The sequence below is a fragment of the Flavonifractor sp. DFI.6.63 genome (assembly GCF_024462255.1).
GTDB lineage: Bacteria > Bacillota > Clostridia > Oscillospirales > Oscillospiraceae > Lawsonibacter_A > Lawsonibacter_A hominis.
On record NZ_JANGBE010000002.1, the window covers coordinates 112,466 to 170,136 of the forward strand.

53 protein-coding genes (1 of these 53 cut by a window edge) are annotated in these 57,671 nt (G+C 59.8%); 38 read left to right on the forward strand and 15 right to left on the reverse strand.

Annotated features, from left to right (window positions below):
- Nucleotides 1–108: 108 nt before the first annotated feature.
- The 7 genes from NE547_RS01505 to NE547_RS01535 form a co-directional block, all read right to left on the reverse strand.
- On the reverse strand, nt 109–3,174 hold the full coding sequence (locus NE547_RS01505) for a PrgI family protein (RefSeq protein ID WP_208074664.1): 3,066 nt from the start codon (nt 3,172–3,174) through the stop codon (nt 109–111).
- Between the two features lie 36 nt (nt 3,175–3,210).
- The gene (locus NE547_RS01510; RefSeq protein ID WP_208074665.1) at nt 3,211–4,587 is read right to left on the reverse strand and encodes a C39 family peptidase; all 1,377 of its coding nucleotides are present in this window, start codon (nt 4,585–4,587) and stop codon (nt 3,211–3,213) included.
- A complete protein-coding gene (locus NE547_RS01515) occupies nt 4,587–5,579 on the reverse strand; it encodes a hypothetical protein (protein WP_208074666.1) in 993 nt (330 codons plus the stop codon). Before NE547_RS01515 ends, NE547_RS01510 begins: the two co-directional genes overlap by 1 nt.
- Nucleotides 5,580–5,590: 11 nt before the next feature.
- Complete coding sequence (locus tag NE547_RS01520; RefSeq protein ID WP_009258066.1) at nt 5,591–6,301, reverse strand: hypothetical protein; 711 nt, start codon at nt 6,299–6,301, stop codon at nt 5,591–5,593.
- 40 nt (nt 6,302–6,341) lie between these two features.
- On the reverse strand, nt 6,342–6,737 hold the full coding sequence (locus NE547_RS01525) for a fimbrial protein (protein WP_243764152.1): 396 nt from the start codon (nt 6,735–6,737) through the stop codon (nt 6,342–6,344).
- 249 nt (nt 6,738–6,986) lie between these two features.
- A complete protein-coding gene (locus NE547_RS01530) occupies nt 6,987–7,538 on the reverse strand; it encodes a hypothetical protein (RefSeq protein WP_208074667.1) in 552 nt (183 codons plus the stop codon).
- A gap of 16 nt (nt 7,539–7,554) precedes the next feature.
- Nucleotides 7,555–8,691: a helix-turn-helix domain-containing protein gene (locus NE547_RS01535; RefSeq protein WP_208074668.1), complete on the reverse strand. Its 1,137-nt coding sequence runs from the start codon at nt 8,689–8,691 to the stop codon at nt 7,555–7,557.
- A 533-nt stretch (nt 8,692–9,224) separates the two neighbouring features.
- Here NE547_RS01535 and NE547_RS01540 point away from each other — a divergent pair.
- The 6 genes from NE547_RS01540 (at nt 9,225) to trmFO (ending at nt 17,146) form a co-directional block, all read left to right on the forward strand.
- Nucleotides 9,225–10,607: a TrkH family potassium uptake protein gene (locus tag NE547_RS01540; RefSeq protein WP_186906118.1), complete on the forward strand. Its 1,383-nt coding sequence runs from the start codon at nt 9,225–9,227 to the stop codon at nt 10,605–10,607.
- Nucleotides 10,608–10,783: 176 nt separating this feature from the next.
- On the forward strand, nt 10,784–11,437 hold the full coding sequence (locus tag NE547_RS01545) for a TrkA family potassium uptake protein (RefSeq protein WP_186906117.1): 654 nt from the start codon (nt 10,784–10,786) through the stop codon (nt 11,435–11,437).
- Nucleotides 11,438–11,446: 9 nt separating this feature from the next.
- Nucleotides 11,447–12,205, forward strand: a complete 759-nt coding sequence (locus NE547_RS01550) for an RNA methyltransferase (RefSeq protein ID WP_186906116.1) — start codon at nt 11,447–11,449, stop codon at nt 12,203–12,205.
- 31 nt (nt 12,206–12,236) lie between these two features.
- Entirely contained in the window at nt 12,237–13,457 is a 1,221-nt protein-coding gene (dprA, locus tag NE547_RS01555; RefSeq protein WP_256174562.1) for a DNA-processing protein DprA, read from the forward strand.
- Between the two features lie 68 nt (nt 13,458–13,525).
- On the forward strand, nt 13,526–15,799 hold the full coding sequence (topA, locus tag NE547_RS01560; RefSeq protein WP_256174563.1) for a type I DNA topoisomerase: 2,274 nt from the start codon (nt 13,526–13,528) through the stop codon (nt 15,797–15,799).
- Nucleotides 15,800–15,841: 42 nt separating this feature from the next.
- A complete protein-coding gene (gene trmFO, locus NE547_RS01565; RefSeq protein ID WP_186906113.1) occupies nt 15,842–17,146 on the forward strand; it encodes a methylenetetrahydrofolate--tRNA-(uracil(54)-C(5))-methyltransferase (FADH(2)-oxidizing) TrmFO in 1,305 nt (434 codons plus the stop codon).
- 87 nt (nt 17,147–17,233) lie between these two features.
- Here the strand turns inward: trmFO and NE547_RS01570 are convergent, their stop codons facing one another.
- The gene (locus NE547_RS01570; RefSeq protein WP_256174564.1) at nt 17,234–17,434 is read right to left on the reverse strand and encodes a hypothetical protein; all 201 of its coding nucleotides are present in this window, start codon (nt 17,432–17,434) and stop codon (nt 17,234–17,236) included.
- 145 nt (nt 17,435–17,579) lie between these two features.
- Between NE547_RS01570 and NE547_RS01575 the strand changes: the two genes are divergently transcribed.
- From NE547_RS01575 to NE547_RS01595, 5 genes are all read left to right on the forward strand, one after another.
- The gene (locus NE547_RS01575; RefSeq protein ID WP_243204623.1) at nt 17,580–17,723 is read left to right on the forward strand and encodes a helix-turn-helix transcriptional regulator; all 144 of its coding nucleotides are present in this window, start codon (nt 17,580–17,582) and stop codon (nt 17,721–17,723) included.
- 165 nt (nt 17,724–17,888) lie between these two features.
- A complete protein-coding gene (gene plsX / locus NE547_RS01580) occupies nt 17,889–18,926 on the forward strand; it encodes a phosphate acyltransferase PlsX (protein ID WP_186906111.1) in 1,038 nt (345 codons plus the stop codon).
- A gap of 93 nt (nt 18,927–19,019) precedes the next feature.
- On the forward strand, nt 19,020–19,253 hold the full coding sequence (gene acpP / locus NE547_RS01585; protein WP_186906110.1) for an acyl carrier protein: 234 nt from the start codon (nt 19,020–19,022) through the stop codon (nt 19,251–19,253).
- Between the two features lie 65 nt (nt 19,254–19,318).
- On the forward strand, nt 19,319–19,990 hold the full coding sequence (gene rnc / locus NE547_RS01590; RefSeq protein ID WP_186906109.1) for a ribonuclease III: 672 nt from the start codon (nt 19,319–19,321) through the stop codon (nt 19,988–19,990).
- 287 nt (nt 19,991–20,277) lie between these two features.
- Nucleotides 20,278–20,631, forward strand: coding sequence for a Spx/MgsR family RNA polymerase-binding regulatory protein (locus tag NE547_RS01595; RefSeq protein WP_256174565.1), 354 nt, complete (start codon nt 20,278–20,280; stop codon nt 20,629–20,631).
- Nucleotides 20,632–20,684: 53 nt separating this feature from the next.
- Here NE547_RS01595 and NE547_RS01600 read toward each other — a convergent pair whose 3' ends face one another.
- Nucleotides 20,685–21,620: an alpha/beta hydrolase gene (locus tag NE547_RS01600; protein ID WP_186906107.1), complete on the reverse strand. Its 936-nt coding sequence runs from the start codon at nt 21,618–21,620 to the stop codon at nt 20,685–20,687.
- A gap of 105 nt (nt 21,621–21,725) precedes the next feature.
- On the opposite strand from NE547_RS01600, the gene pepT reads away from it, so the two are divergent.
- A complete protein-coding gene (gene pepT, locus NE547_RS01605) occupies nt 21,726–22,943 on the forward strand; it encodes a peptidase T (protein ID WP_369807581.1) in 1,218 nt (405 codons plus the stop codon).
- 63 nt (nt 22,944–23,006) lie between these two features.
- Here pepT and NE547_RS01610 read toward each other — a convergent pair whose 3' ends face one another.
- Both NE547_RS01610 and NE547_RS01615 read right to left on the reverse strand, forming a co-directional pair.
- A complete protein-coding gene (locus NE547_RS01610) occupies nt 23,007–23,669 on the reverse strand; it encodes a GDSL-type esterase/lipase family protein (protein WP_256174566.1) in 663 nt (220 codons plus the stop codon).
- Between the two features lie 10 nt (nt 23,670–23,679).
- Nucleotides 23,680–25,062, reverse strand: coding sequence for an ROK family protein (locus NE547_RS01615; RefSeq protein ID WP_186906104.1), 1,383 nt, complete (start codon nt 25,060–25,062; stop codon nt 23,680–23,682).
- 185 nt (nt 25,063–25,247) lie between these two features.
- On the opposite strand from NE547_RS01615, the gene NE547_RS01620 reads away from it, so the two are divergent.
- The 11 genes from NE547_RS01620 to NE547_RS01670 all read left to right on the forward strand — a co-directional run bounded on the left by NE547_RS01620 (nt 25,248) and on the right by NE547_RS01670 (nt 37,532).
- Nucleotides 25,248–26,453 carry an AGE family epimerase/isomerase gene (locus tag NE547_RS01620; RefSeq protein ID WP_256174567.1) on the forward strand — a complete coding sequence of 402 codons (1,206 nt, stop codon included), beginning with the start codon at nt 25,248–25,250 and terminating at the stop codon, nt 26,451–26,453.
- 11 nt (nt 26,454–26,464) lie between these two features.
- Nucleotides 26,465–27,319: a MurR/RpiR family transcriptional regulator gene (locus NE547_RS01625; RefSeq protein ID WP_186906102.1), complete on the forward strand. Its 855-nt coding sequence runs from the start codon at nt 26,465–26,467 to the stop codon at nt 27,317–27,319.
- 159 nt (nt 27,320–27,478) lie between these two features.
- On the forward strand, nt 27,479–28,849 hold the full coding sequence (locus NE547_RS01630) for an ABC transporter substrate-binding protein (RefSeq protein WP_186906101.1): 1,371 nt from the start codon (nt 27,479–27,481) through the stop codon (nt 28,847–28,849).
- 209 nt (nt 28,850–29,058) lie between these two features.
- A complete protein-coding gene (locus NE547_RS01635; RefSeq protein WP_186906354.1) occupies nt 29,059–29,940 on the forward strand; it encodes a carbohydrate ABC transporter permease in 882 nt (293 codons plus the stop codon).
- A 15-nt stretch (nt 29,941–29,955) separates the two neighbouring features.
- Nucleotides 29,956–30,879, forward strand: coding sequence for a carbohydrate ABC transporter permease (locus NE547_RS01640; protein ID WP_186906100.1), 924 nt, complete (start codon nt 29,956–29,958; stop codon nt 30,877–30,879).
- Between the two features lie 79 nt (nt 30,880–30,958).
- Nucleotides 30,959–31,864, forward strand: coding sequence for a dihydrodipicolinate synthase family protein (locus tag NE547_RS01645; RefSeq protein ID WP_186906099.1), 906 nt, complete (start codon nt 30,959–30,961; stop codon nt 31,862–31,864).
- 104 nt (nt 31,865–31,968) lie between these two features.
- Entirely contained in the window at nt 31,969–32,721 is a 753-nt protein-coding gene (gene nagB / locus NE547_RS01650; RefSeq protein ID WP_256174568.1) for a glucosamine-6-phosphate deaminase, read from the forward strand.
- Nucleotides 32,712–33,839, forward strand: a complete 1,128-nt coding sequence (nagA, locus tag NE547_RS01655; RefSeq protein ID WP_256174569.1) for an N-acetylglucosamine-6-phosphate deacetylase — start codon at nt 32,712–32,714, stop codon at nt 33,837–33,839. The genes nagB and nagA overlap by 10 nt, the downstream gene beginning before the upstream one ends.
- Before the next feature lie 186 nt (nt 33,840–34,025).
- Nucleotides 34,026–35,150, forward strand: a complete 1,125-nt coding sequence (locus NE547_RS01660) for an ABC transporter ATP-binding protein (RefSeq protein ID WP_186906352.1) — start codon at nt 34,026–34,028, stop codon at nt 35,148–35,150.
- Nucleotides 35,151–35,944: 794 nt separating this feature from the next.
- Nucleotides 35,945–36,586: an HDIG domain-containing metalloprotein gene (locus NE547_RS01665; protein WP_256174570.1), complete on the forward strand. Its 642-nt coding sequence runs from the start codon at nt 35,945–35,947 to the stop codon at nt 36,584–36,586.
- Nucleotides 36,587–36,602: 16 nt separating this feature from the next.
- The gene (locus NE547_RS01670) at nt 36,603–37,532 is read left to right on the forward strand and encodes a tocopherol cyclase family protein (protein ID WP_186906097.1); all 930 of its coding nucleotides are present in this window, start codon (nt 36,603–36,605) and stop codon (nt 37,530–37,532) included.
- A gap of 383 nt (nt 37,533–37,915) precedes the next feature.
- Here the strand turns inward: NE547_RS01670 and NE547_RS01675 are convergent, their stop codons facing one another.
- Together NE547_RS01675 and NE547_RS01680 are read right to left on the reverse strand one after the other, a co-directional pair.
- A complete protein-coding gene (locus NE547_RS01675) occupies nt 37,916–38,578 on the reverse strand; it encodes a GntR family transcriptional regulator (protein WP_186906096.1) in 663 nt (220 codons plus the stop codon).
- Nucleotides 38,579–38,582: 4 nt separating this feature from the next.
- Nucleotides 38,583–39,176, reverse strand: a complete 594-nt coding sequence (locus NE547_RS01680; protein ID WP_186906095.1) for a UbiX family flavin prenyltransferase — start codon at nt 39,174–39,176, stop codon at nt 38,583–38,585.
- Between the two features lie 476 nt (nt 39,177–39,652).
- On the opposite strand from NE547_RS01680, the gene NE547_RS01685 reads away from it, so the two are divergent.
- The 11 genes from NE547_RS01685 to NE547_RS01735 all read left to right on the forward strand — a co-directional run bounded on the left by NE547_RS01685 (nt 39,653) and on the right by NE547_RS01735 (nt 51,681).
- The gene (locus NE547_RS01685; RefSeq protein ID WP_186906094.1) at nt 39,653–40,858 is read left to right on the forward strand and encodes a 4Fe-4S binding protein; all 1,206 of its coding nucleotides are present in this window, start codon (nt 39,653–39,655) and stop codon (nt 40,856–40,858) included.
- Between the two features lie 27 nt (nt 40,859–40,885).
- Complete coding sequence (locus tag NE547_RS01690) at nt 40,886–42,526, forward strand: FAD-binding protein (protein WP_256174571.1); 1,641 nt, start codon at nt 40,886–40,888, stop codon at nt 42,524–42,526.
- 1 nt (nt 42,527) lies between these two features.
- A complete protein-coding gene (locus NE547_RS01695; protein ID WP_186906092.1) occupies nt 42,528–43,193 on the forward strand; it encodes an RraA family protein in 666 nt (221 codons plus the stop codon).
- Nucleotides 43,194–43,338: 145 nt separating this feature from the next.
- A complete protein-coding gene (locus NE547_RS01700) occupies nt 43,339–44,508 on the forward strand; it encodes an iron-containing alcohol dehydrogenase (RefSeq protein ID WP_186906091.1) in 1,170 nt (389 codons plus the stop codon).
- Between the two features lie 101 nt (nt 44,509–44,609).
- Entirely contained in the window at nt 44,610–45,887 is a 1,278-nt protein-coding gene (locus NE547_RS01705) for an NRAMP family divalent metal transporter (RefSeq protein WP_256174572.1), read from the forward strand.
- A gap of 269 nt (nt 45,888–46,156) precedes the next feature.
- Entirely contained in the window at nt 46,157–47,611 is a 1,455-nt protein-coding gene (locus NE547_RS01710) for an aldehyde dehydrogenase family protein (protein WP_186906089.1), read from the forward strand.
- Nucleotides 47,612–47,712: 101 nt separating this feature from the next.
- Nucleotides 47,713–48,327, forward strand: a complete 615-nt coding sequence (locus tag NE547_RS01715) for an RraA family protein (protein ID WP_186906088.1) — start codon at nt 47,713–47,715, stop codon at nt 48,325–48,327.
- Between the two features lie 99 nt (nt 48,328–48,426).
- Nucleotides 48,427–49,095, forward strand: coding sequence for an RraA family protein (locus NE547_RS01720; RefSeq protein WP_243204621.1), 669 nt, complete (start codon nt 48,427–48,429; stop codon nt 49,093–49,095).
- A 36-nt stretch (nt 49,096–49,131) separates the two neighbouring features.
- Nucleotides 49,132–50,346, forward strand: coding sequence for an aconitase X catalytic domain-containing protein (locus tag NE547_RS01725; protein ID WP_186906087.1), 1,215 nt, complete (start codon nt 49,132–49,134; stop codon nt 50,344–50,346).
- Nucleotides 50,347–50,348: 2 nt separating this feature from the next.
- Nucleotides 50,349–50,768, forward strand: a complete 420-nt coding sequence (locus NE547_RS01730; RefSeq protein ID WP_186906086.1) for an aconitase X swivel domain-containing protein — start codon at nt 50,349–50,351, stop codon at nt 50,766–50,768.
- Nucleotides 50,769–50,787: 19 nt separating this feature from the next.
- A complete protein-coding gene (locus NE547_RS01735) occupies nt 50,788–51,681 on the forward strand; it encodes a DMT family transporter (protein ID WP_186906085.1) in 894 nt (297 codons plus the stop codon).
- A 130-nt stretch (nt 51,682–51,811) separates the two neighbouring features.
- On the opposite strand, the gene NE547_RS01740 is transcribed toward NE547_RS01735, so the two are convergent.
- Nucleotides 51,812–53,188, reverse strand: a complete 1,377-nt coding sequence (locus tag NE547_RS01740; RefSeq protein ID WP_256174573.1) for a PepSY1/2 domain-containing protein — start codon at nt 53,186–53,188, stop codon at nt 51,812–51,814.
- A gap of 71 nt (nt 53,189–53,259) precedes the next feature.
- Entirely contained in the window at nt 53,260–53,880 is a 621-nt protein-coding gene (locus tag NE547_RS01745) for a superoxide dismutase (RefSeq protein ID WP_256174574.1), read from the reverse strand.
- Nucleotides 53,881–53,966: 86 nt separating this feature from the next.
- Between NE547_RS01745 and NE547_RS01750 the strand changes: the two genes are divergently transcribed.
- From NE547_RS01750 to NE547_RS01765, 4 genes are all read left to right on the forward strand, one after another.
- Nucleotides 53,967–54,380: a Mini-ribonuclease 3 gene (locus NE547_RS01750; protein WP_256174575.1), complete on the forward strand. Its 414-nt coding sequence runs from the start codon at nt 53,967–53,969 to the stop codon at nt 54,378–54,380.
- Nucleotides 54,371–56,095 (forward strand): NFACT family protein, encoded by a 1,725-nt coding sequence (locus tag NE547_RS01755; protein WP_186906081.1) that lies wholly within the window; start codon nt 54,371–54,373, stop codon nt 56,093–56,095. Before NE547_RS01750 ends, NE547_RS01755 begins: the two co-directional genes overlap by 10 nt.
- A gap of 1 nt (nt 56,096) precedes the next feature.
- A complete protein-coding gene (locus NE547_RS01760) occupies nt 56,097–56,804 on the forward strand; it encodes a response regulator transcription factor (RefSeq protein WP_186906080.1) in 708 nt (235 codons plus the stop codon).
- 82 nt (nt 56,805–56,886) lie between these two features.
- A protein-coding gene (locus NE547_RS01765) for an ABC transporter ATP-binding protein (protein WP_256174576.1) crosses the window boundary here: on the forward strand, nt 56,887–57,671 show its 5' portion. Its footprint extends 139 nt past the window's final position; the window shows 785 of its 924 coding nt (coding positions 1–785); it begins with the start codon at nt 56,887–56,889; its stop codon lies off the right edge, out of view.

Genomic DNA, 57,671 nt, shown 5'->3' on the forward strand with positions numbered 1-57,671 from the left:
TGTTGCAAAATGAATTTTTGATACATGATATTGAGTATTGCTATGTAAGGATAAACAACATCATGTAGAAATTTTACATTTTGCAACAGCCCCTAGAGAAAATGCCTTTTAAGCGGAATCAGCTTGTTCTTGGCGCTTGCGCTCCAAAAGCTCCCGCAGCTCCCTGCGGTCTGTGGTTATAAGGTCTTTTTCCAATGGGCTGGCCTTGAACTCCACCATGATATTGTTATTATTGGTAGAGATCAGGCCGCTGCCGCGCTCAAAGTGTGTGACCTCCATCGTTTCTGCGTCAGAGAGATGGAGGGTGTCCTGGACACGCTCCGCTTCGTCATCCTCCAGATTGAGAATGATTTTAGTCTTGCTGTTGTTGATGATGCCTTTTCCGAAACGCCCTTCGTCCAGATTGAAAAAGTCGTTAAGGTCCTGGCTGGCACAGATCGCTGACCCACCGAAGCCGCGGACGGTTTTGAAAATTTCCAAAACGAAATCGCCGGCCAGCCGGGTACCCGTGGCGCCTGCGCCGGAAAGAAGCTGCCAGCACTCGTCAATAAAAATGGCTTTTTCCTCGGTGCGGTCAGCTTTGGCGCGGTCCCAAACGAAATCAAGGGCCACGAACATCCCCACAGTCAGCAAATCACCAGTAAGCGAGGAAATATCCAGTACGGTGTACTTATTATCCAGCCGCACATTGGTCTGCTTGTTAAAGGTACTGGCGGAGCCATTCACCAGACGGTTGAGGATATGGGCCATGCGAGTGGTTTCCGGGGCGGCCTTCAAAATCTCATACAAGTCGCCCAGCACCGGCATCTCCCGGTAGCAGCCCGGATTGGCCGGGTCTTCCAATGAGGCGTTGTCATGGGTGATACCTTTGGAATTGTAGGTGCGGATCAGAGCCTCATCCAACAGCTGCCGTTCCTCGTGAGACATATCGGGTATCAACAGACTGAAGAATATGTGGAGTTGCTGGATTTTGGCGGCCAGTTCGGAGAGCTGGATTCCCGGCCCGTCCAGAAGCTCACTGACCGACCGATCCACCTTGCGGATCTCCATCACATTGATGCAGTGCGGGCTGGCCGGGGAAATCTGGATAAACTCCCCGCCTACATTGGCACAGGCACGGTGGAATTCGTGCCCTTTCAGAGGCGCAATGATGAAAACGGGAATGTTTTTCCGCCTCATTCTTAACGCCATGAGCTGCATCGTAAAGGTCTTGCCTGCGCCGCTGGTACCCAGGATCGCCATATTGGCGTTCTTGTAAATCGCAGAGTTGAAAATATCCACGATGATGAGGGAACTGTTATATTTGTTGACCCCCAGAAGGATTCCGTTGTCGTCGCACATCTCAAATGAAGTGAACGGATAGCAGCTGGCCGCGCCTCCAGTCAACAGGTTGCGCTTACCACGCTCGAACAGTCCCTTTTCCATGGAAACCAGCGGGAGGGCAGAACAAAATGCCTGCTCCTCCCGAAAATGGCAGTTGCAGACATCCATATCCTGCGAAAGCAGGAGCTTTTTTATTTCGCTGGCCTTCCACTCCAGGTCCTCCACAGAAGGGGCAGTCACAGTAATCAACAAGTTGAGATAATAGAAATCTTCGTTGTTCGCAAGGCCCTCCTTCAGAAAATAACCGCTCCGAATAGCGCCGTCTATATCATCGAAGTCCGTGTTCGTGTCGCTGGCATCCTTGATTTTTGACCGGTTGATGCGGAGCTGCTGGCCGACCCGCTGAATAATGCGCTCTTTGGGTTGACGCGAAAGAAACATATCGAGGTCAATACCATCACCGGCATTGACGATCAAACTCAACCAGCCTGCGGGCACCTGGGTTTTGTAACCATCTGATGGGACGAGCAGATAAGTATAGTACAGCCCGTCTATGCAGAGATACCGTCCATGGGTGAAGTCGATGCTTTTGGGCGCGGCAAATTCAACTGCCGGGATGCGGTCAATCTCACCCTCCCGTCCCTTTTGGAGATACTGTGCCACAATTTCCTGTGCCCGTACCGACAGGGGCTTGACTGCACTTTCATTTCGGCACAACAAATTATAGAAAACATCTACGGTAAATTCGTCCTCATTTTCGTGGACAACGACCTCGTTGCCGCATTGACGCAGGTAATTGGATGCCGTGTGGACAGCACTTTGGAGAGATTGGATTGCCTCATCTTCCTGTTCGGAGCGCCGTGTGTTGTTCCAAGGCTCATACTCAAAAATCAAAAAGAAGCGTCGTGTAACCGCCTCATGGGAGCCGACCTGTTGAACAAAGTCCAAGTAGTCCTCTTGCATCAAGCGGCACTGCTCATTGTCCTCCTGCGCCATTTCACGGCGTACTGTGTCCAGGTGGCGGTTGATGTCGGCACGCCGGGTAAGCACTTTGATCTGCAATTTAACAGGACTGATTTTTAGGTATGAGACGAAAGAGTAGATAATATTTCTCTGTTCCCGTGCGCTCCGCAGCATGAAGTTGATGGGGACCACCTCAACCACCTTGACAAATTGGTGGTCTTTCGTGTAGATAATGCCGTTGACGATCTTCTCAATGGGCAGATAGTCTGCCACCGGATTGACGCAGGGAGGCTTTTCCTCCTTGATATGGGCTGGGCGTTTAGGCATCCGCTCTTTTTCAGGTCGCTTCTTTGCTTTCTTTTTCGCCTTATTGGCCTTGACAGGCCGTTCCTTCCTGGTGTTTTTCTTGGGCCGGAGTTTTTCGCGGATCTCATATCCACGGACTTCATCAAACTCAGCTGGGAAATCTGCTTCACCAGACCGCCGGCGCTTCGACGCCTTGGGCTTTCTCTCCTTTGGAGGCTTCTGTTTGAAATGCTTGCCGGCTGATTTGGAGGTCCCCGTTTTTTCGCCGGGCTGTTCACCGTCACCGCCGACAATGCGGCGATTCCGCAGGTATTTCAGAAAAGTGACCAGAAACTGCGAGAGGCTTTCTCCTGAAATGCCAATGAGGGCAACCAATGCCACCGGGAGCGCAGTCAGGCATAAAGCAATAATGCGGGCAGTCAATCCAAATGGAAGGAACAAAAAAACCGGCGTCCCGATGGCAAATGCCAGGATGCCGGCTTCAATCACATTCCGCGCACGGAACATACCGCCAAAAAAAGTGCCTGTTTCTATGAAGTTCGGCGGTATGATATAAATATCATGGTCATTCTTGTTGCTCATGTATTACCTCTTTTCTGATGCCGGGGTGCGATACAGTCAGCCAATAATCCAGAAAGGACCGCCTGCTGCCGCACGGCGGCTTGCTTCGTTTAAGATGATGGATAAATCCCAGAGTTGTTCACTGCGCTTATAACTGGCCGGGTCTGCCACCATGATCTGACCATCCTTCACGCCGCGAAGAACGATGAAATGGCCGGATGAAGTGAAATGCCCCTCGGACATAATTGCCACAACCAGCTTGCCGTCAGCAAGAGCGTCCAGAATCCGCTGGGGCTCGGAAGTCGTGCAGCCGGATACCGGAAGCCCCCATTCCTCTGCAGCAGCGGGAATCAATGCGTGATAAGAGCCGCTGCTTTTGCACCAATAGCCATTGTCATATGACCACTTTGCCATTTCCACCGGGTCCACCATATCGTCCGTGAGGGAGGAAACCACGATTGCCATGGCGGTGGGCCCGCACCCATAGCCGCCGATGTTATCGGTGCCATAGGGTTGACTGGCATAGCGTTCATCCAACTGATTGTAATAAACAACCGGGGTCCCGCCGTCGGTAAAAGTTACATCTCCAAGGGAGGGGATGCTGTTCCCCGTCCACTCGTCCACATTTTGCAGCAGGCCGTCGCCTAAAAAGAGACTTAGGTTAGAGGCATAATCGGACGCCAGTTCTTTCTGCTCATCCGTAAGCGCGAAAACATGGTCGGCAAGATAAGACTCACCGTTGTAGCGAATGGTATAGACCATCCAGATCTCGGTGGAGGTGGTTTTCTCCCCGGCCTCCGGATCTTCGGATGTGACCTCACGGCTCTCCCGCACACTGGTATAAGAGTATAGATGCTCTTTGTTCTCCCGCAGGACAGTGGACAGGTCATCCAGCGAAATGCTCTCAAAGTCTTCATCCCGGGCAGCGCAATACTGTGAAACGATGAGGTTGGCGTTGTAGACCAGGCCGGAAGAATAGGGGTTTTTGACCTCCATTTTGTCGGCGCCAGAAGAGGCAAAGTCCACTTCGATACGGGCCATCACATCATCCAGCGCCTCACCCAGAATGGCGTTGATGGCAAAGGTAATGTCGTTGGCGTTTTCTACGATGGCGGTTTCGCTGTTGAGGATAGGCGTGTCAGGATCAGCTGGTGAAAAGGCATTGACCAGCCCTCCAAAAATCAGGCCGGGCAGCATCAGGAGGAAAAGGACAGGCAGCAAAAGCAGAATGGCAATGATGGCAATGATTTTGCCGATGTGCTTTCGGCCGGCCCAGACGGCTCCAGCCACAGCCCCATAGGGGCCGCCGGCGGCAGCGCCTTTCGCTGCTCCAGAGATGGCCTTGCCAGCTTTGATAGCGCCTTTGACCGTATGTGCGGCAGAGGCCGCAGCATCTACTGTTTCGGCGGAGCTGTTTTTTTGTTCTTCAGCCATTAGAGTTTGTCCTTTCTTTTGGGAGTAGGCGGCAGTTTCTTCACGATGGATTCGTGATAGGCAATCGAGCCGTCCGGTGCCATATAGGGAGATTTTTCAACCGCATCCGCAGCATACTGCTTATACCAGGCGGTACCATCTACGGAGTGAACGGTTGTGTACTGGCCTTCCGGCGCCACATACTGGTCTGCATGATACATACCAAAAGCGATGCCTTCTGGATGTTCCGGAGTGACTTCAGTGCCGGTAATGCGGCCACCGCCAATCTCCACATTCTGATAAGTGGGAATATTCTCGGCCCCGGGCTCCAATGCCGCATGACCCATGTAGGAATGCAGAGCTTCTACAGCTTTATCCCCGGTCATAGTCCCCATTTGGGTAATGCTCCCAGTAGCGACCGAGCCTATGACATTGTTGGCAAAATTGCCTCCCTTGCTCACGGATGAAGCGTAGATATGTCCGCCGATGCCGCCTGCAGCGCCGCCGACCAGCCCACTCAATCCGGAGGGCTTGGCATCCGGGGGCGTTGTGGCCGTTTTGACCGCATTATTGGTAACATTCCTTTTAATCACGCCGGCCAAGCCACCGCTGGCAAAACCAGCGCCGAATCCAGCACCGCCTTTTCCGCCACCGTTTGCACGGACATGGGAGGAATGACTGCTGCGGCCTCCCGCAAAGTGATTGCTGGCAAAGCTCTTAAATCCGCTGAATCCCCTGGCCGCAATCATAGCCTCCGCCAGCATACTGCCGCCGGTATGGCCGACATTGACGCCCAGACTCGCCATAAAAGAATCAACCTTCTGTGATACTTTAAGAAATCCGATTGCGCACATAAACCAGATCAGCACATTCCCCGAAACGGCTTCTTTGCCTACGGCGTCCACTTGTGCCTGGACTTCTTCCTCCGAAATAGCGAAAGCAGGCTGGCAGAACAGACAGGAGAGAGCTGCGACCATCAGCGCAAGGAACAAGATTTTCTTGAGTCTTTTCAAAATGGCCCTCCTTACAAAGAGAGCGGGTTGGAGATAAACGAACCAACCATGCTCGTGAACAGGCGCAGGCACCAGGCGTTCATCAGCAGAAGAAAAATCTGACCGCCCAGCATCCGGCACCAGGATTTCCAGATGTTTGATGTTGTCTGGCTTGCCCCCATGGAAAAGGCTACTGGAGCCGTATAGACCAGCACGCCGAGCAATACATATCGCTCTGCCGCTTCCAGCAGCAACTTCAGGTAGTTCCACGCCAGAATGATGACTAAAATCAGAGTGATAAGGGCCACAGCCCCATTGGCGCACACCCCGATGATGACCAGCATGACAGAATTGAAATCTGCAAAACTGAGTGCCGGCAGCTCCGAATCCATAATCCAGTTATACGGTGTGCCGCCGATGGTCAGGATCATGCTGACAATCTCATTGGAGAAGAACGCTAAAAGAATAAAAATGACGGACCGGATGCTCAATTTGAGCGGGTCTTCCGCTTCAATACCGGCTCCCAGGCCAAAGTTCTTGAACAGCTGCCACACCCAGTTGAGGAGAATGATACCGATGCCCAGTGCCACAAAAACGCTGTACATCGTTTCGGCTGCGGGAAAGTAGCGCAGAAATACCGCCATATCGCAGCCCAGTGCCCCCAAAACCGAGGTGGTTATCAAGTCAAGGCCCGCCATGACCTGCTCTGCAATCCATTCAACAATGCCGTCCAGAATACCCATAGGTCATGCCTCCTTTCGTCGGGTATCAATGTGATGCCGATCAACCTGCCCACTGACCACCCTCAAAGAAGGGGACGATATAGGACATGATAAAGCCCAGACTGTTTAAGATGGCCCAGGTGATAACAATTCGTTTGAGCCAAGCTCTGCTTTCATCCACCGTTTTACCAGAACGGGAGAAATTCATGAGCAGCAATGCTACCGAAGCGGTCACAATGGCCGCAATCGTGGAGATAGCGAGGAGCTGCGTGTAGACATCCTGCATGATTTCTGTGGCTTTTGTCCAAACATCGGTTGCGGCAAAGGCCGGCTGGCTGAACATCAATGAGACGGTGGGACACAGAAACGCCATATAAGCGATTCTGCCAATGGAAAAACGGCACGGAGGGCTGGTATCGCCGTTTCGCTTTTGGTGAGGAATCTTGCGTTTTTTCAATTTTCGGACCTCCAATCCAAATGTAATATGCGGGACTCAAACAAAAGAGGAGCCCGCAGCTCTTGTAATAGATGCGGGCTCCCTCCCCAATCAGTCGGTCATTAGGGCAGCAAAAAAGCACCTTGAAAAAGGTGCCGTTCACTGCCTGCATTCAGTTTTGGGTGCAAGTTTGAGCATATTCAGTTTAGCACACCAGGATTTACGGCTCAAGGGCAGGAATGCGCCAATTTCATTCCCGTATTCTGCCAATTATTTGCCCTTGGCCTTTTCATCTGGTTTTGGCGCTGGAAAGAACTGTTCCAGCATATCCAAACTGTCTTTGGAGGTGTACCCCCATAGTACGGAACTGAGTGCGTCAATGGCTTCCCTGCGCCTGCGGTAGTAAGTACGGAATGAGATGTCCCGGATATGCGGGCGCAGGTTCTCGATGATCTCCTCCACATTTTTGAGTTGCTGCGGGGAGATGAAGGAGTAGTAAAGCAGCCAATAATAGGCCTCGCCGTTCTTATGGCGGGTACGAAGCAATTCGACTGCCGAATCCAAAAGTTTCAGCATCTTGTGGCTGCGCTCAATGCACTTGGCATGGTGTTCAATATCGCTCCCATTCAGATCGGCGCCGGCCAGATAGATGGAATCCAGAAATTCCTCGATGGATGTGCCGTATTCGATCTCAAACTTGGAGCGCACATGCTGGACAGAAATTTCCAGGCTCCACACCACATCGCGGTATTTTTTCAACAGTTTCCAGGTATCATGGTACAGCGGGTTTTCTGCGACATCTTTTTCAACAAATTTCTTCATGGTAAGACCTCCTTATTCAATTCTCCGCGATGGGAGAGAGTGTAAGTTCAAAAGCGGTGACCTGCCTGTTCCCGCACAGAATAGACAGGCCAAAACAGAGCGTTGACAGGTCCCGTGCGCGGGGTAGTAAATCTTCCCGGCAGTCGCCCGATAAGGGATATAACTTATAGCGGGAGAGGGGACAACCAAAGCACGAAATACCTTGTGCCATCAGGATTTGAGCCATCTTTTGGATGATAATTTCAATGTGCGATTTTGAAACGCTATTGAGTTCGTTTGAAACGATAACCTCATGCTCTATACTTGGTGTGTTTTGGCTGGAGCCTGATTCATCGGGGAGTTCCAAACGGATGTTGAGCGTCATAGCGACCTCCTCTTTGTCCACCATGACATCTGATACTTCAAACATGGTGGATAGGTAATTTTTCAAATAGACCACGCTGCCGTGTCGGCCCGGGAAGGACATAAGGGAGATATAGTCCAGCGCGGCCAGCTTTTTGAGGACGCGGCCGACTGTCGCCCGGGACAACCCCCAGCGGACAGCCAGTTCAGTGTAGGCAACAAGAGGATTGCCGGTGCCGTTGCGGAAATAGACTACTGGCCCCAGGTCTGACCCCTGTACCTGATTATCGTTGTAGACGGCTGAAACCCAGAGGTCCAGAATAATATCCATTTCGGAGCATCGGCTTGTGCTGATGAGATCTGTGACAACGGAAACGGGCAGAAAGAAAAAGCCGGTATCCTTTTGGCAGGGAGCATTATATTCAAGCACCGTGTTATGCCGCGCCCAGTCGCAAATTTTATAGCGGATCACATTGCCGCGATCCAGTGTTTGAAAAGTGATAAAGTGTTGCTTCTGCAGTTGTTCCAGCACTGTCAACGCCTGGCATTGAAACCGGGTGCGAAACCATTGGGACACTTCCTTGAGTGTGCAGACCCATTCGCCCGGATAGATGGTATAGCTAATACCATCAATGCGGCGGTATGAAGTGCGGAAGTTTGCGTAGCTGCAAAGCACGGTAAAATAAAAAAGACCAGAGCCTCCGCTTGTGCGAATGCTCCGGTCTGCCATCAGCCGATGGACGAATTGCCGATAAATCCGGCATCGTGGGTAATCCACGACCTGTTTGATCTGTAATTGATATTCTGGCATGGTGTACTCCTTTTTATATATAAGGCATGAAATTCCGTATCAGGGTTAAAAAATCGTTGACTTGAACATCTACAAAGCTTATGCTATACTTGTTTCTGTATGGATCTGCTTGAAATAATATGTAGAGCTTATACAGACCTTATTACAGCCGAGCAATTTTATATTGTGGTCGCTTGTAGGCCGATGAAGCCTATTGCTGTGCCAATTTCAAGCCGATTTTGTGCCAATACAACTTTCTACAACTTTTCTACAACTTTTGCCTCAAACCAGACGGCACAGGAGGACATCCTATGGAATCCAAAAAGTTAGAAAAACCATGTGAGAATGCCACTTTTCAAGCTCTGCAAGGCGTGATGAAACCGGATGAAGAGACCGGAGGGGTGTTCCCGACCATGAAGCCGCTGGACTAAAGAGAGAATGGCATACCGAGGGCGCCAGCCTCGGTATGCCTTTCTGCGCTTCACGCGCGCCGTGGGGACCGCACCGGCGCGGGTCCGTCCGGCCGTTGATTCTTTTGCTCTGGAGGTACCTCTTTGATCAAAAAGATCGCCCTCTGGCTGCGGGACCGCCTGATCCGCAGCCGGAGCCTCAACGCCACCCGCCTGGTGGCCGGCTCCTTCGCCCTGATCATCCTGGCCGGCACGCTGCTGCTCACGCTGCCCGCGGCCTCCCGGGACGGGCAGAGCGCCGGAGTGTTTACGGCGCTGTTTACCGCCACGTCGTCCTCCTGCGTCACGGGCCTGATCCTGGTGGATACCTGGACGCAGTGGTCCCTGTTCGGACAAGCGGTCATTCTCTGCATGATCCAGCTGGGCGGCCTGGGGTTTATGACGGTCATCACCCTGTTTTCCTTTGCGCTGCACCGGCGCATCGGCCTGTCCGAGCGGCTCATCATGGTCTCCACCCTGAACCTGAACGACCTGGACGGGGTCGTGCGGATGGTGCGCCACGCCCTGATGGGGACCTTCCTGCTGGAGGGGGCGGGCGCGGCGCTGCTGTCCATCCGGATGGTGCCGGACTTTGGCCTGCTGCGGGGCGTCTGGCATGCGGTGTTTCACGCGGTCTCCGCGTTCTGCAACGCGGGGTTTGACCTGCTGGGGGGAAAGTTCGGCGCCTTCTCCAGCTTGGCCGGCTATCACGGCGATCCGCTGGTCCTGGGCACCACCGCCGCGCTGATCGTGGTGGGGGGCGTCGGTTTTTTCGTCTGGGAGGATGTCTTGGCCAAGCGCAGCTGGCGGCGTCTGAGCGTATACAGCAAGATGGTACTGCTCATCACGGCGGCGCTGATCCTGGGCGGCGCGGCCTTCTTTTTTGTGGAAGAGTTCGAAAACCCCGCCACGCTGGGCGGGATGCCGCTGTGGGAAAAGGGGCTCAACGCCCTGTTCCAGTCGGTCACCTTGCGTACCGCCGGATTTGACGCCCTGGGCCAGGGCGCTTTGACCGACAGCAGCAAGGCCATGTCGGTCATCCTGATGCTCATCGGCGGCTCCTCCGGCTCCACCGCGGGCGGCCTTAAGACCGTTACCATCGGCGTGCTGCTGCTGGCCCTGCGCGCGGGGCTGACCGGGCGGGAGCAGGTCACCTTCCGGGGGAGGGCCATTCCCTACCGCCGGGTGCTGGGCGCCATGACCCTGGTCCTGGTGGTGCTCTTTTTGTTCCTGACGGCCTCCATGTTCCTCTCCACCGTGGAGAATCTGCCTTATCTGGATGCCGCCTTCGAGGTGGCCTCGGCCATGGCCACGGTGGGGCTGACCTGCGGCATTACCCCGGACCTGACGCCCGCTTCGCAAAGCCTGATCATTTTGCTGATGTATCTGGGCCGGGTGGGGATCTTGTCCTTCTCCATCGCCTTTATGACCCGAACCAAATACCATGCCAAGGTCAAATATCCGGAAATGAACGTCATGATCGGATAAACGTCCGGAGGCGTTCCCTCCGGATCTGTGGCCGGCGCGCCGGCCCGGAAAGCGCTGAGCGTGACCTCCCGCCTGCAGGGCGGGCGGCGGCGTCCTGCGCAGGCGCATGTCCCGCTTCGGACGCGGATTGAATGTTGGCTTCGCGCTGCGGAGCAGATTGCATCGAGGTTGCAGGTATGAAAACATTTGTCGTAATCGGTCTGGGCCGCTTCGGCACCGCGGTGGCGGAGGAGCTCTCCGCCCTGGGACATGAGGTGCTGGCCCTGGACGGAGCGGAGGAAAACGTACAGAAGGTGGCCGATCAGGTCACCCACGCCGTCACCGGCGACGCCCGGGACCCCGCCGTGCTGCGGGCGCTGGGCGTGCGGAATTATGACTGCGCGATCGTGGCGGTGGGAGATGACGTGGGCAACTCCGCGCTCATTACCCTGAACCTGAAGGAACTGGGGGTCAAAAAGGTCATCTGCAAGGCACAGAGCCACGTGCACCGCAAGGTGCTGGAAAAGATCGGGGCCGACCGGGTGGTCTTCCCGGAGCACGAGATGGGCGTCAAGCTGGCGCAGGGGCTGTCCAGCTCCAACGTGCTCAATTTTATCGAGCTCAGCGAGGATTTCGGCATCGTGGAGACCGCCATCCCCCGGGAGTGGCAGCAGAAGACCATTCAGGAACTGGACGTGCGGGCGCGGTACAAGGTGAACATCATCGCCATGCGCAAGGGGAAGAGCGGGGAGCTGAACATCGCCCCAGGCCCCGCTTATGTGATGGAGAGCGGGGACGACGCGGTGGTGCTGGGCCGAACGGAAGATATCAATCGCCTGCAAGACCTGTAGAGGTGTCGTATGGAGCAAATCACCAGCCGTCAAAATCCGCTGATCGCCCGCCTGCGGAAGCTGGGCGGAGACCGGAGCCTGCGCAGGCGCGAGGGGGTCTTTCTCTGTGAGGGCGTGAAGCTGGCGGAAGAGGCCGTCCGGTGGGGCGCGGAGATCGAGGTGCTGGTCCGGGCCCGGAACTTCACGCTGCCGTTTGCGCCTCCGGCGCAGGCCAGACAGGTGGAGGTGCCTGAAGACCTGCTTCGGGCGGTGTCCACGGTAGACGCGCCCCAGGGGGTGCTGTGCCTGTGCCGCATGCCGCCGCTGGCGCCGCCGGAGCGGCTGGAGCCGGGGCGGTACCTGGTGCTGGACGGCCTGCAGGACCCGGGCAACGTGGGCACCGTCTGGCGCACGGCCGACGCCTTCGGGGCCGCCGGGCTGTTTTTGATCGACGGCTGCGCCGATCCCTTTTCCCCCAAGACCATCCGCTCCACGATGGGGGCCTGTTTCCGGCTGCCGGTGTGGGAGACGGGGTGGGAGCGTCTGAAACCCCTGCTGGACGCCGCCGGGATTCCGCTGTACGCCACCGCCCTGCGTTCGGATACGGAAGACGTGCGCGGCGCTGCGCTGGGCCGGGCGGCGGTGATCATCGGCAGCGAGGGCCGGGGCGTGTCCCGGCAGGCGCTGGAAATGTGTGAAAAGACCCTGAAGATCCCCATGCGGGAGCGCTGCGAGTCGCTCAACGCCGCGGCCGCGGCCGCCGTGGTGCTGTGGGAGGGCTGGCGGTAGATTCGGAAAGCAACGAAGGAGGTGCGGCCGGATGGCGGCATTGCAGTATCTGCTTTGGCTCACGACCCGGCCCTATCTCCGGCCGGAACGGGCCGCGGCGCTGTTGGAGCAGTTCGGCAGTGCGGAGGCGGCTTATTTTGCCGACCCCTCGGAGTACGACCTGCTGGGCCTGCCCGGCGGATTGAAAAAAGCGCTGCGGGACAAGAACCTGGACCGGACGGAACAGATCCTGGCCGACTGTGACCGGCAGGGGATCTGGCTTTTGACCTGTCAGGACGCGGCTTACCCGGAGCGGCTGCTCCAGATCGGGGATTATCCTCTGGTGCTCTATGGCCGGGGAAGGCAGTTCCGCTTTGATGAGGAACTGGCCATCGGTATGGTGGGCGCGCGCAAGTGTACCCCCTACGGGCAGGCCATGGCAGGCCGCCTGGGGCTGGAACTGGCCCGGGCGGGCGCGCTGGTGGTCTCGGGCATCGCCCAGGGGATCGATACGGCTTCTCTGCGGGGCGCGCTTCAGGGGGGCGGGCAGGTCGTCTCCGTGCTGGGCAACGGGGTGGACGTGGTCTATCCCGCCCAGAATCAGTGGCTCTATGAGGATGTGGCCGCCGCCGGGGCGCTGATCTCGGAATTTCCGCCGGGTACCGGTGTGGAGGGCTGGCACTTCCCCGTCCGCAACCGCATCATCAGCGGGTTGTCCCTGGGCGTGGTGGCGGTGGAGGCCTCCGAGGAGCGCAGTGGCACCCTGGTCACCGCCCGCAGGGCCCTGGACCAGAGCCGGGACGTATTCGCCGTCCCCGGACCGGCGGACGCCCCCATGAGCGCGGGCACCAACTCCCTCATCTCCAGAGGAGAGGCCAAGCTGGTGCGCTCGGCCCGGGACATCCTGGCGGAATATGAAGCCAGTTTTCCCCATAAACTGCACGGGAGCGTCCCGCTGACCCGGGAGGAGGCGGCGCAGCGGCTGTCCGCCGCTCCCGATGCGGCGAGGGAGCCGGAAGCCGCCCCGGCGGAGGAAGCGGCGCAGGGGCTGCCGGCGGCGCCCCGGTCCGCGCTGGACGCCATGGGGGATGAGCAGCGGGAGATCTTCTGGCTGCTGAGCGAACACACGCTGGTCCCCGACGAGATCGTGGGGCGCACCGAGATCCCGGCCCGGCGGGTGAATACCGCCCTGACCCTTCTCCAGGCCGGGGGCTATATCAAAGAACTTCCGGGCAAGCGGTTCACGGCTGCCGTCCGCTTTGCGGAAGACTAGAGGAGCCGACGTCGGACCGGCCCCAATCCCAAATGGACCGGCAAGGTCGGATAAAGGAGCATACAGTTGTGGCGAAATCGAATCTGGTGATCGTGGAGTCTCCGGCAAAGGCCAAGACCATCGGTAAATATCTGGGCCCCGGGTATGAGGTCAAGGCCTCCATGGGCCATGTGCGGGATCTGCCGAAAAGCAAGATCGGCGTGGATGTGGAGCGCGGCTTCGCGCTGGATTACCAGCCCATCAAGGGCAAGGAAGAGGTCATCGACGACCTGAAAAAGAGCGCCAAGAAAAGTGAAAAAGTCTTTCTGGCCACCGACCCGGACCGGGAAGGCGAGGCCATTTCCTGGCATCTTAAGGAGATGCTGGGACTGAGCGATGAGAAGACCTACCGGGTGACCTTCAATGAGATCACCAAAAAGGTGGTGGGGGACTCCATCGCCCATCCCCGGGCGCTGGACATGGATCTGGTCAACGCCCAGCAGGCGCGGCGGGTGCTGGACCGGCTGGTGGGCTACCAGATCTCGCCTCTGCTGTGGAAAAAGATCCGCCGGGGCCTGTCGGCCGGGCGGGTGCAGTCGGTGGCTACCCGGCTGGTGTGCGAGCGGGAAGCGGAGATCCGCGCCTTTGTGCCCCAGGAATACTGGTCCCTGGACGTGGAACTGGAGCGCGTGGCGCCCAATCTGGGCCGGTTCAAGGCCGCCTTTTACGGCCGGGACAAGAAGATGGAACTGAACAGCGAGGACGCGGTCACGGCCGTGGCCCAGGCGGTCCAGGCCGCGCCTTTTACCGTGCGCGGCGTCAAGCGGCAGGACAAACAGCGCAACCCGGCGCCCCCCTTCATCACTTCCACCCTTCAGCAGGAGGCCTCCCGCAAGCTGAACATGACGCCCCGGCGGACCATGTCCGTCGCCCAGCAGCTCTATGAGGGCGTGGATCTGGAGGGGGAGGGCACCGTGGGCCTGATCACCTATATGCGTACCGACTCCCTGCGCCTGTCCGACGAGGCGACCGCCGCCGCACGGGACTTTATTCTGGCCCGGTATGGTTCGGATTACTATCCCGGCAAGCCGCGGGTCTACAAGACCAAGTCCGGCGCCCAGGACGCTCACGAGGCCATCCGGCCCTCCGACGTGCGCCTGACGCCCGAGGATATCCGAAAGGACCTGACGGCCGAGCAGTACCGGCTCTACAAGCTGATCTGGAGCCGCTTTTTGGCCTGCCAGATGGCAAGCGCCGTGTACGACAGCGTCGCCATCGAGGTGGAGAGCGCCGGCTACACCTTCCGGGCCAACCATTCCGCCCTCAAGTTTTCCGGCTATACCGCCGTGTACGTGGAGGGAAGAGATGAAGACGAGGAGGCGCCGCAGTCCCCCCTGCCCGACCTGCGGGAGGGGGAAGGACTCAGGCTGCTCAAAAGCGACCGGGAGCAGCACTTCACCCAGCCGCCCACCCGGTATACCGAGGCCACCCTGGTCAAGGCGCTGGAGGAGAAGGGGATCGGCCGCCCGTCCACCTACGCGCCCACCATCTCCACCATCATGGACCGCGAGTACGTGGTCAAGGAGGGCAAATACCTGCGCACCACCCCGCTGGGGGAGGTGGTCACGGGTTTGATGAAGGATAAGTTCACCGACATCGTGGACACCGCCTTTACCGCTCACATGGAGGAGCAGCTGGACGAGGTGGAGGCCGGGAAGGTGGACTGGAAGAGCCTGCTGTCCCAATTTTACGGCGGCTTTGAACAGGAACTCAAAAAGGCGGAGCAGGACCTGGACGGGGAGCGCATCAAGGTCCCCGACGAGGTGTCCGACGTGATCTGTCCCAAGTGCGGGCGCAATCTGGTGTATAAGTCCGGACGGTTCGGGCGCTTTTTGGCCTGCCCCGGCTGGCCGGAATGCGACCACACCCAGCCCATCGTCATCGAGATGCCCGGCAAGTGTCCCAAATGCGGGGGCCGCATCCTGAAAAAGACCTCCAAGCGGGGCTATGCCTATTACGGCTGCGAGTTCAACTCCAGTAAGGATGAGGCGAAGAAGTGCGACTTCATGACCTGGGACGTACCGGTGAAGGAGAATTGCCCCGCGTGCGGCCAGACCCTGTTCAAAAAGTCGGGCCGGGGCTTTAAGAAGCCCTTCTGCATCAACCCCGCGTGCCCCAATTTCCTGCCCGAGGACCAGCGGGGCTATAAGAAGAAGACCGCCGAGGCCGCGGAGAGCCCCGCGGAAGGCGCGCCTCCCCGGGAGGAGAAGAAGCCGCCCGCAAAAACGGCCGCCCGCAAAACGCCGGCCAAAGCGAAGGCGGCGGCCAAAAAGCCCGCCGCCCGGACGAAAAAAGAGGCCTGACGCAGCCCGGCGCGGATGCCGGGCAAGGCCAAAGGAGAACACATGGAACCAGTCATCGTGATCGGCGCGGGCCTGGCGGGGTCCGAAGCCGCCTGGCAGCTGGCCTGGCGGGGCTTCCCCGTGGAGCTGCGCGAGATGAAGCCCGCCCAAATGACCCCTGCCCATCATACCCCCTGGTTTGGAGAGCTGGTCTGCTCCAATTCCCTGCGCTCCGACCAGCTGGAAAATGCGGTGGGCCTTTTGAAGGAGGAGCTGCGGCGGATGGGCTCCCTGATCCTCGCCTGTGCCGACGCGCACCGGGTGGAGGCGGGCGGGGCCCTGGCGGTGGACCGCCACGGCTTTGCCCGGTCCGTTACCGAGAAGATCCGCAGCCATCCGCTGATCCGCGTGGCACAGGGGGAGGTCACCGCCCTGCCTCCGGAGGGGAACGTGATCGTGGCCTCCGGGCCCCTCACCTCCGACCCGCTGGCCCAGGCCATCCGGGACTTCTTCCCAGAGAGCCATTACCTCAACTTCTTCGACGCCGCCGCCCCCCTGGTCACCTTTGAGAGCGTGGATATGGACAGCGCCTTTTTTGCCTCCCGCTACGACAGGGGCACCCCGGACTACATCAACTGCCCCATGACGGAGGAGGAGTACGATGCGTTCTGGACCGAGCTGTGCGCCGCCCGTGAGGCGGAGGTCCACGGGTTTGAGGACAGCGGCGTCTTTGAAGGCTGCATGCCCGTGGAGGTGATGGCACGGCGGGGCAAGCAGACCCTGTGCTACGGCCCCCTGAAGCCCCGTGGCCTCCGGGACCCGAAGACGGGGCGGGAGCCCTTCGCCGTGGTGCAGCTGCGCCGGGACAACGCCGACGGCACGATCTACAACCTGGTGGGCTTCCAGACCCACCTGAAATGGCCGGAGCAGAAGCGGGTGTTCTCCATGATCCCCGCCCTGAGAAACGCCGAGTTCGTCCGCTACGGCGTCATGCACCGCAACACCTATCTGGACTCCCCCCGGCTGCTGGACCGGTACTACCGGGTGAAGAAGCAACCGCGCATCTGCTTCGCCGGGCAGATCACCGGCGTGGAGGGGTATGTGGAGTCCACCGCCTCCGGCTTCCTAGCGGCGGTGGAGCTGGCCCGGCGGCTGGAAGGCAGGCCCCCGGTGGATTTCCCACCGGAGACCGCCGTGGGGGCCCTGGCGCTCTATGTGAGCAATGAAAGCGTCACGGACTTCCAACCCATGAACGTGAATTTCGGCATTATTCCGCCCCTTGGCTACCGGGTCAAGGGCAAGCGGAACAAGAACGCCGAGCTGTCCCGGCGAGCCCTGGAGGCGCTGGATGGCCTGGATTGGCGGTAGGCCGCCCCGCTTGCCCTGCGGGCGGGAGCAAGGCGCATCCCCCAGAGGCGCTGGACAAGCCGGGCGTTTGAGGATAAAATGGAACGGTCACGATCCGGCGGAGAACGACTCCCCCAGCAGCCGGCCTGCCAGACGGAAGCCGTGGCGGAAACAGGCTTCTTCCTCCAGCGCGTATTGGGCGGAGAACGGGTCCATCAGCTCGTCGGCCTGTTTGCTCTCCAGCCGGTCCAGATAGGCGATGAGACGCTGTCGGCCTTCCGGCCAGCCGGAGAGGGAACGGTAACCCAATGCGCCGCGCTCCTGTTCCAGCAGAAAGAGTTCGGGAAGAAGAGAAGTCATATAATCAACCCAATAAAACCGTGATATCAATATACGCGGGTTTATTGGGCATACCAAGAGGCGAATTGCTCTGTACCGCAACGAATTGTTTGGCTTGCGCCTGCGAAAGGTTCGAAATCATGCAGGAGAGACACAGAAAACGCTGGCTGAATTGCTTGGAGTGTCCCCCAATCAAATGGGTGAAATGGAAAATGGGGGAGGGGGCAACCACCTTGGCACGACTTGCCCTGCCCTGTGAGCATTATAACGTTACCGCGGATTATCTCCTGGGGCTGACGGATGAACCACGCGCCTTGAAGCTGTGACGGCCCGCGCCCGGAACCGCCCCGCGGAGGGGGGATGCGGCCGTCCGCCGAAGGCGCGTCTCCGGAACGGACCAAGACAAACGAAAGAGGGAAGTTGCATGAAGATCATCGTAGACGCCATGGGCGGGGACAACGCGCCCGTCTCCAACGTGCGGGGCGCGCTGAGCGCCGTGCGGGAACTGGGGGTAGAGGTCGTCCTGGTCGGCCGTGGGGAGGAAATCCTGAAGGTACTCAAGGAAGACGGCGTGGACGATCTGCCCCCCGGCGTGGAGATCGCCCATGCCTCCGAGGTGGTGGAGATGTGCGACAATCCGGCCACCGCCTTCAAGGAAAAGAAGGACTCCTCCCTGACCGTGGGCCTCAACCTGCTGAAGAACGGGGCCGCCGACGCGTTTGTTTCCGCAGGCAGCACCGGGGCCATCCTGTCGGCAGCCACCCTGCTGGTTAAGCGGATCCGCGGGATCCGCCGGGCGGCCCTGGCCCCGGTGGTGCCTACCGGGGCGGGGGGCGCGGTACTCATCGACTGCGGCGCCACCGCCGAGTGCACGCCGGAGTATCTCCTGCAATTCGCGTTTATGGGCTCTTACTACGCCGAGCGGGTATTGGGGCGGCCCGAGCCCAAGGTGGGCCTGCTGAACATCGGCGTGGAGGAGTCCAAGGGCATGGACCTGCAGCGGGAGGCCTACGCCCTGCTCAAGCAGGCGGGCGAGGCGGGGCGCATCCACTTCGTGGGCAACGTGGAGGCCCGCGAGGCGGTCTACGGCGCGGCGGACGTGATCGTCACCGACGGCTACTCCGGCAATATTTTCCTCAAGACCATGGAAGGGACCGGCGGATTTTTGGCCAGGCAGCTCAAGGCCATGTTCCGAAAGAGCCTGCTGACCAAGCTCGCCGCCCTGATGGTCTCCGGCGGGCTGAAGCAGTTCAAAAAGCTGATGGACGCGGGCGAGGTGGGCGGCACCGCGCTGGTGGGCATTTCCAAGCCGGTCATCAAGGCCCACGGCTCCTCCGACGACTTCGCCATCAAGAACGCCATCCGGCAGGCGGCCGCGTTCGCTTCGGCCGGCATCATCGAGGATATTACCGAAAACATCGGGCATATGCGCCTTCCCGTAGGCGGAATGGAAAAAATTTGACTTTCCTATTGACAGGCTGTGGAATCTTGCCTATTATCATAGTGCAATGACGACGCCGCCAGTGCCGGCGGAAGCGATAGGAGTAGATGAGTAATGATCTTTGAGAAAATCGCCTCGATCCTGGCAGAGCAGTTCGGTATCGAACAGGATGAGATCACTATGGACACCAGCTTTGAGGACCTGGGGGCCGATTCCCTGGACGTGGTGGAGCTCACCATGGCTCTGGAGGAGGAGTTCGGCATCGGTGAGATGGAGGAGGAGGATCTGTCCGGCATCTCCACCGTGAGCGACCTGGTCCGCTATGTGAGCGACAAGCTGGAGGATTGAACAGAGAATGGGCAGAAGCCCCGCTGCAGAGCGGGGCTTCTGCTTTCGAGGAAAGAGGGACACGCATGGAAGCCTTGGAAGAAAAGCTGGGCTATCAGTTTGAACAACCGGCGCTGCTGGAAAACGCCCTGACCCACAGCTCCTACGCCAACGAGAGCCGGGACCGGGAGATGCAGAGCAACGAGCGGCTGGAATTTTTGGGAGATTCCGTGCTGGGCATGGTGGTGGCCGACTACCTTTACCGCGCCCACCCGGACCTGCCTGAGGGAGACTTGACCCGGACCCGCGCGGCCCTGGTATGCGAAGGCAGCCTGGTAGAGGTGGCCCAGCAGTTGGGGCTTGGCGCTTATCTGAAGCTCGGGAAGGGAGAGGACGCCGGCGGCGGCCGCACCCGGCCCTCCATCCTGGCCGACGCGGTGGAGGCCGTGCTGGCCGCTGTGTACCTGGATGGGGGCATCGGCTCCGCCCGCAAGATCATCCGCCGGTTCATCCTGGACCGGGAGGAGGAAAAAGGGGCCAGCCGGGACTATAAGACGGCCCTGCAGGAGATGGTGCAGCGGGAGAGCGGTCAGGTGCTGACCTACCGCCTCACCGGCGCGGAAGGGCCGGACCATGCCAAGGTCTTCTCCATGGAGGTGGACCTGAACGGCGCTACCGTAGGCCAGGGCAAGGGCCACAGCAAAAAAGAGGCGGAGCAGAACGCCGCGCGCGCGGCGATCGAAGCGCTGAACCGGTGAGGGGCGTTCGCTTCGCCGCCTCCGGGCGTAAGCAGGCCGCCGCATAAGCCGAGCACCGGCGCTTTGCCGGGCAAATCCCCTGGGTGAATGGTCCCGATCGGACCGGGAGAAGGCGAGCTGGGGCAGGATGCCGGGCGGATTCCCTGCGCAGCCGTTGACGGCTTTGCCGTCTTGCGGATGCGGCGTACCCCTTGCGGCCCTTCCGCCCCCACGCAGGAAAAGGGGGGCGCCCAGGATGCCGGGCAGCCCGGGGCGGCCGCGATGACACAGAACAAGGAGGAAACGGTATGCTGTTTGTCTGCTATCCCAAATGCAGCACCTGTCAAAAAGCCAAGGCTTGGCTGGAGGAGCGGGGCCTGTCCTTTGAACTGCGGGATATCAAGCAGGAGCGTCCGACGGCGGAGGAGCTGCGCCGCTGGCACGCCATAAGCGCCCTGCCCCTGAAACGTTTTTTCAACACCAGCGGCCTGCAGTATAAAGCGCTGGGGCTCAAGGACCGTCTGGGCGGCATGGGCGAGGAAGAGCAGCTGGCCCTGCTGGCCGCCGACGGGATGCTGGTCAAGCGCCCCATCCTGGTGGGAGAAGACTTCGTGCTGGTGGGATTCCGCCAGGCGGAGTGGGAGACGCGGCTGGGCGGATAAGGCGCAGCAAAACAGCGGGGGAGGACGGCAGTTTGCCATCCTCCCCCGCTGTTTCAGGGCATATGCGCCTCCAGCCAGGCCAAAGTATCCGCGAATACCTGCTCCTTGTTGGGCTCGTTGAGCATCTCATGCCGCCCGCCGGGGTAGAGCGTTACGGTCACATCCCGGACGCCATACTGGCGGAACAGGTTCGCCACCTTCCGCACGCCCGCGCCGGAAGCCCCCACCGGGTCTTTGTCCCCGGCGAAGAAATAGACCGGCGTATCCGGGTCCATACGGCGGAGATGCTCCGGTTTCACCAGCAGCTGAAGCCCCACCATCATGTCGTGATACATCCCCACGGTGGGCAGAAACCGGCACAGCGGATCCTGTACATAGGCGTCTACCACCGCTTCGTCTGTGCAGATCCAGTCGGCGCCGGTGCGGTTGGGCGAAAATTGCCGGTTGTACGCCCCGACGGACAGGGCGTTGAGCAGCCGGCTGCTGGCGCGGCTCCCCCGGAGCCTGCAGAGCAGCGCGGACAGGACGCGGCCGGCCGCCACGGTGGCGGCGGACTCCTGCCCGGTGCCCGACAGGATGGCCCCATCCACCGTGCCGGGATAAAACATCAGATATCCACGGGTGACAAACGAGCCCATGGAATGGCCCAGGATAAAATAGGGCAGGCCGGGATACGCCTCCCCGGCCAGCTGCCGCAGGGTGTGCGTATCTTTGAGCACGTATTTCCAGCCGTCCCGTTCCGCAAACCAGCCGTATTCCTCCCGCCCCTTGGCCGTGCGGCCGTGTCCCAGGTGATCATGACCGACCACCGCAAAGCCGTGATCGGTCAGATAGCGGGCAAAGGGGGCATAACGGCCGATATATTCCGAAATACCGTGAACCAGCTGGACGACAGCACGGGGCGCGCCCTCATCCGGCAGCCACCAGACGGCGCCCACCGAATGGGTCCCATCGCTGGAGGGAAACGTAAATTCCCGCATGGTTGCCATAGTCAAACCGCTCCTTTTATGATAAAATAAAAAAGTCCCTCTTAGTTTATTCCAACACCGCGCTCCCGTCAAGGGACAGAGGGGTAGACGGAAGAAAGGTTGATCGTGATGAATGCTATTGACCGTTTTATGAAGTATATCCGCTTTGACACCCAGTCCGACGAGGAGAGCGATACCTGCCCCTCCACCGGAAAGCAAAAGGTACTGGGCGCCGCCCTGGCGGAAGAACTGGGGCAGCTGGGGCTGCATAACGCCCACATGGACGAATACGGCTATGTCTACGGCTGGCTGCCCGCCAGCGTGGGGTACGAGGGGGTGCCGTGCATGGGCCTGATCGCCCACATGGACACCGCGCCCGGCGTCTCCGGCGCGGGGGTAAGGGCCCGCATCGTGCATTACGAGGGAGGCGATATCGTCCTCAACGAAGAGAAGGGCATCGTCATGTCTGCCTCGGAATTCGAGAGCCTGGCCAAATACAAGGGACAAGACCTGATCGTCACCGACGGCACCACCCTGCTGGGGGCCGACGATAAGGCGGGCGTGGCGGAGATCTTTGCCGCCGTGGAGTACCTGCTCCAGCATCCGGAGATCCCACATGGACGCATTGCCGTGGCCGTTACCCCCGACGAAGAGGTGGGCCAGGGGGCTGATCACTTCGATGTGGAGGGCTTCGGCGCGGCGGTGGCGTATACCGTGGACGGCGGCGAGCTGGGCGAGCTGGAGTATGAAAATTTCAACGCCGCCTCCGCCCGTGTGAGCATTCACGGCGTGAACATCCATCCGGGGTCCGCCAAAAACAAGATGAAAAACGCCCTGCTCCTTGCCGTGGAGCTGGCGAATATGCTCCCACCGGCGGAGACGCCCGCCCATACCGAGGGCTACGAGGGCTTTTACCACTTGACTGCACTGAGCGGCGATGAAAGCGGGGCCGAGCTGCGCCTCATCGTCCGGGACCACGACCGCACGGCATTTGAGGCGCGCAAGGACTACCTTCGGCGCCTGAGCGCCTATCTCAACGACAAGTACGGCGCCGGCACGGTGGAGCTGGAGCTGAGCGACAGCTATTATAACATGCGGGAGCAGATCGAGCCCCATATGTATCTGATCCACCGGGCGCGGGCCGCGATGGAAGCGGCGGGGGTGACGCCGGTGGAGGTGCCCATCCGGGGCGGCACCGACGGGGCCCGGCTGAGCTATATGGGCCTGCCATGCCCCAACCTGTGTACCGGCGGCGTGAATTTCCACGGCGTCCACGAATATATCCCGGCCGGCGCGCTGGAGACCATGACGCAAGTACTGGTGAATCTGGTAAAAGCGGAATAAGCGGACGCCCCGGCGGCCCATTGGGCCGCCGGGGCGTCCGCTTATTCCGGCAATTGCGCGCGTCTACAGCAGGGTGGGGACGGTCTCCGCCAGGGCGGCGGCCAGGGCCGCGTGGCTGCGGCGGGTCAGATGCATGAAGTCAATTTGATTGTACGCGCAGCCCAGCGCGGCGGCGTCCAGAAAATGGCATCCGGTCCCGCCTGCCACCGCACGGAACTGTCCCGGCAGCCGTTGGGACTTTTCCACCGCGCCCGCGCCCATCTCCTGGGCGACGGGGGAGCGCTCCACCCGGGGGTCGATGGGCAGCGGGGCGATAACCAGGATATTGGGCGTGCCGCCGGGACCCCAGCAGTCTACCGTCTGGGCCTTCCGGACCAGACGGCGCAGCCCAAGGCCGATGGCGTAAGCGTTGGCGCCCAGCCGCTGTTTGGTGTCGTTGGTGCCCAGCATGACGATCAGCAGGCTCACCGGCTCGTGGCTTTTCAGACAGGGGTAGAGGTAATCCAGGGCGGACAGGTGCTCATAGAGCGGGTCGTCAAACACGGTGGTGCGGCCGGAAAGGCCCTCTTCCGCCACCAGGTAGTCCTCCCCGAGCTTCTTTTGGAGCAGGCAGGTCCACCGCTCCTCTTCGTTGAAGCGCTGGAGGGCCCCGTCGGCACAGTCGGCGGGATCGGCGCAGTAGCCGTGCGTGTTGGAATCCCCCAGACAGACGATATGCTTCTTCATGTTCCGGCCCTCACCGGCCCAGCTCGGGCAGAGAGGCGGCCGCCACGGACTGGCCGACCCGGCGGGACTTCTCGTCCGGGAGGGTGGGGCAGATCTGCCGTGCGATCTCAGGATATTCCTCCGCCAGGACCTTCTTGGCGGTGTCCAGGATGAGATCGCCGCCCCGGCCGGACATGACCCGGCCCAGCAGCAGCACGTGCCTGAAGCGGTAGAAGTGGTGGTACAGGGCCAGGGAGTGGCCCAGATACACGCCGATGGAGCGGTAAATCGCCTCGGCAGGGGAGCCGGGCACATCCATCAGCTTTTGGACCTCCTTGAGCTTCTCGGCGGGGGAGAGCTTCTCGGAGAGATTGATCCCAGCCGCGGGCGCCAGCTTGATGACCGCGTCCTGGGAAAAATACTTCACGCCGCAGCCGATGTCGCCCGACCACTCGTCCCGCATGGCGGCGGGGGAGGCGTCCACGGGGACGAAGGCCAGCTCGTTGAGCCAGCCGGTGATGCGGCCTTCCGGGTCCACATAGCCCACAGCCTCGCTGGTGCCCATGGCGATGCCCAGCACATTGTTTTCGCCCAGGTTCATGGCTCCCGCCAGGGCGGACACGTCGCCGTCGTTGCATACGGCGTAGGGCACGTCCCCAAAGGTGTCGCGGATGGCGCGGATATAGATGTCCTTCACCTTGGCGTCAAAGGCGTCCTTGGGGACCTGCAGGAACAGGGAGGCGTTCATGGTGCGGTTGTCGATATACACCCCGGCGGAGGAAACGCCCACCGCGTCCACCCGGGGCATATGCTCCGCGGCGGACTTGAGGGCGGAGACGATGCCGTCATAGTGATAGTCCGGATCGGAATTGATCTTGGGGAACCAGACCACCTCCTCGGAGAAGACCGGCTCGCCGTCGACGACGGCGGACACCTTCCGGTCGGACCCGCCCGCGTCGAAGCCGATGCGGCAGCCCTCCAGGTGGCGGCCGATGGCTTTGGGGTCGCCCTTTTCCGCGGGGATCTGATCGCAGTAGACCACCTCGAAGGGATGCTCGAACACATTGGCCATGTAGTCGAAGTCGAACGCCTGCTGGCCGCCGGGGCAGTAGATCTGCTGCATTTTGGCGCAGATTTCCCGGTCTCCGCTGATATAGACCCGGAAGCCGCCGTAAAGCCACAGCATGGTTTTGATGATGCGCTCCACGTAGTAGCAGTCGGCCTGCGCCCGCTCCGGGGTGCCGTGGATGAAGGTGCGGTAGACGGCCACCTGACCCTGCGAACGTTCTACCGCCAGCGCCAGAGGCTTTTTGGCGTCCGTTCGGAACGCCGCGTTGAATTTGCCCAGGGGGAGAAAGCCGGGGTCCAGTTCCGGTACGTGCTGCACGGGGACTTCGATGCCCAGATGATTCATAAAAAGCCCTCCTGTCGGTTGGTTTTGAAAATTCCTTCGCTTATATGCTATCCGTTTTTTTGGAACTGTCAAGCGCTTTTTCAAGTTTTTGAAAATTATTTTCAGAATCTGCTTGACGATGACCAGTGGCGCGGTTATGATGAGGGCAGAACGGAAGCTTACGGAAAGGAAAGGTGGAATTGATTATGGATACTGCACGGCTGCAGGGCCATCGGAAGTGGATCAGGGAGGAGCTGGAGCGCTGTGTGGCGTTCTGGCTGGAACATGGTATGGACCCGGTCAACGGCGGCGTATACACTTGCCTGGATCGGACGGGAGAGGTCTTTTCCACCGACAAGAGCGTCTGGATGCAGGGGCGTTGCGGCTGGATTTTCTCCTATCTGTGCCATCTGTACGGCGTGAAGGACGAGTGGCTTGCGGCCAGCAAGAGCTGCATCGACTTTCTGGAGGAGCACTGCGTCAACCACGACGCGGCCGGGCGGCTGTATTTCACCGTTACCGCAGAGGGAAAGCCCCTGCGCCAGCGCCGCTACTGCTTCTCCGAGGCGTTTTACGCCCTGGCCAACGCGGAATATTACGGCGTTACCGGCCGGCGGGAGCACCTGGAGCGCGCCCGCCGGGCCTACGACCTGTATTGGGACCTGAACCACGGAATGGCCGACCCCACCGGCCTGGGGCCCAAGACCATCCCCGAGACCCGCACCGGACGCGCCTTCGGCATCCCCATGATCCTTCTGAACGTCACCGGCGTGCTGCTGCGGGTGGACCCGGAGCGCAAGGCGCTGTACGAGGAGCGTTCCGCCCGGTGTGTGGATGAGATCTTCCGGTATCACGTCAAGCCGGAGCTGAAGTGTGTGCTGGAGAACGTGGCCCAGGACGGCGCCGCCCGCCTCTACTACACCGAAGGGCGCATCGTCAACCCCGGCCACGATATCGAGGGCGTCTGGTTCCTGCTGGAGCACGCCAAGCGGACCGGCGACCGGGAGCTGGTCCAAAAGGCGGCACAGATCTTCGACTGGGCCATCGAGGCCGGCTGGGACAAGGAGTACGGCGGACTGCTCTACTTCATCGACTGTCTGGGCAAGCCGCCCGAGGCCTATGAGCACGATATGAAACTCTGGTGGCCCCACGACGAGATCCTGATCGCCTCGCTGATGCTCTATCGGGATACCGGGGAGCAGCGGTATCTGGATTGGTTTGAGAGGACCCTGGACTACTGCAAGGAGCATTTTGCCGATCCTGCCTATGGGGAGTGGTACGGCTACCTGCGCCGGGACGGCAAGCCCACCCAGCCGCCCTGCAAGGGCAGCACCTTCAAGGGGCCCTTCCATCTGCCGCGGATGCTGAGTATGTGCGACCAGATGCTCTCGGAGCTTCTGGCGGATGCATGAGGGGAGCGCCTATGCCCTACGGAAACGTATTTGCAAAGATCAATAACGAATATTACCAGCTGACCGGCGCAGAAAAGAAAGTGGCCGACTACGCGGTGGCCCATCAGCAGAAGACCCAGTATATGTCCATCTCCGAGCTGGCGGAAGAGGCGGGCGTGGCGGAGGCCACCATCTCCCGCTTCTGCCGGCGGCTGGGCTATAAGGGCTATAACGCGTTCAAACTGGCGGTGGCCAACTCCACCGCCGGACGCAGCGAGCTCAACCCCCTCTCAGGGGAGGTCCTGCCCGAGGATACCATCGCGGACCTGTGCCAGAAGATCTATGCCGCGAATGTGGACGCTATGACGCAGACGCTGGGGCTGCTTCGCCCGGAGGCCGTCCGGGCCGCGGCGTCCCTGATGATGGGGGCGGACAAGGTGCTGTGCATGGGCCAGGGCGGCTCCATGATCCTGGCCCAGGAGGCGGCCCATCTGTTCGCCACCGCCCTGCCCAACTTTTTCCCGGTGGTGGATTCCCATATCCAGGCGATGCTGACCGCCCAGCTCACCCGGCGGGACGTGGTGCTCTACTTCTCCTATTCCGGCTCCACCAAGGAGCTGCTGGACAATCTGAAGATCGCGCGGGAACGGGGGGCTGGGGTTATCCTGATCACCCGCTTCCCCAAGTCGCCCGGCGCGGCCTACGCCGATGTGGTGCTCCAGTGCGGCTCCCATGAGGGGCCGTTCCAGGGCGGCTCTGTGGCCGCCCGGATTGCGCAGCTCTATGTGGTGGACGTGCTCTTCAGCGAGCTTTGCCGCCGGGATCTGGAGGGGTGCCGGGAGCGGAGGGAACTGGTGGCCGAGGTGCTTTCGGATAAGCACATCTGACGAAATCAGACGGGAATTGAAAAAAATTTGCAAAATTAAAAATTAGATAAAATTTTTTTCAAATTTCTGTTGACAAACGCAGCGAGGGATTATACAATCTACCCAACAGGACGCCGCACCGGGCGTTCGAAATTTGTAGAAACTGAAGGAGGACCTATAATGAAGAAGACCCATCGGATTCTTGCTCTCTTGCTGAGCCTGTGCCTGGTCGTTTCGTTGGCCGCCTGCTCCGGCGGTACCGGCGCCGGCACGCCTGAGACCAGCGCGCCCGAGACCTCCGCCCCGGAAACGGCGGCTCCTTCGACCGGCGACGCCACCAGCATTTCGCTGTGGGTGTACCCCGTCGGCGGCTGGGGCGACGAAACCAAGGTCAAGGCCCTGACCGACGCATTCACCGCCGAGACCGGCATCTCCGTCAAGGTGGAGTACCTGGCCTATGCCGACGGCGACGACAAGGTCAACACCGCCATCACGGCCGGCAACCAGCCCGACCTGATCCTGGAAGGCCCTGAGCGCCTGGTGGCCAACTGGGGCGCCAACGGCTATCTGGTGGATCTGGCCGACATGCTGGACGACACCGACAAGAGCGAGATCATCCCCGCGGCCCTTGCCCCCTGTATCAACGCCGAGGGCAAGATGTACGAGTACCCCATGTGCATGACCGCCCACTGCATGGCCATCAATCTGGACGCCTTTAAGGCCGCCGGCGCTGACCAGTACATCGATCTGGAGACCCGCACCTGGAGCACCGACAACTTCATCAAGGCCGTCGAGGCCCTGTATGCCGAATTCGGCAGCACCGTGGGCGCCGTGTACTGCGGCGGCCAGGGTGGCGACCAGGGCACCCGTGCGCTCATCAACAACATGTACGGCGGCACCTTCACCAACGCCGACCACACCGCCTATACCTGGGACGACCCCAAGAACATCCAGGCGATCGAGCAGCTGCTGTCCATGGACGGCATCGCCTTTGACGCCTCCCTCCAGGGCGGCGACGAGATCGCCAAGTTCTATCAGGGCGCTCTGAAGATGGCGTTTTGCTGGAACAGCGCCCAGCAGCTCAACCCCAACAACGCCGATACCGGCGAGGGCAAGACCGTCACCGGCGAAGAGATCGTCTACATGAACTTCCCCACCGCTGACGGCTCTCCCGCCGAACTGTGCGGCGGCATCTGGGGCTTTGGTATCTTCGACAAGGGCGACGCCGCCAAGATCGAGGCCGCCAAGAAATTTATCAAGTTCATGTGTGACTCCCCCAGCACCGCCGATGCCGTGTCTACCTCCACCTTCTTCGCGGCCCGCACCTCCGCCGAGGGCACCGACCTGACCAAGCTGTTCGACAACGAGATGATGAATGATTACGCCGCTCTGATGCTCCCCAACCTGGGCGACTACTACAACGTCATCAAGGGCTGGGCCGCCGCCCGTACCGAGTGGTGGAACATGCTCCAGGAAATCGGCAACGGCGATGATATGACCGAGACCATCGCCACTCACATGGCAAATGCCAATGCCGCTGCCGCCGGCTGAGATCCAGTCAAACGGTAAGTGACCTGATTCGCAAACGGGTTCGCGCGCCCCTTCCCCGCCCCGCGCGGGGAAGGGGCGTGTCTTTTCCTCCCGGATGGGGCTATGCATGGACGGCCCGGTTCCGCCGGGCCTTCGGTGCGTACCCCCACCCATAAATCCACTTCGAGAGAGAGGAGCGGTCTATTTTGGCCAAACAGCCCCAAACCACGATGAGCCGGGCATTGGTACGCCGGGAGACCATCTCCGGTTATCTGTTTCTGCTGCCCAGCCTGATCTTTTTCCTGGGATTTGTTATCATCCCCATGGTCATTTGTATCTTCAACAGCTTTACCAACGCCAATATGCACCCTGGCGACGTCCAATTCGTGGGACTGAAAAACTTTATCGATCTGTGGCAGGACGTGACCTTTCTGAAGGCCTTGAAGAATACCTTCCTGATCGTCATCGTGTCCGTGCCGACGGTGTGTGCGTTCTCCCTGTGGGTGGCCTCGGCCATCTATAAGCTGAAGGGCCCCGTGCTCTCCGCGTTCCGCTGCATCTTCTACCTGCCCGTGGTCACCGGCTCCGTGGCCGTCACCGTGGTGTGGAAGTGGATGTACGACAACTATAACGGCATCTTCAACCAGATTTTGAAAGGCGTCGGAGCGGATACCATCAACTGGCTGGGCGATTCCCGGTTTGCCATCTGGTGCATCATCCTGATCCTGTTTACCACCTCGGTGGGCCAGCCCATCGTCCTCTACGTCTCCGCCCTGGGCAACGTGGATCAGTCCCTGGTGGAGGCGGCCCAGGTGGACGGGGCCAATCATTTCCAGGTCTTCTGGCGGGTCAAGTGGGCCCAGATGATGCCCACCACCCTCTACATCCTGGTCATCACCACCATCAATTCCTTCCAGTGTTTCGCCCTGATCCAGCTGCTGACCCAGGGCGGCTCCGACACCAACACGGTCATGTTCTATATCTACTGGACCGCCTTCAAGCTGACGGAGCAGGCGGGCCACTTCGGCTATGCCAACGCCATGGGCGTGGTGCTGGCCATCTTCATCGGCCTGCTGTCCGCCGTTCAGTTCCGGCTGGCCAAAGAGAAGTAAGGGGGGAGCGGAGTAATGAAAATCGGATCCGGGCGCACCAAGGCCTATCGGATCGCCAGCATCCTTATCCTCATCGTGCTGGCGCTGTTGTTCCTGTTCCCGCTCTATTGGATTGTCACCGGTTCGTTTAAGTCCGCCCAGGACATCTATGCCGCGGAACCAAAGCTGTTTCCCACCGAGTGGGTGACCACTAACTTTGAAAAGCTGTTTGCCAAGCGCTCTGCTCCTCTGTGGGAACTGCACGTCCCCTTCGCGCAGGACGCAAACGGCGATCCCCTGGTGTTTTCCACCGGCCCCATCGTACCAGGCGCCATCCGCTGGCTGGTGAATACGGTGTTTATGTCGGTCATGGCCATGATCCTCACCTGCATCACCGCCGCCATGGCGGGCTACGCATTGGCCAAGAAGCGCTTTGTGGGCCGTACGCTGTTGTTCTCCCTGATCGTATGCGCCATGGCCCTGCCCAAGCAGGTCATCCTCATTCCGCTGATCAAGGAGATGGCCGCGCTCAACCTCGTCAACAGTCTGTGGGCCGTGATCTTCCCAACGGTGGGCTGGCCCTTCGGCGTGTTCCTGATGAAGCAGTTCTGCGAGGGCATCCCGGGAGAGATTCTGGAGGCCGCCCGCGTGGACGGCGCCAATGAGGCGAAGACCTTCATCACGATCGTCCTGCCCATGGTCAAGCCGGGCATCGGCGCACTGGCGATCTTCACCTTCATCAACTCCTGGAACGACTACTTTATGCAGCTGGTCATGCTGTCCAGCAATTCCAACTTCACCATCTCCCTGGGCATTGCGACCCTGCAGGCGGAGACCACTGTGGATATGGGACTTTTGATGGCGGGAGCCGCGCTGGCCGCCATTCCCATCATCATCGTGTTCCTCATCTTCCAGAAGTATTTTACCAAGGGGATCACGATGGGCGCGGTGAAGGGCTGAGATGTGGAGAAACGTGCTTGAGTACTTGCATCTTGATGATGAATGTTGTACAATATCCAATGAGAGAAGGATCATTATAATGAGCGATTTGAAGAAATACAGCGGCGTGATCCCGGCGTTTTACGCCTGTTACGACGACCAGGGGACCGTTTCCCCTCAGCGGGTGCAGGAATTGACCCGTTATCTCATCGAAAAGGGCGTCAACGGCCTGTACGTAGGCGGCTCCTCCGGCGAATGCATTTACCAGAGCGTTGACGAGCGCAAGACGGTGCTGGAGAACGTGATGGCCCAGGCCAAAGGAAAGATCGCGGTCATCGCCCACGTGGCCTGCAACAATACTGCGGACAGCCGGATACTGGCCGCCCATGCCGAAGGCCTGGGGGTGGACGCGATCGCCTCCATCCCGCCCATCTACTTCCACCTGCCCGAGTACGCCATCGCCCAGTACTGGAACGATATCTCCGCCGCCGCGCCCAATACGGATTTTATCATCTATAATATCCCCCAGCTGGCCGGCGTGGCATTGACCCCGTCCCTGCTGCGGGAGATGAAGAAGAATCCCCGGGTCATCGGCGTAAAGAATTCCTCCATGCCTGCCCAGGATATCCAGATGTGGCGGGACGAGGGCGTCATCGTCTTCAACGGCCCCGACGAGCAGTATGTCTCCGGCCTGGCCATGGGGGCCTGCGCCGGGATCGGCGGCACCTATGCCGTCATGCCGGAGCTCTTCCTGAAGGTATATGACTGCTTCCGCAAGGGCGAGATGGAGACCGCGCGCCAGATTCAGAACGAGATCTGCCGCATCATTTACAAGATGTGCTCCGCCCACGGCAATCTGTACGCCGTAATGAAGGCCATCCTGGACCAAAACGGGGTGCACTGCGGCAGCGTCCGCAAGCCGCTGCCCGCGCTCGCCGGCAGCGATGCCGCCGTGGTGGACGAGGCCGCGGCCATGATCGCCGCAGCCGTCAAAACCTACTGCTGATCCCCCGTGCAAGCGCCCAAGGGCGGGCGCAGGATGCGCCCGCCCTCTTTTTCTAAAAATACCGGGCTGCCTTCTGCGCCCGAGTGACTGAGGTGTCGATCGACATGCGCATCTATCAGGCAGAAACCTATCAGGCCATGAGCCGCCGGGCGGCCAATATCATCTCCGCCCAGGTCATTTATAAGCCGGACTGTGTGCTGGGACTGGCCACCGGGGGAACCCCCGTGGGCACTTACCAGCAGTTGGTGGAGTGGTTTCAGAAGGGCGATCTGAGCTTTGCAGAGGTTCGCTCCGTGAATCTGGATGAGTATCTGGGCCTGTCCCCCCATCATGAGCAGAGCTACCGCTATTTCATGCAGACCAACCTGTTTGACCATATCGATATCAAGCCGGAAAATACCCATGTGCTCAGCGGACTGGCCAAAGACCCGGCCGTCGAGTGCGCCGCTTACAACAAGCTCATCCGGGATCTGGGCGGGATCGACCTGCAGCTGTTGGGTATGGGGCGCAACGGGCATATCGCATTCAACGAGCCGGGGGACGACTTCGGCCTGGAGACCCACATGGTCAGCCTGACGGAGAACACCATCGAGGCCAACGCCCGCTTCTTTGCCAGCCGGGATGAGGTACCGCGCCATGCCCTGAGCATGGGGATCAAGAACATCATGAACGCCCGGCGCATCCTCATCGTCGTCAACGGCGAGGAAAAGGCGGAAGCGGTGTACCAGGCGTTCTGCGGCCCCGTTACCAAGCAGGTGCCCGCCTCCGTGCTGCAGCTGCACCCCGACGTGACGCTGGTGGGCGACAAGGCTGCGCTGCACAAGCTGGCTGAGGCGGGTGAGACGATATGCGGATAACCGGCGGTCAGGTCTTTGATCTGCATGAGGGCTTTCTCCGGCGGGATGTGTGCTTCGACGGGCGGCTCCTTTCCGACTCCAGCAGCGACGGCAAGATCTACGACGCCGCAGGCTGCTATGTGATCCCGGGCCTGACCGACCTGCACTTCCATGGCTGCAAGGGTCAGGACTTCTCCGACGGTGACGCCGGGGGCCTGGAGACCATGGCAAAGTACGAGCTTTCCAGGGGGGTGACCCAGATCTGTCCCGCGGGCATGACCCTGCTGGAGGATCAGCTGATCCGGATCTGCCGGGTAGCGGCCGCCCATCGGGAGGCCGACCGGCCCGGCGCGGCCCTGTGCGGGGTGAACCTGGAAGGGCCCTTCCTGTCCCGGGCCAAAAAGGGCGCCCAAAACGGCGACTGGCTGCGCGATCCCGATCCGGCGCTGCTGCGGCGGCTGCTGACGGAGTCCAAGGGGCTGGTGAAGCTGGTGTCGGTGGCCCCGGAACTGCCCGGCGCCATGGAATTCATCGAAGCGGTGGAGGAGATCGTCACGGTCTCCCTGGCGCATACGACCGCGGATTATGATACCGCCATGGAGGCCTTTCGGCTGGGCGCCCGGCAGGTGACCCACCTGTTCAACGCCATGCCGCCCTTTTCCCACCGCGCCCCCGGCGTAGTGGGTGCGGCGCTGGATACGCCGGGCTGTATGGTGGAGCTGATCTGTGACGGCATACACATCCACCCGGCAGTGGTGCGCTCGGTGTTTAAAATGTTCGGCGAGCAGCGCGTGATCCTCATTTCCGACTCCATGCGGGCGGCCGGTATGCCGGACGGGCAATATACTCTGGGCGGACAGGATGTGACCGTGAAGGGCAAGCTCGCTACGCTGGCGGACGGCACCATCGCCGGTTCGGTCACCGACCTGATGGGATGTCTGAAAACCGCCGTATCCTTTGGGATCCCGCTGCATGCCGCGGTGCGCGCCGCGGCGGTCAATCCGGCCCGCGCCATCGGCATTTACAGCCGGTGCGGCAGCCTGGAGCCTGGCAAGCGAGCCAATGTAGTCATTCTGGATGAACGTCTGGAGCTCAAGGATGTCTTCTTCCGCGGCGAACTGGTCCGCGGTGAAGGATAGAGACCCCCATAAAAAGGCATCCCATTTCTACTCCATTTCAATAGAAATGGGGGAGCCGTAAAAAAGGAGGAAAACCCCGCCGGGCCGGCGGTGCGGCAGTGTGGAGACCTGTCGTAACGTCCGCAGGACCAAGCGCCTGCGGACAAGGGGGTAGGTGCGAAGGCTCTGCCCTTACGGCCCATGCGCATGGCAACTGTGACCCTGAAGAACATCAAAAAGATCTACGACAACAAGGTGACCGCCGTCCACGACTTTAATCTGGAGATCGCGGATAAGGAATTCATCGTGCTGGTAGGCCCCTCCGGCTGCGGCAAGTCCACCACCCTGCGGATGGTGGCCGGACTGGAGGACATCTCCGAGGGCGACCTGTTCATCGGCGACAAGCGGATGAACGACGTGGAACCCAAGGACCGGGATATCGCCATGGTCTTCCAGAACTACGCGCTCTACCCGCACATGACGGTCTATGAAAACATGGCCTTCGCCCTGAAGCTGCGCAAGACGCCCAAGGACGAAATCGACCGGAAGGTCCGTGAGGCGGCCGAGATCCTGGATATCACCCAGTATCTGGACCGCAAGCCCAAGGCGCTCTCCGGCGGCCAGCGGCAGCGTGTCGCCATCGGCCGCGCCATCGTTCGGGACCCGCAGGTCTTCCTGATGGACGAACCGCTGTCCAATCTGGACGCCAAGCTGCGCAACCAGATGCGCGCGGAGATCATCAAGCTTCGTCAGCGCATCAACACCACCTTTATTTACGTAACGCATGACCAGACCGAGGCCATGACGCTGGGCGACCGCATCGTGATCATGAAGGACGGCTTCATCATGCAGATCGGCACGCCGCAGGAGGTCTTTGACCATCCGGCCAACGTTTTTGTGGCGGGCTTTATCGGTTCCCCCCAGATGAATTTCTTCGACGCCAAGCTGGAGAAGGCGGGCGACACCTATCAGGCGGCGGTGGCCGGCGCGGTGATGCCTTTGGCGGAGGAGACCTGCAAGGCTCTGGCTGCCAGAGGGATCTCTCCCATGGACGTGACCCTGGGCGTGCGTCCCGAGCACATTACCTTTGCAAAGGATACCGGAAGCCACACCATCACCGGCAAGGTGGATGTGTCCGAGATGATGGGCAGCGAGGTCCATCTGCACGTGACGGCCGGGGAAAAGGACGTGGTACTGCGGATTCCCACCACCGACCTGCCCGCCGAGTACCGCGGCGGCATCCCGTACGGCTCCGAGGTGCACTTTACCTTCCGGCCGGAGCTCATCCACCTGTTCGATCCCCAGACCGAGCTGAATCTTCTGGGTCTGTAAGGGCGCCCCAGCCCCCGAGCGCCGCAGGCCGAGCCGAGCCGCGGGGAGCAGAGAGCATCCGGACCGGAGCTGCGCCGCTTTGCGGCGCAGCTCCGGTTTTTTTGCGCGCGGCTGCGGACGAAACCGCCGGGCACTGGCGCAGGATGTGGAAGTTTTCCATAGATATCGTAAAAATATCCCTTTACAGAGCGTCTTGCTGTGCGTATACTATAAAAGACAATACAATAACGTCGTTCGAGCCTGTCTTAGGCAGGCAGCCATGGAAGCGGGTGCAATGCCCCACGAGTCGGTCACTGTGAAGCCCGGAAACGGGATAAGTCAGATACATGTCGGAAGGCGTACACCCCTGCCGGGACCGGGGGCGGCCGTATGCGCACCATCTGCAGGGCGCGCTGCTTCCGCCTGCGGTCCAGGGACCGGAGGCGTTTTGTTTTGTCTCTGCGGTTGGGTGCAGTCCCTTTTTTCTTCCTCCCTGCTTGGCTGAGAGCCGGCGTCTCAAGCGAGACGCCGGCTCTCAGCCCCGTAACGGGTCGTTTTGGACGCCGGGGACGCAGACGGAAGCACGCTCGCCCTGATAAGACCAAAGTCCGCCCAGCCAGCCCAAACACCCCCCAAAACAGAGGGCAAGGGCAACGCTTACCGGGTGCGGTGGCCGTCCGTCTGTTTTTTCTGTATACCAAAAGCGGGCGCCGCAGACCGGACCGGCGGAAAAAGGATGCGGGTTTCGAGCATAACCTGCCGGCGGGGCTGCAATACTACTCAGGGGACAGGGGACGATAAAAATAGTCCCGATTATGCGGAATAGGGACACGGGGGCGATCGAGCTGGCTGAGACTATGGAGCGGGAAGCGCTGTTTCGCGCGCTGGAACGGAGCCTGATGGAAGACCTGCGGCCCAGCATAGCGCTGGAGGCGCTGTTTGCGGGAGCGGTTCCGCCCGAATTTGAGCCGCTGCGCCGGATGAAGACCACGGCGCAGTCGCCGGTCCATCATCCGGAGGGAAACGTATGGAACCATACGATGCTGGTGGTGGATGAAGCGGCGAAGCGGCGGGCGGAGAGCAAAGATCCTGCGGCCCTGATGTGGGCCGCGCTGCTCCATGACGTTGGAAAGCCGGATACGACCCGCGTCCGAAGGGGGAAAATCACCTCTTACGGACATGAAACCTTGGGTGCGGAACTGGCCCGGCGGTTTTTGCAGCGCTTTTCGGCCGATCAGGACCTAATCGGCCGGGTGTGCGCATTGATCCGATACCATATGCAGGTCCTGTTCGTCGGGAAGGGAATGCCTTTTGCCGACGTGAACGGGATGCGGGAAAACGCTGACCTGGAGGAAGTGGCGCTGCTGGGCCTGTGCGACCGTATGGGCCGGCTGAACGCGGATGCGGAGCAGGAGGCGGAGAACATCCGGATCTTTTTGGAGCGCTGCGGCCGCTGAGCGGAGGGGGAACGGAATGGCGAAGTATTATCATGGCGCAGGACGGGCGGGCCCCTACTTTGAGGGCTGGTATCTGAAGTGCCAGACAAAGGACGGAAGGGGCCTGGCGCTGATTCCCGCCCTGCACGTCGACCGTGCGGGGCGGCGCAGCGCCTCCCTCCAGGTCATTGCGGACGGCGGGGCCTGGTGGGCGGAATATCCGGATGCGGCGCTGCAGGCCTCTGAGGGCGTGTTCCAGATCTGGCTGGATGGGAACCTCTTTAACCGCAAGGGGATCTGGCTGAACGTGGAGCAAAGCGGACTTTCCCTCCGGGGAGCGCTGCTCTGCGGCCCCTTTACGCCGCTCAAATCGGACATTATGGGGCCATTCCGCTTTTTGCCGGGAATGGAGTGCCGCCACGGTGTGATCAGCATGGGCCATACGCTGGAAGGAACGTTGACCCTGAACGGCGCGGCCATGGACTTTACCGGCGGTACCGGTTATGTGGAGACGGACCGCGGGCGGTCTTTTCCCAGCGCTTATCTCTGGACCCAATGCGCGTGGCGGGAGACGCGGTGCAGCAGCCTGATGCTCTCCATTGCGGACATACCGCTGGCGGCGGGGAGCTTCACCGGATGTATCTGCGCGGTGCTGCATCAAGGGCGGGAATACCGCCTGGCCACCTATCAGGGCGCCCGGGTCGAGCGATGGTCCGGCGGCGGAGCGCTGATCCGTCAGGGGCGGTACCGCCTGGAGGCGGAAGTGCTGGAGGGGCGGGGACATCCCCTGCGGGCCCCCGTGGAAGGCGGTATGGGCCGCATCATATACGAACGCCTCAGCGCCAAAGTGCGCTACCGGTTTTGGAAGGAAAACGCGCTTTTGTTCGAGCATACCGATGCGCATGCCAGCTTTGAGTTTGCGGAGCAAGCGTACCGGCCGGACGCATCAGCCGTGTGGAGCGATTGAAACAGGCGGGGGTCCTCTGCTTTGCAAAGGCCCCCCGCCTCAGCCTGTCAAAAAACCTCTCGGGGGAAGGCCTTGCAGAGTTGAGTCGTCCACAGACGACGGAAGGAAAGGAAGCTCCGTCATTTCCGGCGACATGCGCGTCGGAAATGACACCTCTCATGACGGCCAGGGCGACTTTTCCGCAGGAATCGAGCCCTGGCCGTCATGTACCCCTCTGTCGAAAAAGGCCTTTAGCCTTTTTCGACAAGCTGAGGCGGGGGTCCTCTGTTTTGCAGAGGCCCCCCGCCTGAGATGTTCCCAAGCGTGTCGAAGCCGCTTGCGGGCCGAGCCATATGCATTGGTGCCACACCTGGCGTTTTTCTGCGATTGTGCCTGGCGGGCGGTCAGTACTGCGAGACCATGTTCCTGCAGACGTTCAGCGTGCTCTCCTTGATGTTCTGGAGGTGGATGGAGAGATGCCTGGTGGCGCTGACCAGATCACGCGTGCGCAGGGCATAGATGATATCCAGGTGCTCCTGCCGGGATTTTACCAGGCGCTTGGGCGTCATGGCCGAGATCCGGCGCAGCTGCTCCAGCTGGGCCTCCAGCGTCTTGTGGAATTTGATCATGCGGGAGTTGCCGGAATATTTCATGATCATCATGTGCAGGTCGCGGTCCGAGCGATAGAAGGCCTCCTGCGTGGGGGGTTCTTCGCTTTTTTTATCGTCCAGATAACGCACCCGGTCCTCAATGTAGTCCAGCTCGTCGTCGGTGATGCAGTTGATCGCACTTTTCAGGGCGGTGATCTCAAAGAGCTCCCGGAGCTGAAAGATCTCCTCCACGTCCTGCACGGTCAGATTGGTCACAAAGGTCCCCCGGGAGGGCAGATGGCGGACCAGCCCTTCGGATTCCAGCTGCTTGAAGGCCTCCCGGATCGGAGTGCGGCTGATGTTGAGCCGATCCGATATGTCCTGCTCGACGATGGCCTGCCCTGGCTTCAGCTCATAAGACATGATCGCATCCAGCAAATAATCGTAAGCTACATTTTTTAAACCGCGTTTTCCCATGATGTTACGTTTCTCCTTTCGACTCAGCGGGTGCTGCGCCCCAACGGCCGTCCTCTCCGGCGCGGAGCCCGAACTGGTCCAGCACCCGAACCACCTGATAACGGATCAGATCCTCGATTTGTCTGGGGCGGTGATAAAAGCTGGGCATGGGCGGCACGATCCGTACTCCCAGGCGGCTCAGCTTGAGCATGTTCTCCAGGTGGATGGCGTTGAGAGGCGTCTCCCTGGGGCAGAGCACCAGCGGGCGGCCCTCTTTCAAAGTCACGTCCGCCGCCCGGGCGAGAAGATCATGGTCATACCCGTTGGCAATCGCGCTCAATGTCTTCATGCTGCAGGGCAGGATGATCATTCCCATCGTGCGGAACGAGCCGCTGGAAATGGCCGCCCCCAGTGCGTCGGCTTGATAGGACACATCGGCCAGGGCCCGGACCTGTTCCGGCGTGTAGTCCGTCTCCAGGCGGATGGTCTCCTCCGCCCACCGGCTGACCACCAGATGGAGCTCTGCATCACTGCATTCCCGCAGCAGTTCCAGCAGACGGATTCCATAAATGGCGCCGGTGGCGCCGGAGATGCCCACCACGATACGTGGACGCTCCATACGACCCCTCCTTGTTGTCGGTTCACACCCCAAAATGAGAGTACAAGCGGTGCTGCACGTTAAAATTCCTCTTCACATTGTATACAATCTGTGCTTATTGTAGACCATTTGACATTCCATGTCAAGGTAAAATCTTGAATTTTTAAGTTTTTGGTCAAAATAAGAACTTTTTTACGGACATATTTGCTTTTATACAAAAAGTAATGCATTTAATTTCTATTTATCGCTTTAAAATAATAACTAAAACAACCCTGTACATTTTAGCGGAAGCGATGAAATTATCGAAAAAGACCAATTAGAGGCGAAAAATATGAAAAAGGCTATTGAAATATACCAGAGATTCCGCTAGAATATGTGACACAAGGTTGTATACAATGAAAATACAATTTCAATAAAAAACTTCAAACAATTTATTTTTTGTTCTAAATTGTATGCTCATTGTATTCAATTAGAATTGCTTAAGGAGGAACAAGAATATGGCGAATCTGAAGGTAAACGTGGCTGGCGTGGAGTTCCCCAATCCTGTTATTGTGGGCTCTGCCTCTCCTTCTATGGACTGGATCGGCGTCAAGAAAGGCATTGAGGGCGGCTCCGGCGGCGTGATCGTGAAGTCCCTGTTCGGTGAAAAAGGCAAGCTGGGCCGCAACTTCCCCCGTCCCCGCTTCAAGCTCTATGACTACAAGACCTATCCCGGCTATCCCCAGTCCCTGCCCCATGCGTTTACGCTGAACTCCCTGGAGGAGTGCTCCCACTTTGGTTACCAGGAGTACATGGAGGATGTAAACCGGGCCAAGGACGCAGTGGGCGATAAGGGCATCGTCATGGCCAGCCTGTCCGGCGTTACCCTGGACGAGTGGCAGGAGATGGTGGGCCTGGTGAACGAGACCAATGCCGACTGGGTGGAGCTGAACGTATCCTGCCCCTTCGCCGCCGACATGGGCGTCAAGATGGGCGCCGGAGCCGTGGATATGACCGCCGACGTGGTCCGTACCTGCGCCAACCTGCTGAAGAAGCCCTTCAGCGTCAAGGTCTCTCCCCAGACCGTGGATCAGTCTTCCGTGGCGCTGGCCTGCCAGGAAGCCGGCGCCCAGTGCATCAACCTGTCTGCACGCTTCTCCGGCTTTGACCTGGATATCGATCAGGCCCGTCCCGTGGGCCCCGGCGCCCAGGGCGGCTGGGGTGGCCCCTACTTCATCGGCTACGGCCTGAAGAACTGCGCGCTGGCCGCCAACAAGCTGAGCATTCCCATCATCGCCGGTCTGGGCGTGTGGGATTGGCGCGACATCATCAAGTACACCATGGTGGGCGCTTCTCTGGTGCAGTCCGGCGTGGGCATCATGCTCCAGGGGTACGACGTGGCCAAGAAGTGGAACGAGCACATCAGCCAGTGGCTGGATGCCCGCGGTTACAGCTCTCTGGACGATATCCGCGGCATCGCCCTGCCCAACGTCCTGAAGACCGCTCAGGTGGAGCGCGCGCCCGAGGGCGTGTACGCCAAGGTGGACTACGACAAGTGCACCAAGTGCGGCGTGTGCAAGCGCAGCTGCTTCTATGACGCCATTACCCTGACCAAGTGCGGCGCGGTCATCGACCAGCACAAGTGCGACGGCTGCGGCATGTGCATGGAGGTCTGCCCGGCCAACGCCGTGTCCATGACCTCTCCCCAGAAGCGGGCGAATTAATGTTGCTTTGACCAGGAGGTCCTGCAAGTGAGAGAACTTCAATGCGGCGTTCTGGTGGTCGGCGGCGGCGCCGCCGGCACCAGAGCCGCTTACGAGGCCAAGAGGGCGCACCCGGAATTAGAGGTGTGCCTGGCCGTCACCGGCCGGTATGAGACCGGCGGCAGCACCAATATGGTGGCCTCGGAGGCTCTGGGCATCAACGCGCCCTTCAACTGTGAGGGGGACGGGGACGATCCGGAGATCTACCTGGAGGACACGCTCCAAACCGGCGGAGGGCTGGGCGATCCGGCCCTCTGCTGGGTCCTGGCCCACGAGGCTGCCGACCGGGTACGGGAGTTGGCGGAGCTTGGCGTTCCTTTCGCGCACAGGGGCGGGCATCTGGAGCAGCAAAAGCTCTCCGGGTGCACCAGGGCCCGCTCTCTGACCTGCGGCGGCAGCACAGGGCGTCAGATTACCCGCTGCCTCAAGCAGGCCGCGCTGGCACAGGGCGTTCGCCTGTTGGAGCAGGTGTCCATACTGGGGCTCTGCCGGGAGGAAAATGGCCGTGTCTGCGGCGCCTGGGGTCGGGATGAGGCTGGTGCGCTGCGAATCCGCGCCGGGGCGGTCGTCCTGGCCACCGGGGGTGCAGGGAGCATTTTTTCCGTCAACGTCACGCCGCCGACCCAGACCGGAGACGGCTGGGCTATGGCCTATGAGGCCGGGTGCCGGTTCGTCAATATGGAGTTTTTCCAGATCGGTCCGGCGGTGGTCTGCCCGGGGCTTACCTTTATTATCCACAGCCATATGTGGCGGTTTCTGCCCAAGCTTACCAACCGCGATGGCGCGGAGTTCCTGGCGCGATACTGCCAAGGCGGCACGACCCCGGAGGAGGCTTTGGATCGGAAGGCCATGTCCTATCCCTTCTCGGTCCGTACAGACGCCAAGTATGTGGACATCGGCATCTTCCAGGAAATCGCCCAGGGCCGGGGCACCGAAGAGGGCGGCATATGGTTTGACGTGTCCCACGTGACCCGGGAAGAACTGCTGGCCAAGGCGCCCATCACGTACAACACGCTGCTCCGGGCGGGGATCGACTGTGCCGTGGAACCGCTGCAGGTCACCATGGCGGTGCAGAACTTCAACGGCGGGATCCTGATCGACACCAACGGCTTCACCGGAGTCGAGGGATTGTACGCGGCGGGGGAGATCACCGGGGGCGTCCACGGGTCGGACCGGCCCGGCGGAAACAATCTGACGGATACCCAGGTCTTCGGCTACCGCGCCGGACGGGCCGCCGCGGATCATGCGGCCTCTGCGCCGGCTGCGGCGGTGGTCCTGGAAGAAGCGGGACCGCGCCTGGAGCCTGACGAGGAGGAGCGGGCGCTCATTGCTCAGAGCGAGCGGCTGTACTACCAGAACCTGACGGTGGTGCGCAATAGCCAGGGACTTCAGCGTGTGCTGGACTTTACCGGAGCGCACCTGCGGCCGGGCATCTCCGCACCGCTGCGCAACCGTCTGCTGTTGGGCAGACTGTTCGCCATGGCGCAGCTCACCCGGACGGAGAGCCGGGGCACCCATTACCGGGAGGATCATCCGGAGACAGCGCCGGAATGGCGCCGCCGTTTGGTCTTCCGCCGGGGCGCCGACGGGGAAGCGGTACTGTGCCAAGATGAAAATGAGGCGAAATGATATGGAACGGTTTACGGAAGAATACCGGGCGCGCTTCGCGGCGCTCTCGACGACAAATGTTTCCGACGCCATGGATGCGCTGGGCATCCATGGCGCCACCTACGGCATCCGGCCTATGTGGCATACCATGGAGAAGGTCCTGGGACCGGCGGTAACGCTGAAGATGACCGCCGCAGGCCAGACCAAGGGCAAATATCATCTGGGTGTGCGGGCCATCGACGCGGCGGAGCCGGGCGATGTGATCGTGGTGGATAACGGCGGACGGATCGACACCTCCTGCTGGGGCGGCGTTCTGGCCACCGGGGCCAGCGTGAAGGGCATCTCCGGCGTGGTCATCGACGGCGCCTGCCGGGATCTGGATGACTGCGTAGAGCTGAATTTTCCGGTTTACGCCCGCGGAACCGTGGTGGCCACGGCCCGCGGACGGGTCCAGGAGGAGGCCACGAACGTCATGGTCCAGTTCGGCGGCGTTCAGGTCCGCCCCGGAGACATTGTCATGGGCGATAAGAGCGGCGTGGTAGTGGTCCCGGCGGAATGGGTGGACCAGGTGCTGGATAAGGCCGAGCAGCTCTTCCGGAAGGAAGAGGGGATGGTAGCGCAGATCCGCGCAGGAAAGACCATGATCGAGGTGGACGAGGCGTTCCAGTATGAGCGGATGCTGAAGTAATCATATGAGTTGCGTATCTTACCGTTAAATATTGAACAGAAAGCGTTTAAATACGCTTACCTGACCAAGGGGGACTGCTTTGTTCATTTAAGATTCATTAACTGTGTTTAAATGGGGCCAAACTTTGATGAGAGGAAGTCTTGATATGAGCAATATTTCTCTGTTGCGCTTCCCTTCTGTGGTGAGAATGGGCAACCAGTGCATCTCGACCTTCTTATCCGGCGACTTAGAAATGATTCATGCCAGAAAGATTATGCTGGTTACAGACCCCGGTATTGTCAAAGCTGGATTAGCCGAAATTGTACAGAATGTGCTGGAAGCCAAACATATTCGCTACTGTCTCTTCTCCGATGTGGAGCAAGAACCATCGATTGAAACAGTGAAGACGTGCATTGCCTATGCAAAGGAAGAGAAATGCGATACCTTTATTGGGCTGGGCGGCGGAAGTGCTATGGATGTTTGCAAGGCAGTAGCTTTGTGTGTCGCAGATAACGTAGATATTGATTCACTATTTGGCATGGAAACTATTAAACGACCAGGTTTACATAAAGTTTTGATTCCGACGACTTCTGGAAGTGGAAGTGAGAGTAGTCCATCTATTGTGTTAAGCGATCATCACAATAATACCAAGAAGGCAATTTGGAGTCGATATGTACTGGCCGACATCGTCTATCTGGATTCAGATATGACTATTGGTATGCCAAAATCTGTGACAGGAGGTTCTGGTGTTGATGCACTGTGTCATGCCATTGAGGCATATATGGCTACCAACAGTAATTTTGTGACTGACAATTTTGCGTTGACAGCGTTAAATCAGATTGGAAAGCATCTGCGTGAGGTATATCAAAACGGAAAGAACCGAGAAGCGCGATTGGGTATGATGGGTGCCAGTTTTTTGGCTGGTATGGCCTTCGGCGGCTCCGGCCTCGGATGTGTGCATGCGTTGGCATATCCGTTTACCACTCTGTTTGGATATCCGCATGGCAATGCTCAAGGGATGAGTATGCCTAATGTATTGCGATTCAATAAGCTAGGACATGAGGAACGCTTTGCACAAATTGCTCGTAGCCTGAATTTGATAGATGTCAGTGCCATGGACGCTAAAGATGCAGCAGAGGCTGGCATTGATGCCATTGAACAACTAATTAACGACGTTGGCATTTCTACTAAATTGCGCGACTATCCGGGCATTACGCCGGACCGCTTTTTAGAGATGGGGAAAATTGCAATTGAATCCAACGGGCGCCTCGTCAATACAAATCCACGCCCCATGACGGTGGAACAGGCAGTAAAGATTTACCAGCAGTCCTATTGATCCCTGCACCTATTGTATTTCAAGTTTATCTATGGAGGAGAGTCTGCAGTTAGTCGCAATAGATGAACTACGAAATAAAAAACAAAAAGGGAGATGTAAGTATGACTGAAAAAAAGGTAGGTATTCGCGACTATTTGTCTAAGATTGGTCCCGCTGTTATTGTTTCCATGACGATTATTGGCCCGGGTACGATGTCCGCACTTGTAACATCTGGATCAGGGTGGTATTTTTCCTTTTTCTGGGCGGTTATCTTAAGCATTGTCTTTGCATATGTCGCCACTTGGATTAGTACAAAACTTACTTGTGTGACAGGGCTTTCTCCCGTGGAGGCATTAAAAAAGCACACCTGGGGTTGGCTTGCTTGGGTACTGGTGATCTTCAATTTTGTAACCCAGTTCTGTGTTATGGTGGCCCAAGGGCGCGGATTGCGTACTGCAGTTACCACGTTAAGTCAAGTAGGCGGCAGTGAGGGACTGAGTTCCGGAGCCTCATTAATTATCACAATCATACTATTTGTAGTTATCGTTGCTGCATATTTCTTGGGTGGCTCATTCTCTTTTGTGCAGAAACTAACCAGTGTTATGCTGACTGCAATGCTTATCTGCTTCGCTATCACATTTTTTATCGCGTTGCCCGATATCAAAGATATTTTTCTTGGTATCATTCCGTCTTTCCCCCCAAGATGGGAGGGACTACTTCCAGATTCACAGCAATGGACCAGTATTGCGGGTATTATTGGTGGTGCAGCAGGGCTATACATCTATGTATATCACGGCTTTGCTATTATCTCAAATAACCGCAATAACAAGGAGTGGCTAAAATACGGCAAGATGGATGCCGTTGTCTTTACTGTTGTTTTGTTTGGCCTGTTTAGCTTCTTCGTATTTTCTGTTGCTGCAGCGGTTCTCTACAAGACTGGTGAGCCCATTACTGGAGTCGCCGGAGCTGCAGCGGCGCTTGCTCCGCTATGTGGTCCCGCTGCCGGTTACGTGTTTACCATTGGATGGATGGGGGCCGTTATGACTACATCTGCTGGCTGCGCATTTTTTGGACTGATTCCGTTGTTAGCCCTAATGGGAAAGAGCGTGGATTTAAAAGATAGAAAGTGTCAGATTGCACTGACTGTTTACTTGGGAGTACCTGCCATTATTGTAGCCTCTTTCGTCTCTGGAGGAGCATTATCCCTGCTGACAAAGGCGATGTCTTTGAATAACCTTGTCACGCCACCTGGTATTCTGGCCTTCTGGTATATGACATCTAGTAAAAAGATTATGGGTGAATATAAGAATAACTTCGTCACTAACATTGTTATTGCCATCATGTTTTTTGTGGTTTGTTTTAGCGCGTATAACTCCGCAGTAAGCATCTTTACATTCTAAAATAAGATTCTCTTTTGCTGAGATTTCACTCCTAAAGCTGCATCCGGATATGAAATTTCTGGATGCAGCTTTCCTCCTAAGCACATCTGATTAATTCGGACAGGCCTTTTACAGAGTTTAATACTTATATTTTTACCAATAGTACCAAAGAGCCACGGCAATTTCAAGACAAATTTTTAGCATTTGAACTCATGTCTCTAAATACTGAATATGTCACAATATAGATAATTACCAACGTCATGCTTTATAAAGTTAGAAAGGTTGAGAGTATGAAAGAGTACAAGCTGTATATTAATGGGAAATGGATTGAGACGACGAGCGGAAAAATAATTAATGATATTAATCCTGCAGATGGTACTACATTTGCCCGAGTTCACTTGGCAGGTGAACTTGAGACAGAAATGGCGTTGGAAAGTGCACAACGCGCCTTTACCAGCTGGTCCAAGACTATGGCTGCACAGCGTGAGCAGATTTTATGGAAAGCGGCAGATTGCCTTGAGAAAATGGTTGATGAGGCTATCGAAATAATGATTTGTGAAAGTGGGTCAACTTATACAAAGGCCCGCTCTGAGTTGGCAGGGGCTGTAAACGTTATTCGCGTGGCAGCTGGAGAATGTCGACGGATTGAGGGAGAAATTAATCAGCCAACCAGCGCGGATCAAGTATCCCTTGCTGTAAGGGTTCCCCTTGGGGTAGTAGCTGGAATTGCGCCGTTTAACTATCCTGTTATTTTAGCGGTAAAAAAGCTTGCGTACGCGTTGGCAGCAGGCGATACCTTCATTCTCAAACCTGCTTCTGTTACTCCCCTCTCGGGGTATATAATTGCCACTGCTTTTGAAAGAGCTGGTTTACCGGCGGGGGTTTTGAACGTGATTCCGGGACCGGGAGATATTGTAGGAGATAAACTGGTGGAAGATCAGAGGGTTAAGTGCGTGACGTTTACTGGCTCAAGCCCGGTTGGCCGCAGTATTGCAGCGAAAGCTGGCTATCATCTTAAGAAATTTGCGATGGAACTGGGGGGTAAAAACCCTCTGATAATTCTCGGCGATTATGATGTAGAGCAGGCAATTAAAATTGCTGGATATGGTGCGTTTTATCATCAGGGACAGGTTTGCATGGCGTCTTCCCGTATTATTGTAGAGGCACCCATTTATGATGCTTTTTGTGAAGGATTGGTAGCATACGCCCGTACGCTCAGAATAGGAGATCCCCATGATCCGGATACCATTATCGGCCCGCTGATCAGCAATGAGCAGTGTGATTTTATCGATGGACAAATTCAGGATGCACGTTCAAAAGGAGCTAAAATATTGACTGGGGGAAAGCACCAGGGAACTTTTTATGAGCCGACAATTTTAGCCGAAGTAACGCCTGAAATGGATATTTTTTATCAGGAAACATTTGGGCCCGTTACGTCAATTTTTTGTGTCGAGAACGCTGAACAGGCGCTTGCATTGTGTAATGATAATAAGTTTGGCCTTTCTTCTGCATTGCTTACCTATGACATGCGACTTGCAATTAAGCTGGGGCTCAATATGGAATCCGGCATGGTTCATATCAATGACACCACGTTTGTAAGTGGTATCACAGCACCGTCTGGCGGTATCAAAAACAGTGGTTATGGTCGGGAAGGCGGTAGATACTCCATTGAAGATTATACTGAACTTAAATGGATTACGATGCAATATGCCGATAAAAAAATGCCATTTGAACCGAAGATGTAGGCCTGCCCCTGAAAGACTTCCCGGAGACGGTGGAGGTCCCGGGTACAGAGGACGTAGATCTGGAAGAGCTGATCTGCGGCCGGTAAAAGGAGAGAAAAACGATGGAACATGTCATGGAGCGCTTCCAGCGCCTTCCGCTGGGCAATATCTGCGATGCAAACGGAAAGCGGGGGAGCATGGATCCGGCCATCCGGCCGGTGGACCCCAGCCTGCACATGGTGGGGCGCGCCTACACGGTGCGCTGTCACCCCGGCGACAATCTGGCCATCCACAAGGCCATTACAGAGGCGCCGGACGGCAGCGTGCTGGTGATTGATGCGGGCGGCTATACCGGCGGCGGCCATATCGGAGAGATCATGTGCTTTGCCTGCATGCAGCGGGGGATTCGGGGTCTGGTCATCGACGGTACCTGCCGGGATGCGGACGATATCCAGGCGCTGGGCTTCCCGGTGTTTTCCCGGGGCTTTAATCCCGGCGGCACGGTCAAGGAAACGGTGGGGCAGACCGAGATCCCGATCGTCTGCGGCGGCGTGCCCGTGCGGCCCGGCGATCTGGTCGTGGGAAACCGGGACGGCGTGGTCGTGGTGGCAAAAGAAAACATCGAAGCGGTGCTGGAGGGCGCGGAGGCTATCGCCCGGAAGGAGGTCCGGGTCCTGGAGGAACTGAAGCAGGGCAGGACCACCGCCGAGATCTACCAATTCTCTAAAATTCTCTGAGGCACAGAAAGCCCGTTTGCAGCCCGCTCAAAACCGCTGCGCACCGCTCCTCCGCGGGGGTACAAACAGGCTTTCCGAAACCGGAAAGGACGCGCAATGATGGAACCTATGATTACCGACGCGATGGTGGAAGAATTCCGCCAGATGGACACCTGCTGCCTGTCCGACGCAATGGACCGGCTGGGCATTCCCTGCGGATTGGAGGGCATCAAGCCCGTCAATCCCGACTCGGCGCTCTGCGGCCGGGCGTTTACCGTGCATTATGTTCCCTGTGGGACCGTGAAGGGGACCGTGGGCGATTTTCTGGATGATGTGAAGCCGGGCGAGGTCGTGGTCATCGACAACGGCGGGCGGACCTGGTGTACCGTTTGGGGGGACCTGATGTCCATCGCGGCCACCCACAAGGGGATCGCCGGGACGGTGATCGACGGCGTCTGCCGGGATCTGCCCACCGTCCATAAGCTGAACTACAACATTTTTACCAAAGGCCATTATATGGTCACCGGAAAGGACCGGGTGGAGGTAGACCAGATCAACGTCCCGGTAGCGGTATCCGGCGTCCGGGTAGCGCCCGGCGACCTGGTGGTGGGCGACGCCACCGGCGTTGTGGTGATCCCCCAGGAAAAAGCCGCGCGCGTTCTGGAAGTAGCCAAAGAGATTGCCGCCAAGGAGGCGGTGATCGAGGAAAGCGTGGCCCGCGGCGTACCGCTGCGGGAGGCCCGCGCCAAGGTGCATTACCACAACCTGCAGACCCGTGAGGAGACCTGACAGTCCCACATCCAACATACTGGGAGATGGAAACGTATGCATTTAACGGCAGAAGAGCAAAAAATGCTGGACGGCGCCTACGGCGAGACGGTCCGGCGGTCCATGAAGGTGCTGGTCGCACTGGGCGAGATCTACGGCGCGGATCACATGATCGAAGTAAAGAACGTCCATTCCCCCGGCGTCAGCTACCGGGTGGCAGGGGACGCGGGCCTGGGCTATGTGGAGGACGCCAGCAAGGACGCCGTGTTCCAAGTGCCCATGACGCTGAACACCATCGGCATCGACGAAAAGGACTGGAAGCAGATCGGCTTCCCGGAGGACTTCTCCTGCAAGCAGCTGGAGCTCTCCAGAGCTTATGAGAAGATGGGCGCCATCCCCACCAACAGCTGTACCCCCTATCTGAACGGGAACCTGCCCATGTTCGGAGAGCACGTGGCCTGGGGCGAGTCCTCCGCCGTGGCATTCGTCAATTCGGTCATCGGCGCCCGGACCAACCGGGAGGGCGGACCTACCGCCCTGGCCGCCGCGATCACCGGACGGGTACCGGCCTATGGTTACCACCTGGATGAGAATCGGAAGGGCACCCACCTGATCCGGGTGGAGGTGGACCTGAAGACCGATAAGGACTTTGCCGTACTGGGGTATTTCGGCGGCAAGCTGGCCGGGAAAGACGTGCCGGTCTTTGAGGGGATCAAGCGCCGTCCCACTCTGGAGCAGTTCAAGGCGCTTGGCGCGGCCCTGGCCTCGGCGGGCGCGGTCGCCTTGTATCATGTGGTCGGCTTCACGCCGGAAGCGCCTACGAAGCAGGACGTCATCGGCGACGAGATCCAGCCGGTGGTCTTCGATCAGGCGGCCTATGACAAGGTTTGTGAAAAATTCAGCCAGAAGGGCCCCATCGATTTCGTGGTCCTGGGCTGTCCGCATGTGTCCATCCGCGAATTTGAGGAGATCGCCGGCCTGGTCCGGGGCAAGCGCCTGAACAGCGATCTGTGGGTGTGCACCTCCCGCATGGTGCGGGAGCTGGCCGAACGGATGGGCTTTGTGGAGGACATCCAGGCGGCGGGCGGCGAGATCATCTGCGACACCTGTCCGGTACTGTGCTGCACGCTGACCCAGCGGGGCTACAAGACCGTGGCCACCAACTCCGGGAAAATGGCCCACTACGCGCCGGGACTGTGGAATCTGCAGCCCGTGCTGCTGAATACCGCCGAGTGTATCCAGGCGGCCATCGACGGGAAATGGGGGGAGTAACCGTGTGTGAAGAAAAAGTTCTGAGAGGCAGATGCATCGTGGAGGGCTGCGTAGAGGGCGAGGCCCTGGTCACCAACGACGCGATCTCTTTCATGGGAACCATCAACCCCAAGACCGGCTACGTCATCGAACGCAAGCATGAGATCGAGGGAGCGTGCCTGAAGGGGAAGGTGCTGGTGTTCCCCATGTCCAAAGGTTCCACCGGCGGCTCCTACATGCTCTACGATCTGGTGAAAAACGGCGTGGGTCCTCTGGGCATCGTCAATATCGAGGCGGAATCCATCGTGGTCATCGGCGCCATCGTCTCCGACCTGCCGATGGTGGACCGCATCGACATCGGCCAGATCCATACGGGGGATTACGTCCGCCTGAACGCAACGGAAGGGACCGTCACCGTTATTCCGAAGCAGCCCAAAGGCTGACCGGGGCCGGTAAGCTGCGATGGGTGAACTGTTTGCCCTGATCAACGCGGCCGGATGGAGCTGCGGGATGGTATTTGCCCGGCGTGCCCAGCAGCGGGCGCAGGTCGGTATTCTGGGCGGCCTGTACTGCTCGCTGCTGGTCAACACCGTCATCAATCTGATGATGTTCCTGGGCGGCCTTTTGGCGCAGCCGCTCCCGCCGGTCACAGTCCGCGGGATGGTCTTTTTTGTGCTGGGCGGGGTGTGCAACAGCCTGATCGGCCGCGGGCTGCTCTTTTACACGGTCTCCCTGCTGGGGGCGGCCCGGGCCGGGGTGGTGAAGGCCACCACGCCGGTATTCGCGCTGCTGTGCGGCGTCTTTCTGCTGCACGAGGTGATCGCCCCGCTGGATTGGCTGGGGATCGCGGCGGTGCTGTGCGGCGTGCTGACCATCGCCATAGGCGGGGCCCGCCGGAACCAGGGCGGCGCCGCCTGGGACGGGACGGCCGTGCGGGGCGTTCTTTTTGGACTGCTGGCCAGCCTGTTCCTGGCCCTTGGCAACCTGTTCCGAAAGCTGGGCGTCAGTGCGATCCCAAGCTCGTCCGTGGGCGTGTTTGTGGGGTCGCTCAGCGCCTTGAGCGTGCTGAGCGTCTTCCTGCTGATCACCGGACCCGGTATCCTGCGGCAGGCCCTGCGTCATCTGGACCGGGATTATGCCGTGTCCGGACTCAGCACCAGCGTGGCGCTCTATTTCCTGTTTACCTCTTTGCAGATGATCCCGCTCTCGATCGCCAATTCTCTGACGGCGGCGGAGCCGCTGTTTACGCTGCTGCTGGGACGGCTGCTGCTGGGCAGGCAGGAAAAGCCCACCACGGCGCTTGTGGCCGGCGCGCTGAGCACCGTGCTGGGCGCCGTGCTGCTGGCCTGCTTTTGAGCGCGGGGAGCCGCCGGGAGCGCTCAGCCGGTTCGTTTGCCCGCTTGGCACAGCTTCGCGGCCGGAAGGCGGCACAGTGCCCCGGGGTACCCCTGTGCGGGTATCCCGGGGCACTGATTTTGCCGGGGCCTCAGAGGGTGAGGGTGCCGCTCTCATCCTCCAGCAGCAGCAGGATATTTTCCTCCTGGCCGGTGGCGGCGTTGAGGTAGACCAGCATATGGCTGCCGGTTTCCGTTTCGCACTTGAATTCGTGGCAGAGCACCTCGTGTTCGCCGCCGGTGGGGATCACGGCAAGCTGATGGGCAAGCACCTTCAGCGCATCCCCGACGGCGCTGCGCGCCTGATCGGCGGTGACGGCGGGAGCGGGAAGGTCCCGGATCCGGTGGTTCATCAGATAACCCTCCGACTGGAAGCCGATGAGCCCCCCGTTATCCAGGGCCACGGACACCTTGATGAGATCGGGGTAGCAGTATACTCCGTCCTGCCGGGGGGCGAAATGAACGGTGAGCACATCGCCAAGATCGATGGAATAGCTGTGATCCATATTCGCATAACCCCGTTGGAGCAGAAATTCCGCCGCCGCCTGGATCGCCGCCTCCCGGCTGAGAGCGGCTCCGGAAACGGGCCGGGAGTTGGTGACCTGGAGCACCTGAGCACCCTGCTTCGTGACCTCTACATACACCTCTCCGCCGTCCACCGCGGCGGAGAAGCCCCAGGTGGGCAGGGCGCCCGCCCCATCGGAGACCAACGTGAAGATCTCCGGGCGCAGGTCCAGAAAGGCCGCGGCCGCCGCCCGGGCCTCATCCTGGCCCGCCAGAGGCAGCCCTTCCAGGCACTTGGGCGTGCGGTTGGACAAGTGCTCGGAGAAGGGGCCGTCGTAGACCAGGGCGGGCACCTCCGGGAAATCTGCCTCCACCGTCTGAAACGCGGAGCCCGCCGTGACCGGAGCAGACGCGCCGGAAACGCCGGAGAGGCGGGAGCGTACCGCCTCCAGATCCTCCAGCGTGACGGTACGGCCGTCCAGGTCGGACTGGAGGCTCTGCAGCGCATCGGCCAGGGTGGACGCCGTCTGGGCCAGCGCATGCAGCCCGGAACGCTCCTCCTGGGTGCACGTCTGCGCGTCGTAAGCGCCGCGCGAGAGCGCCATGGCGTAGTCTCCGGCTTTGGCCAGAAAGGCGGCGGTCTGCTCCAGCTCCACATTGCCGTAGGGCAGCTCGCCCAGGGCCATCTGAGCGGAGAGCGCCTTGCCGTAGGCCTGCGTACACAGGCTGGAGAACAGCGCGGGCGTGGTGGCGTAGGACGCCTTCTGCAGGGCGGTATCCAGCTCGCCCGCCGCGGTGGCAAGCTCCGCAAAGGCATGCCGGTAGCCAGTGTCCAGCAGGTATTGGTACTGCTGCGCCCGCATGTGGTTTTGGACGGCAAAGCCCAATACGACCGCAAAGGCCGCCGTCAAAAAGCTGGCTGTCCGGATCCGCGTCCGGCGGCGCCAGTGGCTTCTTCGATTCATAAAAACGCCCTCCTTTGGCGGTAGTTTCACCAAAAGAGGGCATTTTTTCTCACGAGCGGGACAAGAAAATGTTACCGCTGTTCGTAGCGCTGCTGGACGAAGGGCCAGTGGATGCGCTCGAACCAGCGCTCCACGTAGTCGGGGCGGCGGTTCTGGTAATCCAGATAATAGGCGTGCTCCCACACGTCCACGCACAGAAGGGGCCACAGCCCCAGAGACAGGGGAGAGTCCTGGTTGGCGGTCTTCAGGACCGAGAGAGCTCCGGAGCGCTCGCAGACCAGCCAGGCGTAGCCGGAGCCGAACTGGCCCAGAGCGGCGGCCTTCATCGCGGCGCGCCAGTCGTCATAGGAGCCGAAATCCCGCTCCAGGGCGGCGGCCAGGCCGCCGGAGGGCCGCAGGCCCCGCTCCGGACTCAGGCAGTTGAAGTAGAGCAGATGGTTGTATACCCCGCCGCCGTTGTTGCGGATGGCGGTGCGCTTGGGCTCGGAGAGACGGTCCAGGTGCCGGAGCAGCTCTTCCAGCGTTTTGTTCTGCTCTTCGGGGCGGTCGGCCAGGGCGGTGTTCAGATTGTCGATATAGCTCTTCAAGTGCTTGTCGTGGTGAAAGTGCAGGGTCTTTTCGCTGATCTCATCTTCCAGTGCGTCGTAGGCATAGGGCAGCGGAGGAAGCTGATAAGGATAGCACAGTTCCATAGGATTCATCCTTCCCGGTTGTTTTTCCAGCGGTTTTGCGGTATACTCTGTCTAATATTATTCGTATCAAATGAGGGAACATACCTATGACCGATTATTTTCATCTGAACACCCGCCCGGACGCCGTCCGGGCCATCAGCACTCTGGGCCTGGCCCATCTGGGGGACGGAGTGTTCGAGCTGATGGTGCGCTCCTGGCTGTGCCTGCACGGAAAGGCCACCTCCCGGGGGCTGCATAAGGCCACTGTGGGCTATGTGGCCGCGCCGGCCCAGGCCAGGGCTGCGGAGAAGATTTTGCCGCAGCTCATCGGGGAGGAGGCCGACGTGTTCCGCCGGGGCCGCAACACCAGCCCCCACAGCGTGCCCCAAAACGCCAGCCGGGCGGACTATCAGACCGCCACCGGACTGGAGGCCCTGTTCGGCTGGCTCTGGCTTCAGGGCCGGACGGAACGGCTGAATGAACTGTTCGAGCAGATGATGGAGGAGAACCCATGCCGCTAGACGCCCTTTGCCTGACCGCCGTGGCGGGAGAACTGCGCCGCTCTCTCCTGGGGGGGAAGATCGACAAGATCTATCAGCCTGCCCGGGAGGAACTGCTGCTCTGCATCCGGGGCCGGGGGGAGAACGTGCGCCTGCTGCTCTCGGCCAACCCGGGCCACCCGCGGGCCCACCTGACGACCCGGAACCGGGAGAACCCGGACACGCCGCCCATGTTTTGCATGCTGCTGCGCAAGCACCTGCTGGGCGGGCGCATTCTGGAGCTGAAGCAGCCCCCCATGGAGCGCCTGCTGGACTTCCGTCTGGAGACCATCGACGAGCTGGGGGACCGGGTGGAGCGCCGCCTGGTGCTAGAGGCCCTGGGCCGCAACTCCAATCTGATCCTGCTGGACGGGGAGGGGCGTATCATCGACTGCCTGCGCCGGGTGGACGGCGACATGTCCCGCCAGCGCCAGGTGCTGCCGGGCCTGTTTTACCGCCTGCCCCCCGCGCCGGATAAACTGGACCCCATGGCGCTGGACGGCGAAGGCCTGCGCCGGGCGCTGGACAACCCCACCGGGCGGGAGGCGGACAAGCTGCTGCTGGATACCTTCAACGGTCTGTCGCCCCTGATCGCCCGGGAATTGGCGTTCCGGGCGGGCGGGGATGGGGAGCCCCTGGCGCGGGAGCTGGAAAAGCTGCTGGACGCCGTCCGGCGGGAGGACTTCGCCCCTTATCTCTTGGTGCGGGAAGGGAAGGGGACGGACGTTACGTTTCTGCCCATCCTCCAGTACGGGCCCCAGACCGAGAGCCGCCGGCAGGAAAGCTTTTCGCAGCTTCTGGACGGCTTCTACGAGGAGCGGGAGCAGATGGAGCGGGTGCGCCAGCGGGGGCAGGATCTGGTCAAGTCGGTGACCAGCGCCCGGGACCGGACGGCGCGCAAGCTGGCCAACCAGGAAAAGGAGCTGGAGGCGACCGAAACGCGGGAGCGCCAGCGGGAGCTGGGGGATCTCCTTACCTCCAATCTCCACGCGATGCAAAAGGGAATGAGCACCTTCCGGGCTGTAGATTACTATGACCCGGAGGGGAAGCAGACGGACATCCCCCTGGACCCCCTGCTCACCCCTCAGCAGAATGCTGCCAAATACTATAGGGCGTACAACAAGGCCAAGACCGCCCGGCAGATGCTTGCCCTTCAAATGGAGAAGGGGCGGCGGGAGCTGGAGTATCTGAACAGCGTTCTGGAGAATATCTCCCTGGCGGAGGGGGAGCGGGATCTGCAGGAGATCCGGCAGGAGCTGGCCGAGACCGGCTATCTCCGCCGCCCGGGCAAGGCCAAAGACCGCGGCCGGAAGGTCTCCGGAAAGCCCATGGAGTTTCGCTCCTCCGCCGGTCTGCGGATCTCGGTGGGCAAGAACAACAGCCAAAACGACCGGCTCACCACCAAGCAGGCCTATAAGAGCGACCTCTGGCTGCACACCCAAAAGATCCACGGCTCCCATGTGATCCTCTGGCTGGAGGGGGGCGGGGCCGACGCCCGGAGCCTGACCGAGGCGGCCCAGCTGGCGGCGTATTTTTCCCAGGCCAGGGACGGCAAAAAGGTGCCGGTGGACTATACCCCGGTGAAATATGTGAAAAAGCCGGCGGGAGCCCGGCCCGGCATGGTGGTCTATTCCACCTATCAGACCGCCGTGGTGGACCCGGACCCGGAATTGGCCAAGCGATTGAGGGTGAAATGAGATGGATACCTGTCATATCCTTGTGGTGGAAGACGATGCGGATATCAATAAGCTGCTGTGCCGGATCCTGGAAGGGGCGGGCTACGACTGCCGCCCCGCCTTTTCCGGCAGCGAAGCGATGCTTTGGGCGGAGCGGTACGACTATGACCTGGTGCTGCTGGACCTGATGCTGCCCGGACTGAGCGGGGAGGAGTTCATCGCCCAGCTGCGGCGGAAAAAGACCATGCCCATCCTCGTCCTCTCCGCCAAGGCGGCGCTGGAGGACCGTGTAAACGTGCTCCGGCTGGGCGCCGACGACTTTCTTCCCAAACCCTTTGACAATGCCGAGGTGCTGGCCCGGGTGGAGGCCCAGCTGCGGCGCTACAAGCAGTTCGACCGGGGCGGCGCGGCCGGCGCGGTGCTCACCCATGGGGATCTGGTCCTGGACCGGGAGGGGGTGAGCGTCACCGCGGCGGGAACGCCGGTGCCGCTCACCGCCCGGGAGTTTCATATCCTCACGCTGCTGATGGAACACCCCAAAAAGGTCTTCACCCGGGAGCAGCTCTATGAGCAGGTGTGGGGCGGAGCGTATGTTGGGGACGACAACACCGTCAACGTCCACATCTCCAACCTGCGCGCCAAACTGGCCCGCGCCAGCGAGCGGGAATATATCAAAACGGTCTGGGGCATCGGCTTTAAGCTGGCGGAGGGGCAGGACGAACCTCTTTAAGCTTTCTTCATCTTTGCTTAAAGGCAAATTGTTGCCTTGCGCGTATACTGGCATCACAATCCAAGAGAAAGGCTGATGCCAAATGTCAGAAATTGTGTTGGCGCTGCGGGGACTGACCAAGCGCTACGGGAACCACCTGGCGGTGGACCATGTCGATCTGTCGCTGGAGCAGGGGCAGATCTACGGCCTGGTGGGCCGCAACGGTGCGGGCAAAACCACCATAATCCGTATGATCACAGCCCAGACCATCCCCACCGGCGGGGAGATCGAGCTGTTCGGGGCCACCGGGGAGAGGGAGCTGGGCCAGATGCGCCAGCGCACCGGCGTCATGGTGGAGACGCCCAGTTTCTACCCCTACCTGACCGCCCGTGAGAACCTGGAATATTACCGCCTCCAGCGGGGCATCCCCGGCCGGCATGTGACGGAGGAGGCGCTGGAAGATGTGGGGCTGGCCGGCACCGGGAAAAAGAAGTTCAAAAACTTCTCTCTGGGCATGAAGCAGCGCCTGGGTCTGGCGCTGGCGCTGATGAACCGGCCCGACCTGCTGCTGCTGGACGAGCCCATCAACGGTCTGGACCCGGAGGGGATCGTGGAGTTCCGCAACATCCTGCTGGATCTGTGCCGCCAGCGGCAGACCACGATATTGATCTCCAGCCACATTCTGTCCGAACTCTCCAATCTGGCCACCTGTTACGGCTTTATCGACAACGGCCTGATGCTGGAGCAGATCACCGCCAAGGCGCTGGAGACCAAATGCCGGGCGTGCATCGAGCTGCGCGTGGACGATGCGGCCAAAGCCTCCCTGGTGCTGGAGCGGGACCTGGAGGTCCGGGACTACGAGGTGCTGCCGGGCAATGTGATCCGGCT

Excerpts from the sequence above, each read along its gene's own strand:
- nagA (WP_256174569.1), top strand. The coding sequence starts at position 32,712 with ATGCGGATAACCGGCGGTCAGGTCTTTGATCTGCATGAGGGCTTTCTC.
- NE547_RS01635 (WP_186906354.1), top strand. The coding sequence starts at position 29,059 with ATGAGCCGGGCATTGGTACGCCGGGAGACCATCTCCGGTTATCTGTTT.
- NE547_RS01505 (WP_208074664.1), bottom strand. The coding sequence starts at position 3,174 with ATGAGCAACAAGAATGACCATGATATTTATATCATACCGCCGAACTTC.
- NE547_RS01535 (WP_208074668.1), bottom strand. The coding sequence starts at position 8,691 with ATGCCAGAATATCAATTACAGATCAAACAGGTCGTGGATTACCCACGA.
- rnc (WP_186906109.1), top strand. The coding sequence starts at position 19,319 with ATGGAAGCCTTGGAAGAAAAGCTGGGCTATCAGTTTGAACAACCGGCG.
- NE547_RS01665 (WP_256174570.1), top strand. The coding sequence starts at position 35,945 with ATGCGGAATAGGGACACGGGGGCGATCGAGCTGGCTGAGACTATGGAG.
- NE547_RS01745 (WP_256174574.1), bottom strand. The coding sequence starts at position 53,880 with ATGGAACTGTGCTATCCTTATCAGCTTCCTCCGCTGCCCTATGCCTAC.
- NE547_RS01675 (WP_186906096.1), bottom strand. The coding sequence starts at position 38,578 with ATGGGAAAACGCGGTTTAAAAAATGTAGCTTACGATTATTTGCTGGAT.
- NE547_RS01680 (WP_186906095.1), bottom strand. The coding sequence starts at position 39,176 with ATGGAGCGTCCACGTATCGTGGTGGGCATCTCCGGCGCCACCGGCGCC.
- NE547_RS01715 (WP_186906088.1), top strand. The coding sequence starts at position 47,713 with ATGGAACATGTCATGGAGCGCTTCCAGCGCCTTCCGCTGGGCAATATC.
- NE547_RS01520 (WP_009258066.1), bottom strand. The coding sequence starts at position 6,301 with ATGGGTATTCTGGACGGCATTGTTGAATGGATTGCAGAGCAGGTCATG.
- NE547_RS01720 (WP_243204621.1), top strand. The coding sequence starts at position 48,427 with ATGGAACCTATGATTACCGACGCGATGGTGGAAGAATTCCGCCAGATG.
- NE547_RS01660 (WP_186906352.1), top strand. The coding sequence starts at position 34,026 with ATGGCAACTGTGACCCTGAAGAACATCAAAAAGATCTACGACAACAAG.
- acpP (WP_186906110.1), top strand. The coding sequence starts at position 19,020 with ATGATCTTTGAGAAAATCGCCTCGATCCTGGCAGAGCAGTTCGGTATC.
- NE547_RS01735 (WP_186906085.1), top strand. The coding sequence starts at position 50,788 with ATGGGTGAACTGTTTGCCCTGATCAACGCGGCCGGATGGAGCTGCGGG.
- NE547_RS01620 (WP_256174567.1), top strand. The coding sequence starts at position 25,248 with ATGGATACTGCACGGCTGCAGGGCCATCGGAAGTGGATCAGGGAGGAG.
- NE547_RS01615 (WP_186906104.1), bottom strand. The coding sequence starts at position 25,062 with ATGAATCATCTGGGCATCGAAGTCCCCGTGCAGCACGTACCGGAACTG.
- NE547_RS01695 (WP_186906092.1), top strand. The coding sequence starts at position 42,528 with ATGGAACGGTTTACGGAAGAATACCGGGCGCGCTTCGCGGCGCTCTCG.
- NE547_RS01545 (WP_186906117.1), top strand. The coding sequence starts at position 10,784 with ATGAAAACATTTGTCGTAATCGGTCTGGGCCGCTTCGGCACCGCGGTG.
- NE547_RS01755 (WP_186906081.1), top strand. The coding sequence starts at position 54,371 with ATGCCGCTAGACGCCCTTTGCCTGACCGCCGTGGCGGGAGAACTGCGC.
- NE547_RS01645 (WP_186906099.1), top strand. The coding sequence starts at position 30,959 with ATGAGCGATTTGAAGAAATACAGCGGCGTGATCCCGGCGTTTTACGCC.
- NE547_RS01705 (WP_256174572.1), top strand. The coding sequence starts at position 44,610 with ATGACTGAAAAAAAGGTAGGTATTCGCGACTATTTGTCTAAGATTGGT.
- dprA (WP_256174562.1), top strand. The coding sequence starts at position 12,237 with ATGGCGGCATTGCAGTATCTGCTTTGGCTCACGACCCGGCCCTATCTC.
- plsX (WP_186906111.1), top strand. The coding sequence starts at position 17,889 with ATGAAGATCATCGTAGACGCCATGGGCGGGGACAACGCGCCCGTCTCC.
- NE547_RS01685 (WP_186906094.1), top strand. The coding sequence starts at position 39,653 with ATGGCGAATCTGAAGGTAAACGTGGCTGGCGTGGAGTTCCCCAATCCT.
- NE547_RS01710 (WP_186906089.1), top strand. The coding sequence starts at position 46,157 with ATGAAAGAGTACAAGCTGTATATTAATGGGAAATGGATTGAGACGACG.
- NE547_RS01725 (WP_186906087.1), top strand. The coding sequence starts at position 49,132 with ATGCATTTAACGGCAGAAGAGCAAAAAATGCTGGACGGCGCCTACGGC.
- NE547_RS01625 (WP_186906102.1), top strand. The coding sequence starts at position 26,465 with ATGCCCTACGGAAACGTATTTGCAAAGATCAATAACGAATATTACCAG.
- NE547_RS01740 (WP_256174573.1), bottom strand. The coding sequence starts at position 53,188 with ATGAATCGAAGAAGCCACTGGCGCCGCCGGACGCGGATCCGGACAGCC.
- nagB (WP_256174568.1), top strand. The coding sequence starts at position 31,969 with ATGCGCATCTATCAGGCAGAAACCTATCAGGCCATGAGCCGCCGGGCG.
- NE547_RS01550 (WP_186906116.1), top strand. The coding sequence starts at position 11,447 with ATGGAGCAAATCACCAGCCGTCAAAATCCGCTGATCGCCCGCCTGCGG.
- NE547_RS01600 (WP_186906107.1), bottom strand. The coding sequence starts at position 21,620 with ATGGCAACCATGCGGGAATTTACGTTTCCCTCCAGCGATGGGACCCAT.
- NE547_RS01670 (WP_186906097.1), top strand. The coding sequence starts at position 36,603 with ATGGCGAAGTATTATCATGGCGCAGGACGGGCGGGCCCCTACTTTGAG.
- NE547_RS01760 (WP_186906080.1), top strand. The coding sequence starts at position 56,097 with ATGGATACCTGTCATATCCTTGTGGTGGAAGACGATGCGGATATCAAT.
- NE547_RS01530 (WP_208074667.1), bottom strand. The coding sequence starts at position 7,538 with ATGAAGAAATTTGTTGAAAAAGATGTCGCAGAAAACCCGCTGTACCAT.
- NE547_RS01700 (WP_186906091.1), top strand. The coding sequence starts at position 43,339 with ATGAGCAATATTTCTCTGTTGCGCTTCCCTTCTGTGGTGAGAATGGGC.
- NE547_RS01630 (WP_186906101.1), top strand. The coding sequence starts at position 27,479 with ATGAAGAAGACCCATCGGATTCTTGCTCTCTTGCTGAGCCTGTGCCTG.
- NE547_RS01510 (WP_208074665.1), bottom strand. The coding sequence starts at position 4,587 with ATGGCTGAAGAACAAAAAAACAGCTCCGCCGAAACAGTAGATGCTGCG.
- NE547_RS01595 (WP_256174565.1), top strand. The coding sequence starts at position 20,278 with ATGCTGTTTGTCTGCTATCCCAAATGCAGCACCTGTCAAAAAGCCAAG.
- trmFO (WP_186906113.1), top strand. The coding sequence starts at position 15,842 with ATGGAACCAGTCATCGTGATCGGCGCGGGCCTGGCGGGGTCCGAAGCC.
- NE547_RS01640 (WP_186906100.1), top strand. The coding sequence starts at position 29,956 with ATGAAAATCGGATCCGGGCGCACCAAGGCCTATCGGATCGCCAGCATC.
- NE547_RS01610 (WP_256174566.1), bottom strand. The coding sequence starts at position 23,669 with ATGAAGAAGCATATCGTCTGTCTGGGGGATTCCAACACGCACGGCTAC.
- NE547_RS01750 (WP_256174575.1), top strand. The coding sequence starts at position 53,967 with ATGACCGATTATTTTCATCTGAACACCCGCCCGGACGCCGTCCGGGCC.